Genomic DNA, 55,109 nt, shown 5'->3' with positions numbered 1-55,109 from the left:
CGCCTGCAGCGCCTCGGTGCGCTCGGCGACACGCTGGTCCAGCGAGCGGTTCAGTTCGGCGAGGCGCTCCTCCGCGCGGCGCCGCTCCGCGACTTCGGCCATCAGCAGCCGGTTGGCCCGCTCCAGCTCGCGGCCCTTGCGGTGCAGCTCGGCGAACACCGCCACCTTGGAGCGCAGCACCGCAGGATTCACCGGCTTGTGCAGGTAGTCCACGGCGCCGGAGCCGTAGCCCTCCAGCACGTGCTGGGCCTCGTTGTAGTAGGCCGTGAGGAAGATGATGGGGATGCGCGCCGTCTTGCGCCGCTGCTTCACCAGCTGCGCGAGCTCGAAGCCGGTCATGCCCGGCATCTGCACGTCCAGCACCAGCAGCGCGAACTCGTCGGCCATCAGCGCCAGCAGGGCGTCCTCGCCGGAGGTCGCGCGCACGAGGCGGTACGACGGGTCGTCGAGCACCGACTCCAGCACCGCGAGGTTGCGCGGCTCGTCGTCCACCAGCAGGACGTTGACGGTTTCCTTCAGGCCGGTCATGGTCACCTCAGCGGAACAGCCACACACGCATCAGCGACAGCAGCTGGTCGGTGTTGACCGGCTTGGAGATGTAGTCGCTCGCCCCCGCCTCCAGGCATTTCTCGCGGTCGCCCTTCATGGCCTTGGCGGTGAGCGCCAGGATCGGCAACGTGCGGAAGGCCGGGTCGCGCCGGATCTCGCGCATGGTCTCGTAGCCGTCCATCTCCGGCATCATGATGTCCATCAGCACCATCTCCAGGTCCGGCGTCTTCTTCAGGATGTCTATCGCCTGGCGGCCGTTGGTGGCGCTGACCACCTCCACGTCGTGGTTCTCCAGCACGGAGGTCAGCGCGAAGATGTTGCGCGCATCGTCGTCGACCACCAGCACCTTGCGTCCGTGCAGCACCTCCGAGGAGTTGTGCAGCCGCTCCAGCATCGCCTGCTTCTCCGGCGGCAGCTGCGTCACCACGCGGTGCAGGAACAGCGCCGTCTCGTCCAGCAGCCGCTCGGGCGAGCGCACGTCCTTCAGCACGATGCTCTTGGCCATGGTGTTCAGCCGCGCCTGTTCGTCGGGGCTCAGGTCCTTGCCGGTGAACACCACCACCGGCACGCCGGCCAGCGCCTGGTCGGAGCGCACCTGCTCCAGCAGCTCGAAGCCCGTCATGTCCGGCAGGCGCAGGTCCAGCACCACGCAGTCGAAGGGCTGCTTGCGCATGGCGGCGAGCGCCGCGTCGCCGCTGCCCGCCGTGGCGATGTCGATGTCGTCGTAGCCCAGGAGCTCAACGACGGCGTCGCGCTCCACCTCGTCGTCCTCCACGACCAGCAGGCGCCGGGTGCGCGGCTGCGTGAATTCCTTCAGGCGGTCGAAGGCGAGCTCGAGGCCCGCGGTGGTGGGCTCCTTCAGCAGGTAGTTGAAGGCGCCGTGCGACAGGCCGTGCTGGCGCTCCTCCTCCAGCGTGACGATCTGCACCGGGATGTGGCGCAGCGCCGGGTCCAGCTTCAGCTGGTTCAGCACGGTCCACCCCAGCATGTCGGGCAGGAAGATGTCGAGCGAGATCGCCGAGGGCCGGAACTCGCGGGCCAGCGACAGGCCCACGGCGCCCTTGGTGGCGACCAGGCCCTTGAAGCCCTTGTCGCGCGCCAGCCCCAGCAGGATGCGCGCGTAGTGCGGGTCGTCCTCGATCACCAGCAGCACCGGGTCGCCGGGCTGGATGCTCTCGCGGTCGTCGGCGATGTGCTCCTCGCGCGCGACCGGCAGCGTGATCACCGTGGTCTCGGGCGCCTTGCCCTTGCGCGTGGTCACCGTCGCCGCGTCGGGGCCGGCGTAGTGCAGCGGCAGGTACAGCGTGAAGGTGCTGCCCTGGCCGTGCACGCTGTGCAGCTTGATCTCGCCGCCCAGCAGCATCGCGAGCTCGCGGCTGATCGCCAGGCCCAGGCCGGTGCCGCCGTACTTGCGCGAGGTGCCGGCGTCGGCCTGCTGGAAGGCCTCGAAGATCAGGCGCTGCTTGTCCGGCGGCACGCCGATGCCGGTGTCCTCCACCGAGAAGGCGATCACCTGCTGCGCCTGGGCGAGCACCGGGTGGTCGGGCGACCAGCCGGCGTCGGCGAGGGCCACGCGCACTTCCACGTGGCCGTGCGCGGTGAACTTCACCGCGTTGGACAGCAGGTTCTTCAGGATCTGCTGCAGCCGCTTGGGATCGCTCTCCATCGTGCGCGGCAGGTCGTCGGCGAAGCGCAGGTGCAGCGGCAGGTTCTTCTGCTCCGCGACGTGGCGGAAGTTGCGGTCCAGGCTGTCGCGCAGGCCGGCGAAGGGGATCTCCTCGATGTCCACCGTGACCGTGCCCGACTCGATCTTGGACAGGTCCAGGATGTCGTTGATCAGGTTCAGCAGGTCGCTGCCCGAGGAGTTGATGTTGCGCGAGAACTCCACCTGCTTGGGGCTGAGGTTGCCGGCGGCGTTCTCGGCCAGCTGCTGCGACAGGATCAGGATGGAGTTGAGCGGCGTGCGCAGCTCGTGCGACATGTTCGCCAGGAACTCGGACTTGTACTTGGAGGTGAGCGCGAGTTCCGACGCCTTTTCCTCCAGCGCGCGCCGCGCCTGCTCCACTTCCGCGTTCTTGCGCTCGACCTCGGCGTTCTGCTCGGCGAGCAGCCGCGCCTTGGTGCCCAGCTCCTCGTTGGTCTGCTGCAGCTCCGCCTGGCGCGACTGCAGTTCGGCCGTGAGCTGCTGCGACTGCTTCAGCAGGCCCTCGGTGCGCATGGTCGCCTCGATGGTATTGAACACCGCGCCGATGCCGAGCGCGAGCTGGTCGAGGAAGTTCAGGTTGACCGGCGTGAAGGGCTGCAGCGAGGCGAGCTCGATCACCGCCTTGGTCTGGTTCTCGTACAGCACCGGCAGCACGATCACGCTCAGCTGGCGCGCCTCGCCCAGGCTGGAGCCGATGCGCACGTAGTCGGCCGGGACGTCGGTCAGCAGGATGCGGCGGTTCTGCAGGGCGCACTCGCCGACCAGGCCCTCGCCCAGGCGCAGCGTTTCGGACAGCTGCACGCTGCCGGACTGCGCGTAGGTGGCCAGCAGCTCCAGCTCGCCGTCGTCCTGTTCGGCCGGGTTGCTGTGGTAGATGCTGCCCTGGTGCGCGTTCACCAGCGGCGCCAGCTCGGACAGCAGCATCTTGCCCACGGTGTTCAGGTCGCGCTGCCCCTGCAGCATGCCGGTGAAGCGCGCCAGGTTGGTCTTGAGCCAGTCCTGCTCGCGGTTGCGTTCCGTGGTCTCCCGCAGGTTGGAGATCATGGTGTTGATGTTGTCCTTGAGCTCGGACACCTCGCCCTTGGCGTCCACCTGGATGGAGCGCGTGAGGTCGCCCTTGGTCACGGCCGTCGCCACTTCCGCGATCGCGCGCACCTGGGTCGTGAGGTTGGCCGCCAGCAGGTTCACGTTGCCCGTCAGGTCCTTCCAGGTGCCGGCCGCGCCCGGCACGTTGGCCTGGCCGCCCAGGCGCCCGTCCACGCCCACCTCGCGCGCCACGTTGGTCACCTGGTCGGCGAAGGTCGCGAGCGTGTCGGTCATGCCGTTGATGGTGTCGGCCAGCGCCGCCACCTCGCCTTTCGCCTGCACCGTGAGACGCTGCGTGAGGTTCCCGTTGGCCACGGCCGTCACGACCTTCACGATGCCGCGCACCTGCTCGGTCAGGTTGGACGCCATGAAGTTGACGTTGTCGGTCAGGTCCTTCCAGGTGCCGCCCACGCCGGTCACCTGCGCCTGGCCGCCCAGCTTGCCCTCGGTGCCCACCTCGCGGGCCACGCGCGTCACCTCGTTGGCGAAGGAGTTGAGCTGGTCGACCATCGTGTTGATCGTGTTCTTCAGCTCCAGGATCTCGCCCTTCACGTCCACCGTGATCTTGCGGTTCAGGTCGCCGCGCGCCACGGCCGTCGTCACCTCGGCGATGTTGCGCACCTGCGAGGTGAGGTTGGCGCCCATGGTGTTGACCGAGTCGGTCAGGTCCTTCCAGGTGCCGGCCACGCCCGGCACCACGGCCTGCACGCCGAGGCGGCCCTCGGTGCCCACCTCGCGCGCCACGCGCGTCACCTCGGAGGCGAAGGAGCGCAGCTGCTCCACCATCGTGTTGATCGTTTCCTTCAGCTGCAGGATCTCGCCGCGGACGTCCACGGTGATCTTCTTGGACAGGTCGCCGTTGGCCACGGCGATCGTCACCTCGGCGATGTTGCGCACCTGGTTGGTCAGGTTCGACGCCATCGAGTTGACGTTGTCGGTGAGGTCCTTCCAGGTGCCCGCCACCCCCGGCACCGTGGCCTGGCCGCCCAGCTTGCCTTCCGAACCCACTTCGCGCGCCACGCGCGTCACTTCGGAGGCGAAGGCGGAGAGCTGGTCGACCATCGTGTTGATGGTTTCCTTCAGCTGCAGGATCTCGCCTTTCACGTCCACCGTGATCTTGCGGCCCAGGTCGCCGCGGGCGATGGCGGTCGCCACGTCGGCGATGTTGCGCACCTGCCCCGTGAGGTTGTTGGCCATGGAGTTGACGTTGTCCGTCAGGTCCTTCCACGTGCCCGCGACGCCCGGCACCTGCGCCTGGCCGCCCAGCTTGCCTTCGGTGCCCACCTCGCGCGCCACCCGCGACACTTCGGCCGCGAAGGCGTTGAGCTGGTCCACCATGGTGTTGATGGTTTCCTTCAGCTCCAGGATCTCGCCGCGCACGTCCACGGTGATCTTCTTGGACAGGTCGCCGTTGGCCACGGCGATCGTCACCTCCGCGATGTTGCGCACCTGGTCCGTGAGGTTGGACGCCATCGAGTTGACGTTGTCCGTCAGGTCCTTCCAGGTGCCGGCCACGCCTTCCACCGCGGCCTGGCCACCCAGCTTGCCCTCGGTGCCCACCTCGCGCGCGACGCGCGACACCTCGCCGGCGAAGGCGTTCAGCTGGTCGACCATGGTGTTGATCGTCTGCTTCAGCTGCAGGATCTCGCCGCGCACGTCCACCGTGATCTTCTTGGAGAGGTCGCCGCGCGCGATGGCCGTCGCCACGTCGGCGATGTTGCGCACCTGCGCCGTGAGGTTGGACGCCATGAAGTTCACGGAGTCCGTCAGGTCCTTCCAGGTGCCGGCGACGCCCGGCACCTGCGCCTGGCCACCGAGCTTGCCTTCGGTGCCCACCTCCCGCGCGACGCGCGTGACCTCCGAAGCGAAGCCGTTGAGCTGGTCCACCATCGTGTTGATCGTGTTCTTCAGCTCCAGGATCTCGCCCTTCACCTCCACGGTGATCTTGCGCGAGAGGTCGCCGCGGGCCACGGCCGTCGTCACTTCCGCGATGTTGCGGACCTGGCCGGTCAGGTTGTTGGCCATGGAGTTGACGTTGTCGGTCAGGTCCTTCCAGGTGCCCGCGACGCCGCGCACCTGGGCCTGGCCGCCCAGCTTGCCCTCCGTGCCCACTTCGCGGGCCACGCGCGTCACTTCCGAGGCGAAGCCATTGAGCTGGTCGACCATCGTGTTGAGGGTGTTCTTCAGCTCCAGGATCTCGCCTTTCACGTCGACGGTGATCTTCTTGGAGAGGTCGCCGTTGGCCACCGCCGTCGCCACGTCCGCGATGTTGCGGACCTGCGCCGTCAGGTTGTTGGCCATGGAGTTGACGTTGTCGGTGAGGTCCTTCCAGGTCCCCGCGACGCCGGGCACCTGCGCCTGGCCACCGAGCTTGCCTTCGGTGCCCACCTCGCGCGCCACGCGCGACACCTCGCCGGCGAAGCCGTTGAGCTGGTCCACCATCGTATTGATCGTGTTCTTCAGCTCCAGGATCTCGCCGCGCACATCCACGGTGATCTTCTTGGAGAGGTCGCCGCGCGCCACGGCCGTCGTCACTTCCGCGATGTTGCGCACCTGGTCGGTCAGGTTGGACGCCATCGAGTTGACGTTGTCGGTGAGGTCCTTCCAGGTGCCCGCGACGCCTGGCACCTGGGCCTGGCCACCGAGCTTGCCTTCGGTGCCCACCTCGCGCGCCACGCGCGTCACTTCGGAGGCGAAGCCGTTGAGCTGGTCCACCATCGTGTTGATCGTGTTCTTCAGCTCCAGCACCTCGCCCTTCACGTCCACCGTGATCTTCTTGGACAGGTCGCCGTTGGCCACGGCCGTCGTCACTTCCGCGATGTTGCGCACCTGGTCGGTCAGGTTCGACGCCATGAAGTTCACGTTGTCCGTGAGGTCCTTCCAGGTCCCGGCGACGCCGGGCACCTGCGCCTGGCCGCCGAGCTTGCCCTCGGTGCCCACCTCGCGCGCCACGCGCGTCACTTCGGAAGCGAAGCCGTTCAGCTGGTCGACCATCGTGTTGATGGTTTCCTTCAGCGCCAGGATCTCGCCCTTCACCTCCACGGTGATCTTGCGCGAGAGATCGCCCTTGGCGATGGCCGTCGCCACGCCGGCGATGTTGCGCACCTGGCCCGTGAGGTTGGAGGCCATGGAGTTGACCGAGTCGGTCAGGTCCTTCCAGGTGCCGGCGATGCCGGGCACCTGCGCCTGTCCGCCCAGCTTGCCCTCGGTGCCGACCTCGCGCGCCACCCGCGTCACCTCGGAGGAGAAGCCGTTCAGCTGGTCCACCATCGTGTTGATGGTCTCCTTCAGCTCCAGGATCTCCCCCTTCACGTCCACCGTGATCTTGCGCGAGAGGTCGCCGCGCGCCACGGCCGTCGTCACCGTCGCGATGTTGCGCACCTGCGAGGTGAGGTTGTTGGCCATGGAGTTGACCGAGTCGGTCAGGTCCTTCCACGTGCCCGCCACGCCGGGCACCACGGCCTGTCCGCCCAGGCGGCCGTCGGTGCCCACCTCGCGCGCCACCCGCGTCACCTCGGAAGCGAAGGAGCGCAGCTGGTCCACCATGGTGTTGGTGGCTTCCTTCAGCTGCAGGATCTCGCCGCGCACGTCCACCGTGATCTTCTTGGACAGGTCGCCGTTGGCCACCGCGATCGTCACTTCCGCGATGTTGCGCACCTGCGCCGTCAGGTTGCCGGCCATCTGGTTCACCGAGTCGGTGAGGTCCTTCCACACGCCCGACACGCCCTTCACCTTGGCCTGGCCGCCCAGCTTGCCCTCGGTGCCCACCTCGCGCGCCACGCGCGTCACTTCGGAAGTGAACACCGACAGCTGCTCGATCATCGTGTTCACCAGCTTGGCCGAGCGCAGGAACTCACCCTTCAGCGCGCGGCCGTCGACCTCCAGGTCCATCGGCTGGCCGAGGTCGCCCTTCGCGACGGCGCCGATGGTGCGCGCGATGTCGGTGGTCGGCCGCACGAGGTCGTCGATCAGCGTGTTGAGCGAGTCGACCTGCGCGGCCCAACTGCCCATCGCCCCCGGCGCCGAAATGCGCTGCGACAGGCGCCCTTCCTTGCCGACCGTGTTGGACAGGCGCGCCGCCTGCGTCGTGATGCGGTCGGCGTTGGCGATGCTCTGGTTGAAGGCTTCGGCGATGCGCCCGTCCACCCCCGACCAGTCGGCCGGCAGCCGCACCGTGAAGTCGCCGCCGGCGAAAGCCATCAGCGCGGCGAGCACCTGCCGCGAACGCGCTTCCGCCGCTTCGCCCGGCAAGGTCTGGATGGGGGGAATGGCGACGGCGGCCTGCTTGTGCGAGGCTCCGCGCAGGGAGGGCTTGCCGCCCTTTTTCTTCGGCTGGGCGGCAGTGAGAGCCTGGTCCATGGGGTCTCCCGGGCGCCTCGTTCCGAGGCTTGCTTCACGCCCGGCCTGAACCGAAAAGTTCGACTTCGGGCGGCGCAAGTGTCGACGTGTTTTTCCGGCCTCGTCGTAGGACGACGCCGACACGCGATGACGGATGAGCTGCACGCCCTGGCGCGCGCAGAGAAGAAGACACGGCGCCGTGGCGCCGCGCCCACGCTAGGCAGCGGACGCGAGCAGTTCAGCCGCGAGCGACTCGGCGACGTCCGGAAGGTGGCGGTCGCCGCGCCGTTCCAGCAGCACGTTGGCGAGCTGGCGGCAGTAGCGCTCCAGCGACTGGAGTTCCAGCGTGGAAGGCACGAAGCGGTTGGCGAAGTGCACGGACACGACGCCGATGCAGGCGCCGGCGTTCGCCACGAGGGGACACGCGAGCACCGAGCGGAAGGGCACCGAACGCGCGATCTCGCGGAAAGGACGGAAGGCCTCGTCCTTCTCCACGTCGGCCACGAACACCGTCTTCAGCCCGAGGGCGGCGCGACCGCAGACCGAGCCCTTGTCCACGGGCAGGCGCTCGAAGGCGCGCAGGAAGTGCGGCGGCAAGCCCGACTGCTGCACGATCGCGAGCCGTCCCGCGGTGTCGAGGAGCTGGATGTGGCCGCGTTCCGCGCCATGCAGGGCCACCACGTCGGCCAGCGCCACCTGCAAACTTTCGTGCAGGTCGCGCGCCGCACTGAGGCGCTGGAGCATGGGCTTGACGAGCATGGCGCGCGATTCTAGGGTGCTCGCGGTGGCATGCCAACGGAAAAGCGCCGCGATGCGGCGCTTTTTTCGGGTGTCCCCTCCTCCTCATCCAGGGGCCCTCCCGTGCCGGACGCTCATTCGGAGATGAGGATCGCCTCGGCCATCTGCGTGTCGAGCGTCGCCGGCGCCGTGATCCGCGCCAGGTACATCGAGCCGCTGTCCTCGCCCGTCAGCGCGGCGACGCTGGCGCGCGTGGCCAGGTACTCGAGCGTGACCTGCTCGCGCGTGCGGTCGCTGCGGAATCCGGCGAGCTGGTCGTACTCGTCGGCCCACGGGTTCACGCCGCCGTGGCGGAACTGCTGCATCTCGCCGATCACTTCGGCGCGGCTGCGCGTGGAGGTGAAGGGCGTGGGGTCGATGGTGATGTCGTCGGCGAAGGCCGGGCTGGCGGCAGCGGCGGCGGCGACGAGGGCGAGAGCGAAATGGCGGTTCATGATGGTTCCTCCGGGTGTTGAGCTGGCCGGCGGCGGCCCCTGCCGCCTTCCGGTCCCGCCGGTGGCGGGTCCTTCCCGCCACCGACGCGAGGAACAATAGGTGAGCCTTCGCTTCGTTTGATCTGCCGATCGGGTGGGGCTCGCGTGCGCGTGCGATGCGCCGCGCGATCATGCTATGCCGCGAGCAGCGCGCGCCGCACGCGCTCGGCCGTGAAGGGCAGTTCGCGCACCCGCACGCCGATCGCCTGCGCGAGCGCGTTGCCGATGGCAGCGGCGAGCGGGCCGTGCGTGGGCTCGCCGGCACCCAGCGATTTCTCCTGCGGCCGGTCGATCAGCGCGACCTCCACGGCCGGCACTTCGGAGAAACGCAGGATGGGATAGTTCGCCCAGGTGTCGCTGGTCACGCGCGCGCGGTCGAACTGCACGGCTTCCTTCAGGCACCAGCTCACCGTCTGGATGGCGCCGCCTTCGATCTGGTTCACGACGCCGTCGGCCTGCACCACGCGGCCGACGTCGACGGCGAGCCACACGCGCTTCACGCGCACCGCGTGCTGCGCCTCGACCTGCGCGACCGCCGCGCACCACGCGCCGTTGACCTTGTAGCGCGCGAAGGCGATGCCGAAGCCCTCGCCTTCGCGCGGCGTGCGGCCGCGCCAGCCGCTCATCTCCGCGACCTTCTCCAGCACGTCGCGGCTGCGCGGGTCGCCCAGGTGGCGCAGGCGGTAGTCCAGTGGATCGACGCCGAGCGCGACGGCGATCTCGTCGACGAGCCCTTCGGCCGCGAACACGTTGCAGTGCGCGCCCAGCGAGCGCAGCGACGACGTGCGCAGCGGCATGGCGAGCAGGCGGTGGTTGACGATCCTGCGCTGGGGAAAGTCGTAGGTCGGCACGGCATTGCGCTCGGCGCCGCCGCCCGTGGCCACCGGCACGTTGATGGACACCTGCGGCGCGAAGCCGAGCAGCGGCGCCGCGTGGAACACGGGCACGGCCATGCGGCCGGGACGCAGGCTGTGGCCGTTGGACCAGGTCTCGTGCTCCCACTCCACGATGCGGCCGTCGGGCGCGACGCCGGCACGCACGTCCACGGCCATCGCCGCGCCGAAGGGCGCGCAGGAGAGTTCGTCCTCGCGCGTCCAAAGCACGCGGACGGGATGGCCCGGCAAGGCGTGCGCGAGCAGGGCCGCATCGACCGCCGCATCGTCGGCGCCGTTGTGGCCGTAGCAGCCGGCGCCGGGCACGTGCGTCACGGTGATCGCGTCGGCGGAGAGATCCAGCAGCACGGCGAGGTCCTTGCGCAGCGGATACACGCCTTGCGCATGCGTCCATACCTCCAGCCTGCCGCCGTCGAAGCGGGCGATGCCGCAGGACGGGGCGATGGACGCGTGCGCGATGTAGGGACGCGCATAGCTCGCGCCGAAGCGCCGCACCGCGGCGGGCGCCTTCGCGTCGCGCTGCTCGTCGACGATGCTGGTCTCGGCCGGCTGCGCGCGCAGGAAGGCGGGCAGGTCGTCCACGTCGGGCAGCGATGCCGTTTCGCGCCAGCGCGCCACCGCCTTCAGCTTGCGCAGCGCGCGCACCGCGCTGTCCTCGCTTTGCGCGACGACAGCGAGGAAGCTGCGCAGGCGGACCACGCGCACCACGCCGGGCAGCGCCTCGACGGCGGCCGCGTCGACCTCCAGCAGCTCCGCGCCGGGCGAGGGCGGATGCGCCATGCGCGCGTGCAGCAGGCCCGGCAGCTCCATGTCGTGGAGGAAGGCCGGCCGGCCCAGGACCTTCGCGGCGAGGTCTTCCCTCTGCAGCTGCGCCTCGGCCTGCGCGCGCGGCGGCTTGGGCCGGGCCCGGCCGGAAGCGGCGACCTCCAGCAAGGCGGGATCGGCCAGCTCCCAGTAGCTGCTCGCCACGTCCGGCGCGCCGCGCACGCGGATGGCGCCGTCGGCGATCTCCAGGTCGGCGACGGCCACTTCCAGCCGCTGCGCCGCCGCGCGCAGGTAGATGTCGCGTGCTTCCGCGCAGGCCTGGCGCAGGGCGCTGCCGGAATCCTGGATCGACAGGCTGCCGGACGTGAAGCCTTCGTCGGGCGATGCCGCCGTGCTCGCGGGGACCATGGTGATGCGCGCCGGCGCGACGTCCAACTCCTCCGCCGCGATGGCGGCCAGCGCGGTCACGATGCCCTGCCCCAGTTCCACCTTGCCGCTGCGCACCTCCACGCGGCCCGCGGGCAGGATGGACAGCCACTGCGACAGCTTCGGGTTGGCCTGCAGGCTCTTCGGAAGATCGCTCATCGCGCGCTCCCCGCTTCCGCGGCGCGCAGCACCGCGCGCACGATGCGGTTGTGCGCGCCGCAGCGGCACAGGTGGCCGTCGAGCGCCTCGCGCACGCGCGCTTCGCTCGGGTGCGGTTCGCGTTCGAGCAGCGCCGTCGCCGTGGCCAGGATGCCGGAGAGGCAGTAGCCGCACTGGCCGGCCTGCTCCTCGATGAAGGCCTGCTGCAGCGCGCTCGGCCGGCCGGGCCCGCCCAGCCCTTCCACGGTGACGATGGATTTGCCCTGCGCCGCGGCCACGGGCGTGTCGCACGCCGGCGTGGAGACGCCATCGAGCAGCACGTGGCAGGCGCCGCATTCACCGCTGCCGCAGCCGAAGCGCGTGGCCTTGAGCCCGCAGGCGTTGCGCAGCACGTCCAGCAGGGGCGTGTTCTCCCCGGCCTGCACGGCACGCTCGGTGCCGTTCACGCGCAGGCGGAAGGTCGTCATCTCCATGAGGCTGTCTCCTGCGGCCCGTGTGCCCGGGCTCGTGCGGGCCAGTCTAAGCCATGCGCCCGCGCGGGCGGTCCCCGCGGGCTATACTTGGCGCTCGCTCCGGGGTGCGAGCGGCCTGCCGGCCGGTCGCTGAGATGGCAACACCAAACCCGTGAACTTGAACCGGTTCGTACCGGCGTAAGGAGAGCCGCATGCAGCATCTTCCCCTCCCCGCTTTCCCGCCCTCCCGGGCCCGCCCGCGATGAAGATTGCCATCGCCGGCGCCGGCCTGCTGGGCCGCCTCCTCGCCTTCCACCTCTCCCGCACCGGGCACGAAGTGCACGTGTTCGACCCGGCCGCGCACGCCGAGGCGCGCGGCGCCGCCGGCTGGACGGCCGCGGGCATGCTGAGCCCCGTGGCGGAGCTGGAATGCGCGGACGAAGGCGTGTTCCGGCTGGGCTTGCGGAGCATGGAACTGTGGCCGCAGGTGCTGGGGCAGCTCGCGCTGCCGGTGGAGTGCGCGTTCGACGGGAGCCTGCTGCTGGCGCATCGCGGGGACGAAGGGGCGGCCCGGCGCGTGATCGAGTTGTTGCACGCGAAGATGGCCGACGGTGGGGTTCGCTCCGCTCACCGCCACCCTACGGATCTCGTCCCTCGATCGCTTCCCGCTGAAACCCTGCGCGAGCTCGAACCCGCCGTCCGCGGGCCGGCCCACGCCTGGCTGCTCCCGCACGAGGGGCGCATCCATACCGTGCAGGCGATGCAGGCGCTGGCGGCGGGCGCGACCGGCGTGCACTGGCATTGGGGCGAAACCGTGGCCTCCGCCGAGCCGGGCGCGCTGCGCACCGCCGGCGGCGAACAGCGCTTCGACCACGTCTTCGACGTGCGCGGCACCGGAGCCCGCCCGCAGCTGCCCGTGCGCGGCGTGCGCGGCGAGATCTTCTGGCTGCAGGCGCCCGGCGTGCCGCTGCGCCGGCCGCTGCGCCTGCTGCACCCGCGCTACCGCGTCTACATCGTGCCGCGCGCGCCCGACATCGTGGTCGTGGGCGCCAGCGAGATCGAGAGCGAGGACCGCTCGCCCGTGTCGCTGCGCACCACGGTCGAACTGCTGGCCGCGGCGCACAGCGTCGTGCCGGAGCTCGCCGAGGCGCGCATCGTGCACAGCGAGACGAACCTGCGCCCGGCCCTGCCGGACAACCTGCCGCTGCTGGAGACGCGCGACGGGCTCACGCGCATCAACGGGCTGTTCCGCCACGGCTGGCTGATCGGGCCGGCGCTGGTGGAGGCCGCCTTGCAGCCCATGGCGAAATGACGAATGACGAATGACGGAATGACCAAGCAGATCACGCTCAATGGCGAGCCGCGCCAGGTGGACGCGGGTGCGACGCTCGCGGACCTCGTCGCGACGCTCGGCCAGCCGCCCGAGGCGCTGGCCACGGCCGTCAACGGCGAGTTCGTGCCGCGCGCGGGCCGCGCCGCTCGCGCTCTGCACGACGGCGACGCCGTCTTCACTTTCCAGCCCATCACGGGAGGTTGAGCATGGGACTGAACATCGGCGAGGTCGAACTCGCCAGCCGCTTCTTCCTCGGCACCGCCGGGTATCCCTCGCCGCAGGTGCTGCAGGAGGCGATCGCCGCTTCCGGCACGCAGGTGGTCACCGTCGGCCTCAAGCGCCAGCTGGCCGCCGCCGGCACGCCCGGCGATTTCTACGGGCTCATCCGCGCGAGCGGCGCCCGCCTGCTGCCCAACACGGCCGGCTGCAAGACGGCGCGCGAAGCCGTCACCCTGGCGCACATGGCGCGCGAGCTGTTCGACACGCGCTGGCTCAAGCTGGAAGTGATCGGCGACGACTACACGCTGCAGCCCGATCTCTTCGAGCTGGTGGAGGCGGCGCGCACGCTGGTGAAGGACGGCTTCGAGGTCTTCCCCTACTGCACCGACGACCTGGTCACCTGCCAGCGCCTGCTGGACGCGGGCTGCCGCATCCTCATGCCCTGGGGCGCGCCGATCGGCTCGGGGCAGGGCCTGCTGAACCCGACGGCGCTGCGCACGCTGCGCGCGCGCCTGCCGGACGCGACGCTGGTCGTCGACGCCGGCATCGGCTCGCCGCAGCACGCCGTCCACGCGATGGAGCTGGGCTTCGACGCCGTGCTGGTGAACTCCGCCGTGTCGCAGTCGCACGACCCGGTGAAGATGGCGCGGGCCTTCCGGCTCGCCGTGGAATCGGGCCGGCTCGCCTACGAGGCCGGCATCATGGCGCGCCAGGAGATGGCCGTGCCGAGCACGCCGGTGACGGGACAGCCCTTCCTGCTGTGAGCGCATGAAGGTCGCGACCTTCAACGTGAACGGCGTCAAGGGGCGCCTGCCCCGGCTGCGCGAATGGCTGGAGGAAACGCGGCCCGACGTCGCCTGCCTGCAGGAGATCAAGACCGGCGACGCCACCTTTCCCGCCCAGGCCTTCGCGGACCTGGGCTACGGCGCCATCTGGCATGGCCAGCGCTCGCACCACGGCGTGGCCATCCTCGCGCGCGGCGCGACGCCGGTGGAAGTGCGGCGCGGCCTGCCCGGCGACGACGACGACGTCGCGACGCGCTGGCTCGAAGCGGACCTGCACGGCCTGCGCATCGTCTCGGTGTACCTGCCCAACGGCAACCCCGTGCCCAGCCCCAACTTCGACTACAAGCAGCGCTGGATGGAGCGGCTGATCGCGCATGCGCGCACGCTCATGGACTCGGGCCTCTCCGTGATCCTGGCCGGCGACTTCAACGTGGTGCCGACCAACGCCGACATCTACAACGCCGGCAGCTGGCGCTTCGACGCGGTGCTGCAGCCCGAGACGCGCGAGAAGTACCAGCGCCTGCTGGCGCAGGGCTGGGTCGACGCCACGCGGCACCTGCATCCGGACGAGCGCATCTACACCTTCTGGGTCAACGAGGGGGCGTTCCGGCGCAACGCCGGCTTCCGCATGGACTTCCTTCTGCTCACGCCCGACCTGGTGCCGCGGCTGCAGGCCACGGGCGTGGACGCGGACCAGCGCGGACGCGAGAAGCCCAGCGACCACGCGCCCGTATGGATCAGGCTTGCCCCTTGACGTGCGCCTCGGTCGCGTCACGCCCTGTCGCGAACACCCCGAGCACCTTCCCCTGCGCATCCCTCAGCAGCCCGAACGAGAAGTCCACGTAGAGCTTGCGCCCCTCCTCCTTGTGCCGCGCCCGCGTGCGCATCACGCGCCCGCCCACGCGCAGCTCGCCCGAGGCGACGGCGCGCGCGAAGCCCGCGTCGTGCGCCGCCTTGAAGCGCTCGGGGATGATGATGTCCAGGCTGCCGCCCAGCGCCTCCTGGGCGGTGAAGCCGAACAGGCGCTCGGCGGCGGCGTTCCACAGGCGGATCGTTCCCTGCACATCGGTGACGATCAGGGCTTCGGGGAGTTGCTGCAGCAGCAGCGCGTGATGGGGAAAATCGGCGGACTGGGGCATCGGCGGTTTCGGCAGGAAGGAATGGCAGGCATGGACGACGACATCGAGGCGCTCCGGCGCGAGGTGCAGCACCTGATCGCGATGCACACCGCGACCTACGTCACGCTCACTTCGCTGGTGGCGACCCACCCGCAGCCGCAGCAGTTCCAGCTGCACCTGGTGACGGCGCTGGAAGGCGTGCTCGGGTCGGAACGATTGGCGAACTGGACGCCGGAACAGAAGCAGATCGTACGCCGGGTCGTGGAAACCTTCCAGAACGTGCGGCCGGCGGAGGCGATGGATCCGTTGAAGGAAGCGTTGGGGGATCGGGATCCGCGGGGGCGGTGAGGGTCACGCGAGGAACAAGGCCTGCAGGTCCGAGAGGAAATCGAAGCCCCGCTCGGTGGGCTTCACCCGCACGTCATCCCGCTCGACGAGGCCTTTCGCCTGCGCTTCCTGCAGCGGCTTCTCGATCGCGCTCGGCGGCAGCCCCGTGCGCGCGACGAAGTCCTGCAGCGCGAAGCCGTCCTTCAGCCGCAGCGCGTTCAGCATGAACTCGAAGGGCAGGTCCGCGCGCGCGACCTCGTCGTCCTGCGCGATCGGCGCGCCGGCGAGCGCCTTCTCCATGTACAGGCGCGGCTCGCGATAGCGCACCTGGCGCACGATGCGGTGCGGGAAACTGAGCTTGCCGTGCGCGCCGGCGCCTATGCCCAGGTAGTCGCCGAAGGACCAGTAGTTCTGGTTGTGGAAGCAGCGGTGCCCCGGCTTGGCATAGGCCGACACCTCGTAGCGCTCCAGGCCCGTCGCGGCCGTCATCTCCGTGATGCGATCGAGCATCGCGTAGGCCAGGTCGTCCGGCGGCGTCACCGGCGGGAACTTCGCGAAATACGTGTTGGGCTCGATGGTCAGGTGGTAGATCGACAGGTGCGGCGGCATCAGCGCCAGCGCCTGCGTCACGTCCTGCTCCAGCTCGGCGAGCGTCTGCCCGGGCAGCGCGTACATCAGGTCGAGGTTGAAGGTCTCGAAGTTCGCGGCGGCCTCCTCGACCGCGGCCACGGCCTGGCGGCTGTCGTGCACGCGGCCCAGCGCGCGCAGCTTGGCATCGTCGAAGCTCTGCACGCCGACGGACAGCCGCGTGACGCCGGCGGCGCGGAAGGCCTTGAAGCGGTCCTTCTCGAAGGTGCCGGGGTTCGCCTCCAGCGTGACCTCCGCGTCGGGCACCAGCTGCACGCGCGCGCGGATGTCCGACAGCAGCCGCGCGATGCCTTCCGGCGAGAACAGGCTGGGCGTGCCGCCGCCGATGAAGACGCTGTGCACCTGCCGGCCCCACACGAGCGGCAGCGCCGACTCGAGGTCGGCGCGCAGCGCGTCGAGATAGCGGGTCTCGGGCAGCTCGTCGCGCCTCATCCATCCGGCGCCGGGCCGCCCCAAGCCGGATGCGCCCCCTTGGGGGGCCGACGCCGAAGGCGTCTTGGGGGCCAGTTCGTGCGAGTTGAAGTCGCAGTAGGGGCACTTCTTCAGGCACCAGGGCAGGTGGACGTACAGCGACAGCGGCGGCAGCGCCTGCAGCTGCAGCAGGCCCGGACGCAGGTAGCGCTGGGCGGCGTCGGCGTTCACAGCCAGCGTTCCCGGATGAGCTGCACCATCTGGCGCGCCGCCTGGCCGCGGTGGCTGTGCGCGTTCTTCACTTCGGCGGGCAGCTCGGCGAACGTCTTGCCCAGGGTCGGGATGAACATCACGGGATCGAAGCCGAAGCCGTTGGCGCCGCGCCGCTCGCGCGCGATCTCGCCGGGCGCGCGGCCCACGGCGATCAGCGGCTCGGGGTCGAAGGGCGCGCGCACCGCGACGAGCGTGCTGACGAGGGCGGCGCGGCGGTTGTCCACGTCGCGCATCTGTTCCAGCAGGGCCGTCACGTTGTTGTCGTCGCCCTTGGGCAGGCCGAACTGCGTCGCGTAGTAGGCGGTGTCCACGCCGGGCAGGCCGCCGAAGGCGTCGACGCACAGCCCCGCGTCGTCCGCCATCGCCGGCAGGCCGGTGTGCTGCGCCGCGTTGCGCGCCTTGGCCAGCGCGTTCTCCACGAAGGTGCGGTGCGGCTCCTCCGCTTCGGGCACGCCCAGCGCGCCCTGGCGCACCAGCGCGATGCCCAGCGGCGCGAACATCTGCTGCAGCTCGGCGAGCTTGCCCGCGTTGTTGGAGGCGAGGACGATGCGATCGATCACGCGGAAAGCGCCTTCGCCTGCATCGCCACGAGCTCGGCGATGCCCTTCTCGGCCAGCCGCAGCAGTTCGTCCATCTCGGCGCGCGTGAAGGCGACGCCTTCGGCCGTGCCCTGCACCTCCACGTAGTGGCCGGCGCCGGTCATCACCACGTTCATGTCGGTGTCGCAGGCGACGTCCTCGATGTATTCCAGGTCCAGCAACGGCGTGCCGTCCACGATCCCCACCGAGATCGCCGCGACGGGCCCCAGCACGGGCGACTCCGTGAGCTTGCCCGCGCGCAGCAGGTGGTTCACGGCATCCTGCGCCGCCACGAAGGCGCCGGTGATCGCCGCCGTGCGGGTGCCGCCGTCGGCCTGCAGCACGTCGCAGTCCAGCGTGATGGTGCGCTCGCCCAGCTTCTTCAGGTCGAACACGGCGCGCAGCGAGCGGCCGATCAGGCGCTGGATCTCCTGCGTGCGCCCGCTCTGCTTGCCGCGCGCGGCCTCGCGGTCGCCGCGCGTGTGCGTGGCCCGCGGCAGCATGCCGTATTCGGCCGTCACCCAGCCTTCGCCGCTGCCGCGCTTGTGCGGCGGCACCTTCTCTTCCACGGAGGCCGTGCAGAGAACGCGGGTGTTGCCGAACTCGATCAGCACCGAGCCCTCGGCATGCATGGTGAAGCCGCGCGTGATGCGGACGGGGCGAAGCTGGTCGGCGGCACGGTTGCCGCTGCGGAGGAAAGTCGTCATCGGAGAATGATAGGGAAGTGGGGATGGGCGTGCCCGACCCATGGCATTGGGAAGTCATGTCATTGCGGCCTTGAGCCGCAATCCATGGATGCGTGGTGCCGCGCGACCGTGGATCCCGGGTCGAGCCCGGGATGACAACCTCTTCTGCTCAGGCCTTCTTGGCTGCCGAGCGCTTGATTGCCTCGTTGATCTCGGCGATCGAGCGTTCGATGGCCGCGTCGTCGAGGTCGTCGACCAGCGTGTCGAGCACGCCGGCCTGGATGGTCGAGGCGAAGACGCCGTCGGAGATGCTGTCGGTGGAGATGCCTCGGGTGGACTCGAAGGTGTCCGGCGTCTCCCACTCCATGGCGATCACGGTCACGTTGTCGGAGTGCTCGCCGCCGTTGCGCAGCGCGCTCTCCACCAGGTCGGGCACGGCCTCGGCCACCGGCTTGCCGGCCAGCTCGCGCACGATGTCGGTGTCTTCCAGGCTGCTCCACAGGCCGTCGGAGCACAGCAGGATCTTGTCGCCCTGCTGCAGCTGCACCGGGCCGGTGACGTCGAAGACCGGCTTGGTCGGCGAGCCGAGGCAGGTGAACAGGATGTTGCGGTTGATCCGGTCCATGCGGATCACGCCGGCGTTCTGCTGCTCCAGGTAGGAGTGGTCGCGGGTGCGCGTCAGCAGCTCGTTGCCGCGCACGACGTACAGGCGCGAGTCGCCGCAGTGCACCCAGGTGGCGTGCTGGCCCTGGACGACGGCCGCCACCAGCGTGGTGCGGGGCGTGTCGAGCATGCCCTTCTCGCTGGCGTAGCGGATGATCTGGTGGTGCGCCGCCATCAGGGCGACGGAGAGGAACTCGCTCACGTCCTTCACGACGGGGCGGGCTTCCTTCTGGTACAGCGCGGAAATCGTCTGCAGGGCCAGCTGCGCGGCAACCTCGCCTTCCGGGTGGCCGCCCATGCCGTCGGCCAGCAGGAAAAGCCCCGACTCGCGGGTGTAGCAGTAGCCCATCCGGTCTTCGTTCTTCTCTCGGCCGCCTTTGCGGCTGATCTGGAAGACCGAGAACTTCAATTCGGCCTCCGCCGAGCCGCCTCAAGGAGGCCGAGGCCCCCTGGGGGGGCAGCGCCGAAGCGGAAGCGGCAAGCGTGGGGGCTCATTTCACCTTGGCTCCTATGCCGCTTCGCCTCATGTTCTTCTTGGTGTCGGTCACCATGTTGTCGAACTGGAGGCGCATCTTCTCACCGACCGAGAGCTTGGTATAGCGCCGTTCGCCCTCCCGGCTGAGCTCCTTCTGCAGGGCGAACACCGACTGCGGACGGGACAGGGGATCGAGGGACATGCACCATTCCACCACCTCGATGAGGTTGTCGGAATAGACGCCGCGCAGGCGCGACAGGGCAAGCGACAAGCGGTCTTTTTCCAGTCGCTGCGGCGCGTCATTCGGGGGGTAGCCCTGCATGCAGGCGTAGATGCAGGCGCCGATGGCGTAGATGTCGGTCCAGGGGCCCATGGAGGAGTCCCGGCGGTACATCTCGGGGGCGGCGAAGCCGGGGGTGTACATCGGCCGGATGAAGTTGCCCTCCTTGGACAGCACTTCGCGGGCGGCGCCGAAGTCGATCATCACGGCGCGGTTGTCGTCCGTGATGAAGATGTTGGCCGGCTTGATGTCCAGGTGCAGCATCTTGTGCTGGTGCACGATGCGCAGGCCGCGCAGGATCTCGTCGAAGAGCGAGCGGATGGTCGATTCGCGGAAGACCTTCTGCTTCTTCAGCTCGCGCGCGGTGATGATGAAGTCCTGCAGGGTCGCGCCCTCCAGGTAGTTCATCACCATGTAGACCGTCTCGTTCTCGCGGAAGAAGTTCAGCACGCTCACCACCGACGAGTGGGAGATCTGCGCGAGCGAACGGCCTTCCTCGAAGAAGCTCTTCAGGCCCAGGCGGTACAGGGACAGCTTCTCGGGCGCGACCTGCGGCAACAGTTCGCCCGGCGGGCGCGTGGCCAGCGAGGAAGGCAGATACTCCTTGATCGCGACCTGCTGGCCCTCGTTGTCGACGGCCAGGTAGACGACGCCAAAGCCACCGGCGGACAGCTTGCGCACCACACGGTAGCCTCCGATCACGGTATCCGGCGGCAAAGGGGCCGGTTTCAGCTTTGACATAATTTGAGTTGGGGCGCTCCCGCGCGCCTTTTCGATCCCCGAAATCCCCGCAACGACTTCAAAGACTCCTCTTCATGGCAGTTTACAGCATGACCGGTTACGCCTCGGCGCAACTGAGCCCCGGGACGGCACCGGCCGGCCCGGATGGCGGCAAGTCTGCAACAGGCGCCCGGCTCGGGCTGGAAATCCGGTCCGTGAACAGCCGCTTCCTGGACCTGTCCTTCCGGCTGGGCGAGGAGCTGCGCGCCCACGAGCCCGCCCTGCGCGAGCTGATCTCCGGGCGCATCAAGCGGGGCAAGGTCGAAGTGCGCGCCGGCGTGGAGGGCAGCGGCGGCGAGGCCGTGCGCGAACCGTCGATGGCCACCCTGCAGCGCCTGGGCGCCGTGCAGGACACGATCAAGACCTGGATGCCCACGGCGGCCGCCCTCTCGGTCGCCGAGATCCTGCGGCTGTCCGCGGCCGAGGGCGACACCAGCTTCGACTGGGGCGAGGGCCTGATGCAGGTCGCCGGCCAGGCCCTGGGCGACCTGGTCGCCGCCCGCGAGCGCGAGGGCGCCCGGCTGGCGACGATGCTCCAGGGGCACCTGCAGCAGCTCCGCTCCCTGGCGGAACAGGCCAGGCCGCTGGTGCCGCAGCTGGTGGAGCAGCAGCGCCAGCGCTTCCTGGAACGCTGGAAGGAGGCCATGGCCCTGTCCGAGGGCGCGGCGACGCCCGAGGCGGCGCAGGACCGCGCCCTGACCGAGGCCACCGCCTTCGCCATCCGCATCGACGTCGCCGAGGAACTCACCCGCCTGGCCGCCCACCTGGACGAAATCGAGCGCCTGGTGGCCAAGGGCGGCGAGGTGGGCAAGCGGCTGGACTTCCTGATCCAGGAGCTGCACCGGGAAGCGAACACGCTGGGATCCAAGTCGGCCGCGCTGGAGCTCACGAAGATCTCGGTGGACATGAAAGTGCTCATCGAGCAGATGCGGGAACAGGTCCAGAACATCGAGTAGCGGATAATCCCGCATGGACTACCCCGGCAACCTCTTCGTCGTGGCGGCCCCCAGCGGCGCCGGCAAGTCCAGCCTGGTGAAGGCCTTGCTGGAGCTCGATTCCCACGTACAGCCCTCGGTGTCGCACACCACGCGGGCCCCCCGCGGCCAGGAAAAGCATGGGCGCGAATATTTCTTCGTCTCGCCCGGCGAGTTCGACCAGATGGTGCTGGCCGACGCCTTCGTCGAATGGGCCAACGTGCACGGCCAGCGCTACGGCACCTCCAAGAAGGCGATCGAGGACCGCATCGCCCACGGCGCCGACGTGATCCTGGAGATCGACTGGCAGGGCGCCCTGCAGATCAAACGCATCTTCTCCAACGCCGTGCTGATCTTCATCCTGCCTCCCAGCTGGGAGGAACTGCGCTCGCGCCTGGAGCGGCGCGGCGAGGACGCCCCGGACGTGATCGAAACCCGACTCGCCAATGCGGCCGCCGAACTGGCGCAGGCGAAAGAGTTCGATTTCGTTATAATCAACGAGTTATTTGAGCGCGCGCTTTTTGACCTCAAAGCGATCGTGCACTCCCAGCGCCTGAAGTACGTGTCCCAGCGGCGGCTGCGCGCCGACACCTTCCAGGCCCTCGGGATCTGAACCACCCCCGGAGAGATTCATGGCCCGTATCACCGTCGAAGACTGCCTCGAGAAAATCCCCAACCGCTTCCAGCTGGTGCTGGCCGCGACCTACCGCGCCCGCATGCTGAGCCAGGGCCACGCGCCCAAGATCGAGAGCAAGAACAAGCCCGGCGTGACCGCGCTGCGCGAGATCGCCGAAGGCAAGATCGGCCTGGAAATGCTGAAGAAGGTGCCGGGTTAAGCCGAAACGCCTCCAGAACAAACGCCCCTCGCGGGCGTTTTTTCATGGCCCTGCCCGCTCCCGTGGGCCGCGCGCTACATTAAGGGCATGAGCGCGGTGCTCCCACCGGTGTCGGGCAGCGGCAAGCGGCCCAGCAGTCCCATCCTCCCCAGCCCTGCCGCCGCCAATGCGGCAGCGGCCAGCTTCGCCGCGCTGACGGCCCGCCTGGACTACCTGGACGCGGCCGAAGTCGACCTGGTCCGCAAGGCCTACCGCTTCGCCGACGAGGCCCACCTGGGGCAGATGCGCGCCAGCGGCGAGCCCTACATCACCCACCCGATCGCCGTCGCCGCGCAGTGCGCGGAGTGGAAGCTCGACGCGCAGGCGCTGATGGCGGCGCTGCTGCACGACGCGATCGAGGACTGCGGCGTCACGAAGGCCGACCTCATCGACCGCTTCGGCCCCGCCGTCGCCGAACTGGTGGACGGCCTCACCAAGCTGGACAAGCTGCAGTTCAACACCCGCGAGGAAAACCAGGCCGAGAGCTTCCGCAAGATGCTGCTGGCCATGGCGCGCGACGTGCGCGTGATCCTGGTGAAACTGGCCGACCGGACGCACAACATGCGCACGCTGGAAGACGTGCCGCGCGAGAAGTGGCACCGCATCGCCAGCGAGACGCTCGACATCTACGCGCCCATCGCCCACCGCCTGGGCCTGAACACCACCTACCGCGAACTGCAGGAGCTGTCGTTCCGCTACCTGCGGCCCTGGCGCTACGCGACGCTCGCCAAGGCCGTGGCCAAGGCGCGCAGCCGCCGGCGCGACCTGATCCAGAAGGTGGCGCGCGACGTGGAAGCCACGTTCGAGACGGCGCACATGCAGGCGAAGATCGCCGGGCGCGAGAAGACGCTGTACTCCATCTACAAGAAGATGGACGAGAAGCGGCTGTCCTTCGCGCAGGTGACCGACATCTACGGCTTCCGCATCATCGTGCCGACGATCACCGACTGCTACACGGCGCTGGGCCTGCTGCACCAGCTGTACAAGCCGGTGCCGGGCAAGTTCAAGGACCACATCGCGATCCCCAAGATCAACGGCTACCAGTCGCTGCACACGACGCTGGTGGGCCCTTCGGGCGTGAACGTGGAATTCCAGCTGCGCACCGAGGCCATGCACCTGGTGGCCGAGTCCGGCGTCGCCGCGCACTGGCTGTACAAGGCCAGCGTGCCGCAGGACGACGAGCGCCTGGGCACCAAGTGGCTGCAGTCGCTGCTGGATATCCAGAACGAGACCCGCGACGCCGCCGAGTTCTGGGACCACGTGAAGATCGACCTGTTCCCCGACGCGGTCTACGTGTTCACGCCCAAGAGCCAGATCCTGGCGCTGCCGCGCGGCGCGACCGTCGTCGACTTCGCCTACGCCATCCACTCGGACGTGGGCGACCACACTGTGGCCGCGCGCATCAACGGCGCCCAGGTGCCGCTGCGCAGCGAGCTGAAGAACGGCGACGTGGTGGAAGTCGTCACGGCGCCGGTGTCGACGCCCAATCCCGCCTGGCTCGGCTTCGTCCGCACGGGCCGCGCCCGCTCCAAGATCCGGCACCACCTCAAGACCCTGGCGCAGGCCGAGTCGCAGCAGCTGGGCGAGAAGCTGCTGGCGCAGGCCCTGCGCGCCGAGGGCATGGAGAAGCTGCCGCCGGACAACGAGGCCTACCACGCGCTGTGGGAGAAGCTGCTGCGCTTCACCGGCAGCAAGAGCCGGGCCGAGCTGCTGACGGACCTGGGCCTGGGCAAGCGCATCGCCGGCATCGTCGCCAAGCGCCTGATGACGCTGCTGTCCGAACTGGGCGAGAAGCCCGACGCCCTCCTGATCAGCCGCGAGCGCTTCACGGCGCACGAGAACGTCTCGCAGGGCGGGCTGACGCTGGACGGCAGCGAGAACGCCTCGGTGCAGTTCGCCACCTGCTGCCGGCCGGTGCCGGGCGATCCGATCCTCGGCTACCTGGGCCGCGGCGAAGGCCTGGTGGTGCACACGGCCGATTGCAGCGTCGCCAAGCGGCTGCAGCACAAGGACGCCGAACGCTTCATCGGCGTGGAGTGGGCGGACGAGCCCGTGCGCTCCTTCGCGACGGGCCTGCTGGTGACCGTGGCGAACGGCAAGGGCGCGCTCGCGCGCGTGGCCGCGGCGCTCGCCAACGCGGAGGCCGACATCACGCACGTGGACATGGACGACGAGGCGCGGCAGGACGCCACCGACCTGCGCTTCGTGGTGCAGGTGCGCGACCGCGCGCACCTGGAATCCGTGCTGCGCAACCTGAAGCGCACGCCCAGCGTGATGAACGCGGTGCGGATCCGGCCGGGGCTGTGAGCTACGGCGCCGGGTACTCCACCTTCAGCACCTCCACCTCCTTCACCCCCGCCGGCGTCACCAGCTTCACCACGTCGCCTTCGCGGGCCTTCAGCAGCGCGCGGGCGATGGGGGAGATCCAGCTCACCTGCCCGTGGGCGCTGTCGGCTTCGTCGATGCCCAGGATGGTCACCGTGCGCTCCACCCCCGTGTCCTCTTCCGCGTAGCGGACCGTGGCGCCGAAGAACACCTGGTCGCGCCCGTGGTGCAGCGACGGGTCGGTCACCTCGGCGATCTCCAGCCGCCGCGTGAGGAAGCGGATGCGCCGGTCGATCTCGCGCAGGCGCTTCTTGCCATAGAGGTAGTCGCCATTTTCCGAGCGGTCGCCGTTGCTCGCGGCCCAGTGCACGACGTCGACGACCTTCGGCCGCTCCTCGTCGATCAGCTGCAGCAGCTCGGCCCGCAGGCGCGCGTAGCCCTGCGGGGTGATGTAGTTCTTGCCGCCGGGCGGCAGCGGCGGCAGCCCGCCGCCTTCCTCGTCGTCCTCGTCGTCGGATTCGCGCGTGAACGCCTTGCTCATGCGCCCAAGCATAGGACATGGAATGGGCAACACGGGTACTGCTTCACAACTTTGCGCGCGCATATCTCGCTGACCCCGGCGGTCCGCGCGGCGACCCGCTGCCTAGAATGACCCGACACTCCCGGGCCGCCCCCTTGGACACCACCCTCTCCCCTGCCGTGCAGAGCGTCCTGCAGGCCAGGCCGCCGCCCTGGCGGCCGCTGGTCGCGGTGCTTCCCTTCGCGCCGGGCAGCGACGACCCCACGCTGCGCCTGCTGGGCAGCGAACTGGCGGACCGCCTGCGCGACCGCCTCGCCGCCGATCCGGCCACGGGCGCCATCCTGATCAGCTCGGACTTCCTGGCCAATGCGCCGGCGCACGCGCTGGAGCTCATCTGCCGCGAGCTGCGCGTGGGCCACGTCATCACCGGCAAGTGCCACGGCCCGGGCGACGCGCCTTCGCTCTACGTGGAACTGACGGACACCCGCGCCTGGTACGTGCACTGGGCCAGCTTCCAGCGCGGCACCGCCCACCGGCTGCTCGACGAGCACGGCGAGGCCATGAACCAGCTCGTCGCGGAGCTGCGCAGCGCCCTCGCCGAGAATCCCCCGCGCTGACTTTGCTCTCTCTCCCGCTGGCGGGAGAGGGCCGGGGTGAGGGCCCATCCTAGCCACCGTCCTACGTCAACAGTGCGCACCCCGCGCCCATACTGGGCCGGATGCCCTTCAACCCGGTCGACCTCCTGCTTGCTGCCATCATCGTGGTCGGCGCCTGGGCCGGTTGGTCGCGCGGCTTCGTCTTCGCGGCCCTGGACCTGCTGACGCTGGTGGCGAGCCTCGCGGCCGCCTTCCTGGGCTACCGGCAGGCCAGCGACTGGATCTCGCAGCTGGCGCCCGCCCTGGGGATCTGGATCGCGCCGCTGGCCTTCGTCGGCCTCTTCCTGCTGGTGCACTTCGTCCTGGGCATCGCGCTGCTGAAGCTCACGCGGGCGCTGCCGCGGCGCGTGCACGCCAACGCCGCCAACAAGCTGCTCGGGATCGCCCCGGGACTGGTGAACGGCGCCATGCACGCCGTCGTCGGGGCCGTGCTGCTGATGACGCTGCCGCTGGGCGCGCGCGTCGGCACCTGGGCGCACCAGAGCGCGCTCGCGCCGCGCCTGGCGGCGCCGGCGGAATGGGTCGAGGCGCAGCTGGCGCCGATCTTCAACCCCGCCGTGGAGCGCACGCTGCAGGCGATGGTGGTGCAGCCCGAGTCGCACGAGCGCATCGCGCTGCCCTTCCGCGTCGACCACGCGCTGCCGCGTCCCGACCTGGAAGCGCAGATGCTGGAGCTGGTGAACGCCGAACGCCGCGCGGCCGGCCTCAACCCGGTGAAGGCCGATCCCAGGATGGCGGTGGTGGCGCGCGAGCACAGCCGCGACATGTTCGCGCGCGGCTACTTCTCGCACGACACGCCGGAAGGACGGGACCTGAGCGACCGGCTGGAGGCCGCGCACATCGGCTATCTCAGCGCCGGCGAGAACCTCGCGCTGGCGCCGACGCTGCTGGCGGCGCACAACGGCCTGATGCATTCGCCCGGCCACCGCGCCAACATCCTGCGGCCGCAGTTCGGGCGCGTCGGCATCGGCATCCTCGACGGCGGGAACCACGGCCTGATGGTGACGCAGGCGTTCCGGAACTGAGCATGAAGGACGCCGAAGCGCTCGCCCCCGCCTCGCCCGACCCGCGCGAAGCCGCCGAATCGGCCGGCCTGGTGTACGTCAGCGACGAAGAGCGCGGCCTGCGGCGCGAGCGGCACGGCGAGGGCTTCGACTACTTCAAGGCCAACGGCGACAAGGTGACCGACGAGGCGACGCTGGAGCGCGTGCGCAAGCTGGCCATCCCGCCGGCGTGGACCGACGTCTGGATCTGCCCCCGGGCGAACGGCCACCTCCAGGCGACCGGGCGTGACGCGCGCGGCCGCAAGCAGTACCGCTACCACCCGCAGTTCCGGGAGGTGCGCGAGAGCACCAAGTACGAGCACATGCTGGAATTCGCGCGGGCCCTCCCGGCGATCCGCGCGCAGCTGGCCGCGCACATGGCGCTGCGCGGCCTGCCGCGCGAGAAGGTGCTGGCCACCGTGGTGCACCTGCTGGAGACGACGCTGATCCGCGTGGGCAACGACGACTACGCCCGCGAGAACAAGAGCTACGGCCTCACCACGCTGCGCAACCCGCACGTGAAGGTGGAGGGCTCGGAGCTGCGCTTCCAGTTCAAGGGCAAGAGCGGCAAGCTGTGGCGCCTGCAGGTGAAGGACAGGCGCATCGCGAAGATCATCCGCGCCTGCCAGGACCTGCCGGGGCAGCGGCTGTTCCAGTACAAGGACGAGGAGGGCGAGGTGCGCGAGGTCACCTCGGCCGACGTGAACGCCTACCTGAAGGAGATCACGGGCCGCGACATCACGGCCAAGGACTTCCGCACCTGGGCCGGCACGGTGATGGCCGCGCTCGCGCTGCGGGAGTTCGAGGCCTTCGACACCAAGGCCACGCAGAAGAAGAACCTGAAGGACGCGATCGAGCGCGTCGCCGCCCGGCTCGGCAACACGCCCACGATCTGCCGCAAGTGCTACATCCACCCGGAGGTGCTCAACGCCTACGTGGAGGGGAACCTGCTGCTGGAGGTGAAAGGAAAGGTGGAGGAGGAGCTGCGCGAGGACCTCGCCGCGCTGCGGCCGGAGGAAGCCGCGGTGCTGGCGATGCTGGAGGCGCGGCTGAACCGCACGCTGGAAGGCTCCCTGAAGGAGAGCCTGGCGGCGGTGAAGAAGAAAAAGCGCACGCGGAAGTGACGCTCACTGCCGCGCCGCGCGCACCTTCACCAGCACCCGCAGGACCTCGGCCACGCTCCACGCCTGCGCGATGCAGCCGCGCGGCGTGTAGGGCTCCTCGGCGTCGAAGATCTCGCTGATCGAGCCGATGCAGGCCTCGCCCATGTGCGCGGCGAAGCCGTCCATCAGGCGCTCGATCGCGCGGTTGTCCTCGGGGAACACCTTCAGCCAGGCATCGGAGAACGGCCCCGCGAGGAAGCCCCACACCGTCCCCTGGTGGTAGGCCGCGTCGCGCGCGCGCAGGTCGCCGTCGTAATGCGACTTGTAGTCGGGGCTGCCGGGCGACAGCGACCGCAGGCCCACCGGCGTGACCAGCATGCGCTGCGCCACCTCCAGCACGCTGCGCCAGCGCTCGGGGTCCAGCACCGGGTTGGGCAGCGCGATCGAGAAGATCATGTTGGGCCGGATCGCCGGGTCGTCGCCGTTCTCGCCGTCCACCACGTCGAACAGGCATCCGGTCTGCGGGTTCCAGAAGCGCTGGTTGAAGCTGTCGCGCGCGCGGTGGGCGTGCCGCGCCATCTCGGCCGCCTTGCCCTCGTCGCCCTCCTCGCGCAGCCAGCGCTCCAGCACCCGCAGCGCGTTGTAGAACAGCGCGTTGATCTCCACGGCCTTGCCGCGCCGCGGCGTCACCACCCAGCCTTCCACCTTGGCGTCCATCCAGGTGAGCTGGTAGCCCTCGGCGCCCTGGCGCAGCAGGCCGTCGCGCTGGTCCACGCCGATGTTGAAGCGGGTGCCGCGCAGGTGGTGCTCGATGATGTCCACGAAGGTCGGGATCGCCTGGCGCAGCGTGAGCCGGTCGCCCGTGACGGTGACGTAGCGGTCCATCGCGTGGAAGAACCACAGCGTGGCGTCGGCCGTGTGGTACAGGCCCTCGTTCTGCCCCTCGGGGAACATGTTGGGGATCAGGCCGTCGCGCACGTAGTGCAGGAAGGTGCGCAGGATGTAGCCCGCCTCGGCGTGGCGGCCGGTCGCGAGCGTCAGCCCTTCCAGGCTGATCATGGTGTCGCGGCCCCAGTCGGTGAACCAGTGGTAGCCGGCGATCACGGTGCGGGCCTGGTCACCCTCGGCCAGGGCGCGGGCCGCGTCGGCCTGGCGGCTGAAGGGCGAGATGATGAACTGGTCGGCGGCCAGCACCAGTTCGGCGGCGCGGCCGCTGCGCGCATGCGGGTCGGCCTGCTCGATCAGGCGCTCGCGCCGGTTGTGCTCGGCGTGCAGCGCCTGCTGCGGCGACATCGCCATGATCGTGTCCCAGCTCTCGGTCGAGGCGATCAGCGTGCATTCCTCGCCCGGCGACAGCTCGGCGCGGAAGCGCCCCGGCGTCCAGACGCGGCCGCGCGCGACGTAGCCGCGCGCCGCTTCCACGCGGAAGAAGAACTCGTCCCACGCGCCGCCTTCCAGCACCAGCTCCGTGTCGCGCCCGGCGAGCATCAGGCGCAGCGGCGGCAGGTGCGTGGAGCCGGCGGAGTGCACCTCGAAGCGGCGGCCCAGCACGTGCAGGCGGTAGTCGTCCTCGGATTCGGACACCGGCAGCTCGTGGCCGCGGAAGTGCATGCGCGGCCGCAGGATCAGGCGCGCGCCGTGGCTGCCCGCGGTGAGGCGGAAGCTCACGTGCGCGGTGTTCTGGCCATAGGGCAGCAGGATGCGCTTCTCCACCGCGAGGTCGCCCACGTGGTAGGTCCACACGGGCAGGCCCATCTCGAGCCGGAATTCGGTCAGCACCTCCGGCAGCTCGTAGGGCGCTTCCGGGCGTTCCTCGCCGCTCAGGCGGATGACGCGCTTGTCCGGCAGCTGCAGCCACTCGCCCAGGTGGTTGAGCATCACCGTGCGGCCGATGGGCGTGGGCAGCGCGGCGATCAGCAGGCCGTGGTAGCGGCGCGTCGACACGCCGGCGATGGAGCCGGACGCATAACCGCCGAGGCCGTTGGTGACGAGCCATTCGCGCGTGAGCAGCCGCTCGGGGTGCTCGTCGCGGCCGGCCCAGGGCATCGTGTTCAGGATGGCTTCAGCCATCGGCTTCCTCCAGGAAATGCGGAGCGAGCACGGCCAGCGCATGCGCCGGCAGGCGCCAGCTGTGCTCGCCGTCGGGTTCGGCCATGCCGCAGCCGCCGTAATCGGGATGCTCGCTGTGCCACAGCAGCTTCCAGCGGCAGCCCGGTGGCGGCGCCAGCAACGGCTCGGGCATGGGCAGCAGCGGCAGCGTCGCGCCGAGGTTGACCAGCAGCAGGCGGTCGTCGCCCCGCGGGCCGAAGAAGCGCAGCAGGAAGGCTTCCGGCCCCAGCACGGCGCCGTGCAGCGAGCGGCTGTCCTGCAGCCGGAACACGGCGTCCTCGCGGCGCAGCCGCAGCAGGTCGCGGTGCAGCCGCACGACATGCGCGTTGCGCTCGCGTTCCGCGTGGTCCAGCTTGCATCGTCGGTACGTTTCTTCTTCTGCCGGGGGAGCGAGCAGCTTGCCACCATCCGTGCTCGCGATGTTGGGGAACTGGATCAGGAATTCCTGCCGGCCCTTGCGGACCAGCGAATCGAGCTCTTCACCGTGCGCCGCGAAGTAGAGGAAAGGTGCACTGGCCGCGAACTCCTGGCCCATGAACAGCAGCGGCGTGCCCGGCGCGAGCAGCAGCAGGCCGGTGAGCGCGCGCAGGCGCCCGGGCGAGGTCAGCTCGTGCAGGCGCAGGCCGCGCGCGCTGTTGGCCACCTGGTCGTGGTTCTGCAGGAAGGTGATGAAGGCGCTGGCCGGCAGGTCGAAGGCCGGATGGCCGCGGCGCTTCTTCTGCCAGGCGTAGTACTGGCCCTGGTACAGGAAGCCCCACTTCACGGCGGAGACGAGCTCCTGCGGCGTGCCGCGCGTCTCGGTGTAGTAGGCCTCGCAGGCGCCCGTCGCCGCGACGACGGCGCTGTGGTGGAAGTCGTCGTTCCACAGCGCGTCCATGCCGCAGCCGCCGTCCTCGATGGAGCGCGCCAGGCCGGCGTGCTGCGGCTCGTTCTCGGCGCAGAGATAGATGCTGCGTCCCGGCGCCGCCGCGCGCGCGCGCCGCGCGATCTCGGCCACGATGTGGACCGGGCTCGCGTCGAACAGGCACTGCGTGGCGTCCAGCCGCAGGCCGTCGAAGTGGAACTCGGCGATCCAGTACGCGGCGTTGGCGGCGAAGAACTCGCGCACGGGGCCGCTGTGCTCGCCGTCGAAGTTGATGGCCTCGCCCCACTCGTTCTCGTAGCGCGTGCTGGTGTAGTGCGGCGAGAAGCGCGCGATGAAGTTGCCGCTGGGCCCGAAATGGTTGTAGACCACGTCGAGGATCACGCCCAGGCCCAGCGCGTGCGCGCGGTCGATGAAGTGGCGCAGCTCGTCCGGCGTGCCGTACAGCCGGGTCGGCGCGAACAGGTTCACCCCGTCGTAGCCCCAGCCGAAGGGGCCGTTGAACTCGTTCACCGGCATCAGCTCGATGACGGTGATGCCCAGGTCCTTCAGGAAGGGGAGGTGGCGTTCGGCCGCGGCATAGGTGCCCTCGGGCGTGAAGGTTCCGACGTGCAGTTCGTAGAGCACCTGGCCCTGCGGGCCCACGCCGCGCCACGCGTCGTCGGTCCACGCGAAGGTGTCGAGCGCGACCACCTCCGAAGGCCCGTGCGGCCCTTGGGGTTGCCAGCGCGAGGCCGGGTCGGGGAAGGCCTCGCCGCCGTCGAGGCGGAAGCGGTAGCGGTGGCCGGGCCGGGCGGCGGGAACGAGGGCGGAGAAGTAGCCGTCGGCTTCCGGCTGCAGTGCTGCCGCTGGCGGCGCGTCCGGCCCTTCGAACACCACGTCGACGCCGCGCGCCGCGGGCGCCCAGACGCGGAAGTGCGTGCCCTGTCCCGGCCCGTATTCCGCCCCGACCGGGATGCGCCTTCTGTTCGTTGTCATCGCGCCGCAAGTGCCTGCATGTCGCCGGCAATTCTGCGATGCTGCAGCGCGGCCGTGGTGTGCAGCTGTGTCGGCGCGTGCCGCGAACCCGGGTGCGCCGTCCGCGACAATCAGCCCGGCGGCAAGACAAAGGGGCCACGTCTTTCGACGTGACCCCTTGCTGTTGTGGCGCGGCTGGCAGGATTCGAACCCACGACCCCTTGGTTCGTAGCCAAGTACTCTATCCAACTGAGCTACAGCCGCGAAGCCGCAGATTGTAGCAGGTTCCGGGTGGGGGTCGCCGCTGGGGTTCGCCTGCGGCTCACCACCAGCCTACGCCGCGGGGGCCACCATGCCCGGTAGGCTGGCGGTGAGCCGCAGGCGAACCCCAGCACGCGCCTCAGATCGCCCGCGCGGCGCGCAGCCGCGCGATCTCGTCCTCGTCCCGCCCCAGCTCCCGCAGGATCGCCTCCGTGTGCTCCCCCACCGCCGGGATCGGATCCATGCGGTAGTCGAACGCGCTCTGCAGGCCCGGCGGCAGCAGGGCCGCGATCGGCCCGGCCGGTGAATCGACCTCGCCCACCCGCCCCCGCGCGCGCAGCTGCGGGTGCTGCCACATGTCCGCCACGGTGTTCACGTGCGCGTTGGCGATCTGCGCTTCCTCCAGCCGGGCGATCACCTGTTCCGCGTCCAGGCGCGAGAACACGTCCAGGATGATCTCCTGCAGCGCCTGGCGGTTGGCGTTGCGCCGGCTGTTGCTGTCGAAGCGCGGGTCCTGCGCCAGCGCGGGCTGCTGCAGGACCTTGTCGCAGAAGGCGACCCATTCGCGCTCGTTCTGCAGGCCCAGCATCACCGTCTTGCCGTCGCCGGCCGCGAACGGCCCGTAGGGGTAGATGGTCGCGTGCGCGGCGCCGCTGCGCGGCGGCGGTTCGGCGCCGCCGTAGGCGTAGTACATGGGGAAACCCATCCATTCGCCCAGCGCCTCCAGCATGGAGACGTCCACGTGCGAGCCCTCGCCCGTGCGCTGGCGCTGCAGCAGCGCCGCGAGCACGCCCGTGTACGCGTACATGCCGGCGGCGATGTCGGCGATGGAGATGCCGGCCTTGCACGGCGCCTCCGGCGTGCCGGTCACCGAGAGGAAGCCGGCTTCGCTCTGGATCAGCAGGTCGTAGGCCTTCTTGTCGCGGTAGGGGCCGTCGTTGCCATAGCCGGAGATGTCGCACACCACCAGCCGCGGATGCTCGGCGCGCAGCGCGGCGTGGCCGAGGCCCATGCGCTCGGCGGCGCCGGGCGCGAGGTTCTGCACCAGGACGTCGGCGCGCCCGATCAGCTCGCGCAGCAGTTGCAAGGCCTCGGGCTGCTTCAGGTCCAGCGTCACGCTTTCCTTGGAGCGGTTCACCCAGACGAAGTGCGAGGCGAGGCCCTGCGTGCGCGTGTCGTAGGCGCGGGCGAAGTCGCCGCTGCCGGGGCGCTCCACCTTGATCACCCGGGCGCCGAGGTCGGCGAGCTGGCGCGTGCAGAAGGGCGCGGCGATCGCGTGCTCGAGCGAAACGACGGTGACGCCGTCGAGGGGCCTGGCCATCAGAACGACCTCGGCAAGCCGAGCAGGTGCTCGGCGACGTACGAATACACCAGGTTGGTCGAGATCGGCGCCACCTGGTAGAGGCGCGTCTCGCGGAACTTGCGCTCGACGTCGTATTCGTGCGCGAAGCCGAAGCCGCCGTGCGTCTGCAGGCACACGTTGGCGGCTTCCCACGAGGCCTTGGCCGCCAGGTACTTGGCCATGTTCGCCTCGCCGCCGCAGGGCTTGCCGGCGTCGAACAGCGAACAGGCCTTGAAGCGCATCAGGTTGGCCGCCTCGGTCTCGATGTAGGCGTCGGCGATCGGGAAGGCGACACCCTGGTTCTGGGCTATGGGCCGGTTGAAGACGACGCGCTCGCTCGCGTAACACCTCGCCTTGTCGACGAACCAGTACGCGTCGCCGATGCACTCGGCGGCGATCAGCGTGCGCTCGGCGTTCAGGCCGTCGAGGATGTAGCGGAAGCCCAGGCCCTCGGTGCCGATCAGGTTCTCCGCCGGGATCTCCAGGTTGTCGAAGAACACCTCGTTGGTCTCGTGGTTCACCATGTTCTGGATCGGCCGCACCGTCATGCCGTGGCCGATCGCCTGGTGCAGGTCCACGAGGAAGATGCTCATGCCCTCGCTCCTGCGCTTCACCTCCGCCAGGGGCGTGGTGCGGGCCAGCAGGATCATCAGGTCGGAGTGCTGGATGCGCGAGATCCAGACCTTCTGCCCGTTGACCACGTAGCGGTCGCCCTTCTTCACGGCCGTGGTCTTCAGCTGCGTGGTGTCCGTGCCGGTCGTGGGCTCGGTGACCGCCATGGACTGCAGGCGCAGCTGGCCGCTCGCGATGCCCGGCAGGTACTGCTTCTTCTGCGCTTCGGAGCCGTGGCGCAGCAGCGTGCCCATGTTGTACATCTGGCCATGGCAGGAGCCCGCGTTGCCGCCGGAGAAGTTGATCTCCTCCATGATCACCGAGGCTTCCGCGAGGCCGAGGCCGGAGCCGCCGTACTCCGTGGGAATCAGCGCCGCCAGCCAGCCGGCCTCGGTGAGCGCATCGACGAAGGCTTCCGGGTAGCCGCGCTCGGTGTCGACCTTCTGCCAGTAGGCGGAGTCGAAGCGGCCGCACAGGTCGCGCAGCGCCTCGCGCATGTCCTGGTACGCGTCGGGCGGGGGGATCTGCGTCTTCATGCGAACGTCGCCTCCGCCTGCATGGTGAGCCAGCCTTCGTGGTCCTGCGCCCAGAGCTGCGCGCCGCGGCCGCCGGCGGACGGAGTGCCGCACACGCGGAAGGGATGCAGGTCCAAGGTGGGCCGCACGGCCTTGAAGCGGAAGCTCGCGAACCGCGCATCGGGCCGCTCGCGCCGCGCCAGGTCCACCAGCAGGGTCGCGATCAGCGGGCCGTGCACGACGAGCCCGGGGTAGCCCTCCACCTCGGTGACGTAGCTGCGGTCGTAGTGGATCCGGTGGCCGTTGAAGGTGAGCGCCGAGTAGCGGAACAGCAGCACCGGGTCCGGCACGATCTCGCGCGCCCAGGCGGCCTCGGCCGGGGCGGGCTGCGGCTGCGGCCCCGGGTCGCCCGGCCGCGCGGCGTCGCGATACACGATGTCGTGCTCCTCGGTCAGCGCCAGGCCCTGCGCGTTGCGCAGCTCGTGCCGCACGACGACGAAGACGAGGTCGCCACTGCGGCCCGCCTTGTGCGCGACCGAGGCGATGGTCGAGGTCCGCCGGACCGCTTCGCCCACCCGCAAGGGCGCGTGCCATTGCAGCCGGCCGCCCGCCCACATGCGCCGGGGCAACGGCACCGGCGGCAGGAAGCCGCCGCGGCGGGCGTGGCCGTCCGGCCCCAGCTCGCTTTGGCGGTGACCGGGCAGGAAATAGAGCCAGTGCCACAGCGGCGGCAGCTCCGTGCCGGGCCGGGGCGCCGGATCGTCGCGATCCAGCGTGGCCGAGAGATTGCGCACCGGCGCCGCCGTGACCTCGTCGTCCGAGGTCTCGCTGCGGCCTTCCCAGCTGCGCAGCTGCGCGAGCAGCGCGGGGGTGAGGGCGGACTCCATGGCCGGATTAGACCAGTCCCGGCGCGTCGGCGCGCGCGGGCCTATGATCCAAGGATGACCTCGCGCTGGTACTTCGGCTGGAACATCGTGGCCGCCGCGGCCGTGCTCACCCTCATGTCGACCGGCGTGCGATTGAGCTTCGGGCCCTTCTTCCTCCCCATCGCCCACGACCTGGGCTTCAGCCGCAGCCTGCTGGCCAGCATCGTCGCCGTGGGCATGCTCACCTACGGCCTGGCCATGCCCGTGGCCGGACACTTGATCGCCCGCTTCGGCACGCGCTCCGTCCTGCTGCTGGGCAACGTGTCGATGCTGGCGGCGGTGTTCTGGTGCGTCAACACCGCGAGCGCCACCAGCTTCCTGCTCGCCTTCGGCGTGCTGCTGTCCATCGGCCTGGCCTTCACCAGCCCCGTGGCGCTCACGCCGGTCATCAGCGGCTGGTTCACCCGCCAGCGCGGCATGGCGCTGTTCTTCCTGTCCACCGGCTCGATGGCCGGCATGGCCATCATGACGCCGGTGCTCACCTTCGCCATCGAGACGGCGGGCTGGCGCGCCACCCTGCTCGGCTTCGCCGCCGTGTTCACGGTGCTGACGCTGGCGGCGGCCTTCTTCGTGATCCGCGACACGGCGCCCGAGCACACGGACCTGAGCCCCGAGGAATTCGCGGCCGCGCGGGCGAAGTCCGGCGTGCCGCCGCAAAGCCTGAAGCTGCGCGACGCGGTGCGCACGGCGCCGTTCTGGAAGGTGGTCTTCGGCCTCTTCTGCTGCGGCTTCAGCATGAACCTGCTGGGCACGCACGGCATGCCCATGCTCATGGACCACGGCTTCGACCCCTTCACCAGCTCCATGGGCATCGGCCTGATCGGCTTCGTGGCGATCGGCGGCACCGTGGTGCTCGGACGCGTGGCGGACCGGCTGCCCCGGCGCAACATCCTGGCGGCGATCTACCTGCTGCGCGGGCTCGGCTTCTTCGCGCTGGTGCTCGTGGGCACGCATTGGGAGCTGTACCTGACGGCCACCATCGGCGGCCTGGTCTGGGCCGGCAGCATCGCGATGTCGTCGGCCATCCTGGCCGACGTGTACGGCGTGCGGCTGGTCGGCGTGCTCTACGGCATGGCCTTCCTGGGCCACCAGGTCGGCGGCACCATCAGTTCCTGGCTGGGGGGCTGGGGCTACGAGACCTTCGGCACCCACTGGGTCAGCTTCGGCGCCGCCGGCGCCCTGCTGCTGGCCGCCGGCATCGTTTCGCTGCAGTTGCCGCGCAAGGGCTTCACGCTGATGGCGCCGGCCACCGCGACGGCCTGAGCCGCGCGCGCCGCCTTACTCCGCCAGGGCGGCGGCTTCGCTGCTGCGCTGGGCCTGCGAGCGCTCCACGCCGGTGAGGCTCACCATCAGGTGGCGCAGCTCGCTGGTGCCGCGCGCGTCGTGCAACGACTCGGCCACGCGCAGCTGCACGCCCTTGAAGACGCTCACGTCCGCGGCCCAGGAGACTTCCGCGGCCTTGCGGACCTTCTTGTCCAGGAGGGGCAGCCCGAGCAGCATGCGCAGCACTGCGTTGCGGTTCCAGCCGATGATGCAGATGGTGGCGACGAACGCCTGCTTGCCGCGCTCGTCGTCGAGCTGGTCGACTTCCACCACCGCGCATTGCGGCGGCACGCCCAGGCGATCCAGGTGGGTCGCCACCATGCGACGGTATTCCGCGTCCAGTCCGCCGGAGGTGTCCTCCAGGTTCTGGTAATCGGTCGAGTGTTCGCTGGTGGTGGTGCGTCCCTTGGCCGCTGCCCATACGCGCCTGAACACGCTCCGCACTCCGCGATATTTCCTTCGCTGCATGACACGAATCGTTGCACGATTGTCACGAAGCACCAACCCGCTCACGCTGGTTACATCAGGTAACCGTGATCAAGTTGACAGGGGCAGTTGCGCGTACGCGCCCAGGCGGCGAGCGCAACGCAGAATCCGCCCCAACAGGACTCGGAAAGGACAGGGCCCGGTGAACTTCATGCATGCAGCCATGGCGTGGTTGGTGGACGCCGCCTCGCGGCCGCTGGAACTCGCGTCGCTGGCGCTCACGCACCGTCGCCGGCGCGCGGTCACGCGCCTGCACGCGGAGCGGCTCGCGGCCGAGATCATGGAGGTCGCCGAGTCCATCCAGATCGACCTGGTCGACCTGCCGGATCGCTCGGACCTGATGGACTTCTCGCGCCAGACCGAGCATTGCCGCCAGCAGGCCGAGGCCGCGGCGCGCACCGGCGGCAACTCGCTCGCCGCGCTGGACGAGGCCGTGGGCCACCTGCACGAGGGACACCGCCGCATCGTGAACCTGCGTTCCGAACTCGACGCGCTGCTGGCGGCGCGCCGCCGCGGCAAGGACGTGCCGCGGGCCTGCAAGTTCGCGACCGGCAGCAAGCCGGTGCGCTCGCGCTGGGCGAGCACGACCAGCTCGCACACGCGCTCGACGACGCTCGACTGAGAGCGCGCCGCCGCGCTTCAGCGCATCAGCGCTTCGTGCCGATGAAGGCGATCGCCTGCCCGAAGGGCTTGTTGATCACGGCGGCATCGAGCCGGCGCTGCTCCTCGCGGTAGACGGCCACGCCCTCGAACACCGCGCCCGGGAAGACGCAGGGGAATCCGCCGAAGGTCAGCGTGAGGTCGAAGGCGTTGGCGTCGCCGCGCGGCGCGACGGTGCCCGTGATCGGGCAGCCGTTGATGCTGGTGCTGACCTCGCCCTTGGCGGTGACCGTGAAGGTGCCGGGGCGCGTGCCCAGGGCGAACATCGCGTTGCCGTCGAACGCGCCGACCAGGTCGGAGAGGCGGGCGTCGCCGTCGAGGTCCTTGTCGTAGGTGAGGCTGAACTGGCGCTGCGCGTCGACCGAACCGGCCACCGACATGCGCGGGCTCAGGCGAGCCGACAGGCTCACCGGCTTGCTGGGGAGCATGGGGACCTCCCAGTTGTAGTCGAGGCCGTCGGTGGAGGTGAGCTTCGCGCCGTGGAAGTCGGCGGTGCCCGCCACCAGGCCGGCCACCGCGTCGGGCTTCCCGGCCTGCGAATAGAGCATGTAGTACGAGCCGTCTCCCAGGACGATGGCGTTCACTTCCCGGTCGGAGCCCATGGTCCCGGTCCACAGGCCGGCATACGGGTCGCCGCCGCCGCAGGAGGCGAGCAGGACAGTGGCGAACAAGGCGGCACAGGCCTTGGCGAAGGCCGCGGGGGCGCGGTGCTGGATCTGCATGGAGAAACCTTTCGAAACAGGACCGAGCGAGGGTCGTCCATGGCGAGCTCATCCGTCAAATGGCGATCACCGCGTTTCTGTGCCGTTCATCACGCTTTCGCGCGCCGCCCGTCAGCCGTTCGCGCGCCGGCGGCCGGATTCCGTGACAAAGTGTGCAGATGCCCGTGAGGGCGGCACCCTACCGGTCAATCCTGCGGTTTAAGCCGATCCCCACTGGATCGCTGCCCGGCCGTGCTGGAAACTCCTGCGAAAGAAGCAGCGAGAGATACAGAACGATGGACGACCAGTGGGACTTCCGCCCCAAGACCTCGGTGCTCGCCGACCTGGGGCCCCTGCCGGAGGTCGTGGAGAGCAACAGCGAAACCACGTGGAAGATGTTCCTGCAGCTGGAAGCGCAGCAGGCGGCCAGCTTCTCCAGGACCACGCCCTCCGCGCTCGCGCCGCTCGCGGGCGCCGGATCGCCGGCCGGCGGCAGCCTCTCCGTGGATGACGTGATGGCCCAGGCGCGGCGATTCAACCGCATCTGCCCGGTCGAACCGCAGTGGCAGCGGCTGCATGCCCTGCTGGTGCAGGCGGGCGAGGCGGACGCGCCGGCCGCCATGGCCGGCGTCGAATTCCGGAGGACGCCGCCGCTCGCGAAGCGCATCCGCGTGCGCGACCAGGTGGAATGGGCCGCTCGCCACGGGCTGCTGCAGGAAATCTCCGAATTCCTCGACCTGCTCCCGGAGGACCAGTGGGTCCACATGGGCCAATGAACCCGGCCATGCTCCAGACCGCCTCCGCTCCCGCCTCCCCCCAGCCCGCCGCCGACGACCTGGCGGACCTGCTGCTCGACGCGATCTGCGTCGTCGACGCCCAGGGCCGCTTCCTTTCGATCCGCGGCGCCTGCGAACGCATCTTCGGCTACCGGCCCGAGGAGATGGTCGGCCGGCCCATGATCGGCTTCGTCTACGCCGAGGACCGGCCCCGCACGCTGCAGGCCGTGGACCGCGTCATGTCCGGCTACCTGCAGCGGCACTTCGAGAACCGCTACGTGCGCAAGGACGGTTCGCTGGTCCACATCATGTGGTCCGCGCGCTGGTCGCCGCAGGACGGCGTGCGCGTGGCGATCGCGCGCGACATCACGGACCGAAGCCAGTCGGCGGCGATGGCCGAGACCCTCGATCCCGTGGTGGCGCCCGTGTGCCACTGGCGCCTCTCCGGCGCGCCCCCGCGGCTGTTCCCGCCGGGCCGCGGGCCCATTCCGCTTTCGGCGCAGGACTACACCGTGCTCAAGGCCCTGGCGACCGGCAGCGACTGCGTCCACCGCGAAGCGATCGTGGCCGCGCTGGGCGAGGACTACCTGCAGTACGACCAGCGCCGGCTCGACACGCAGATGCGGCGCCTGCGGCGCAAGGTGGAAGAAGCCAGCGGGCTGAAGCTGCCGATCAGCACCGTGCGATCGGTGGGCTACCGCGTGTACCAGCGCATCGAGATCTGCGCCTGACGCTTCACGCGAACGGGCGGGCCAGGCCCGCCAGGTCCGCCGGGTCGAAGCTTCCCTTGGAGAGATAGGCGTCGGCGCCCGCCTCCAACCCGCTCTGGCGGCCGGACGAGGAAACGGCGGAGGTCACCAGCACCACGGGCAGTTGCGCGAGGGCCGGATCGCTGCGGATCGCCCGCGTGAGGCCCACGCCATCGAGCCGGGGCATCTGCACGTCGGAGACCACCAAGTCGAAGCGGCGCGCCTTCAGGGCCCGCAGCGCCTGCTCCGCGTCCGCCACTTCCTCCACGCGGTGCCCGGCGCGTTCGAGCAGGTCGCGCAGCAATTCGCGGGTCTGGGAGGAATCATCGACCAGGAGGACCAGGCTGCCGGAAAGCGGCACCCGGCCGGTGGGCGCACGCGCCGGGGTGGAGGCGGGCTGGCTCTGGTTCATGCAGGTGGGCATGGCTGGTGGACACCCATGATAGGGAGGGCCAGCGGGGGAAATCTGAGCAAATCTGAGCGGGAGGCGCGCGGAGCGCGGCGCGCTCGCGGTGGTAGGCCGTGCAGGACTTGAACCTGCGACCAAGGGATTATGAGTCCCCTGCTCTGACCAACTGAGCTAACGGCCCGGCCAGGCGGCGATTGTAGGTGGCTCGCTGCCCCCACCCCAGCCCTCCCCCAGAGGGGGAGGGAGCAAGGCAGGTCAGTCGCGGTCGCCGCCGAAGATCACGCTCATCTTGCTCGGCTCGTTGCGCGCGACGGCGTATAGGCGGCCCGTGCCGGGCCGCAGCCAGGCCACGCCGGAGAAGCTGGCGCCCGGGTAGGCGCAGGGCGCGGGGCCGAAGGAGATCGTGAGGTCGTACGCGTCGGCGTCGCCGCGCGGGGTGGCCGTGCCGCCGATGGCGCAGCCGTTGATGCTGCTGCTGACCGCGCCGTTCGCCGCGACCGTGAACGTCGCGGGCCGCACGCCCAGGGGGAAGCCCGCCTGGCCGGTGTAGCTGCCCGCCAGGGAAGCGAGCGTCGCCGGGCGGCGCGCGAAACCGCTGGCGGCGACGGCGTCCGCGGCGAAATCGAAGCCCGTGCCGCTGGCGGGCGTGAAGGTCCCGTCGAAGCGGCTGCCGGCCGCGAGCGTGGCCGCCAGCGCGCCGGGCTTCAGTCCCGCGCCCTCGGCGCTGAACTCCAGGGCGTCCGCGGAGGCGAAGCGGCCGGCGTCCAGCGTTCCCGTGCCCTGCACCGCGCCGCCGACGACGGTCGCGTCGCCCGTGGCGGAATAAAGGAGGTAGTAGCTCCCGTCGGCGAGCACGAGTCCGTCGATGGCACGCTGGGTGCTCGTCGTCCCCGCATAGGTGCCGGCCGCAGCGGCCAGGGAGTCGTCGTCTGCGCCGCCGCCGCAGGCGGACAGCAGGGCCGCGAGGGCCAGGCCGAGCGATGCGGCCGCTGTTCTTGTCTTGAACTGCATGGTTCTCGTTGTTCGAAGGTGGCGCAGTGTTCGCGCGCGCGGAGCCGATGTCAATCGGCCGGAAGTCTACTTGTTGCGCAAGCGCTCCGCGCGCGCCCGGCGGTGCCCCACCGCGGCCCGGCGGCTACTTGTTGTGGCTCAGCGCGTTGGTGACGAGCCGCGACGTGATGTCCACGATCTGGATCATCCTGTCGTAGGCCATGCGCGTGGGCCCGATCACGCCCAGCGTGCCGACCACCTGGCCGTCCACCTCGTAGGGGGCGCTCACGACGGAGAGTTCCTCGAAGGGCACGATGTGGCTTTCGCCGCCGATGAAGATGCGCACGCCGTCGGCCTGGCTGGAGACGTCCAGCAGGCGCATCAGCTGCGTCTTCTGCTCGAACAGCTCGAACGCGTGCCGCAGGTGGGTCATGTCGCTGGCGAAGTCGCTCACGGCCAGCAGGTTGCGCTCGCCGGAGATCACCACCTCCTCCTGGTCCTGCTGCATGGCCTCGGAGCTCGCCTCCACGGCCGTCTGCATCAGCGTGACGATCTCGCTGCGCAGCCGCTCCACCTCGCCCTTGAGGCGCTCGCGCACTTCCTCGATGGTGAGCCCCGAGTAGTTCGCGTTGAGGTAGTTGGCGGCCTCGGCCAGCTGCGCCTGGGTGTAGTCGGCCGGCGTGTGGACCACGCGGTTCTGCACGTCCCCCTCGGGCGAGACGATGATCACCAGGAAGCGCCGCTCCGACAGGCGCAGGAACTCGATGTGGCGGAACACCGAGCTGCGCCGCGGCGCCACCACCACCCCCACGAACTGCGACAGGTTCGACAGCATCTGCGCCGCGTGCGCGATCACCTTCTGCGGCTGGTCCGCCGGCAGCGAGGGCGCCGCGAATTCCTCGCGGCGGGCCGTCAGCATGGTGTCGACGAAGAGCCGGTAGCCGCGCGCGGTGGGCACGCGGCCGGCGGAGGTGTGCGGGCTGGCCACCAGCCCCAGCTCCTCCAGGTCGGACATCACGTTGCGGATGGTGGCCGGCGACAGCTCGAGCCCCGAGGCCCGCGACAGCGTGCGCGAGCCCACGGGCTGCCCTTCGGCGATGTAGCGCTCGATCAGGGCTTTCAACAACACCTTGGCGCGGTCGTCGAGCTTCATTGGGAAGGGTGGGGCCAGCTGCCTGATTTTAATGATGTAATTTGCCGATGAATCCCATCTTCCGGCAGGTCGCCCTCATCGGCAAGTACCACGCCGCGGTGGCCCCGCCGCTGGCCGCGTCGATGCGCGCGGCGCTGGAAGACATCGCGGAATTCCTCACGGCCCAGGGCTGCCGGGTCGTCGTGGAGCGCGACACTGCCGCCGTCGCCGGCATCACGGGCCACCCCACGGCCGATGTTGCCACGATGGGCACGCAGTGCGACCTCGGGCTCGTGGTCGGCGGCGACGGCACCATGCTGGGCGTGGGCCGCCAGTTCGCGCGCCACGGCGTGCCCCTGATCGGCATCAACCAGGGCCGCCTGGGCTTCATCACCGACATCGCGCTGGACGACTACCGCTCCGTGCTGCCGCCCATGCTGGCGGGCGAGTACGAGGAGGACCACCGCACGCTGATGCACGCGCAGGTCGTGCGCGACGGCCAGCCGGTGTTCGACGCGCTGGCAATGAACGACGTCGTCGTCAACCGCGGCGCGACCTCCGGCATGGTGGAACTGCGCGTCGAGATCGACGGCCGCTTCGTCGCCAACCAGCGCGCCGACGGCCTGATCGTCGCGTCGCCCACCGGCTCCACGGCCTATGCGCTGTCGGCCGGCGGGCCGCTGCTGCACCCGTCGAACCCGGGCTGGGTGCTGGTGCCGATCGCGCCGCACACCCTGTCCAACCGGCCGATCGTGCTGCCCGACGCGGTGGAGATCACCTTCGAACTGGTCTCCGGCCGCGATGCCAGCGCCAACTTCGACATGCAGTCGCTCGCGTCGCTGCTGCATGGTGACCGGATCACAGTGCGCCGCTCCGAGCACAAGGTACGATTCCTCCATCCCCGCGGGTGGACCTATTTCGACACCCTGCGCAGGAAGCTCCACTGGAACGAGGGTGCGACGTGAGCCTGAAACGCATTGCGCTGCGCGATTTCGTGATCGTCCGCGAGCTCGAGCTGGAGCTCGCCGGGGGCTTTTCCGTGCTCACCGGCGAAACGGGCGCCGGCAAGTCCATCCTGGTCGATGCGCTGCAGCTGGCCCTGGGTGCCCGCGCCGAGGCGACGGTCGTGCGCGAGGGCGCGGCCCGGGCCGAGATCAGCGCCGAGTTCGACCTCCCCCCGGCGCTCGCGCCCTGGCTCGAAGAGGCGGGTTTCGACGGCGGCGACACGCTGCTGCTGCGCCGCACGGTGGACAGCCAGGGCAAGAGCCGCGCCTGGATCAACGGCAGCGCCGCCACGGCCACGCAGCTGCGTGAGGCGGGTGAACTGCTGGTCGACATCCACGGCCAGCACGCCTGGCAGAGCCTCACCCGCCCGGCCTCCGTGCGCGCGCTGCTCGATGGCTATGCCGGCGTGGACACCGCGAAGCTGCAGCAGCTGTGGGGCAGCTGGCGCGCCGCGCAGAAGACGCTGGCCGACGCGCGGGCCGCGCAGGATTCGCTGCAGCGCGAACGCGAGCGCCTCGCCTGGCAGATCGGCGAGGTCGACAAGCTCGCGCCGGGCGCGGACGAGTGGGACGAACTGAACGCCAGCCACACGCGCCTGTCGCACGCCCAGGCGCTGCTCGATGCGGCGAACGGCGCGCAGCAGCTCCTCGACGGCGACGAAGGCGGCGCCCGCCAGGGCCTCGCCCAGGCGCTCGACGCGCTGCGCGGCCAGGAGCACCTGGAGCCGCGCTTCCGCGACATCGCGGAGGTGCTCGCCTCCAGCCTCGCGCAGTTGGAAGACGCCGCGCATTCGCTGCAGGCCTACCTGCGCAAGACCGACCTCGACCCCGAGCGCCTGGCGGAACTGGACGAGCGCATGGGTTCCTGGCTGTCGCTGGCGCGCCGCTACAAGCGCCAGCCGGCGGAACTGCCGGCGCTGCTCGCCGCGTGGAAGGACGAACTCGCGCGGCTCGACGCGGCGGCGGACCTCGCGGCGCTGGAAACGGCGGAGAAGAAGGAACACGAAGCCTTCCTCGCCGAAGCGAAGTCGCTGTCCCGCGCGCGCGCCAAGGCGGCGCCGCAGCTGGCGAAGGCCGTCACGCAGGCGATGCAGGGGCTGGGCATGCAGGGCGGGCGCTTCGAGGTCGCGCTGGAGAAGGCGGACGAGCCGTCCGCGTACGGCCTGGAGGACGTCGCCTTCCTCGTCGCGGGCCATGCAGGGAGCACGCCGCGCCCCGTCGGCAAGGTCGCGTCCGGCGGCGAGCTCTCGCGCATCGCGCTGGCGATCGCGGTGACCACCAGCCGCCTGGGCGAGGCGCAGACGCTGATCTTCGACGAGGTCGATTCCGGCGTCGGCGGCGCCGTCGCGGAGACGGTGGGCCGCCTGATGAAACAGCTGGGGCGCGACCGGCAGGTGCTCGCCGTGACGCACCTGCCGCAGGTGGCCGCGTGCGCCGACCACCACCTGGTGGTGGCCAAGCGGGCGCAGCAAGGCGGCGTCAGCAGCAGCGTCGCGGCCGTGCAGGGCGAGCAGCGCGTGGCCGAGGTCGCGCGCATGCTCGGTGGCGAGCGCCTGTCGGGCACGACGCTCGCGCACGCCAAGGAAATGCTGGCCGACGCCGCGGCGGCGGGCAGCTGAGGAGGCGACCATGGCGCTGGAGCTCGTCCTCATCACCGGCATGTCCGGCTCCGGCAAGTCCGTGGCGCTGCGGGCGCTGGAAGACGCCGGCTACTTCTGCGTGGACAACCTGCCGCCGGAGCTGCTGCTGCAGTTCGTCCGGCTGGAGGAAGCCAACGGCCGGCGCCGCGTCGCCATCGCCATGGACGTGCGCAGCGCCAACGCCCTGCCCCAGGTCCCCGAGCACCTCGACGAACTGGTGCGCCAGGGCGTCGCCGTGCGGCCGCTGTTCCTCGACGCCACCACCGACACGCTGGTGCGCCGCTTCTCCGAGACGCGCCGCCGCCACCCGCTTTCGCGCACGGCGGCCGAGAACGACGGCGACGAGCACCGCGCCGTGGTGGAGGCGATCGAGCTGGAACGCGAGCTGCTCGGCGAACTGCGCCAGCGCGCCCACGTGATCGACACCAGCGTGCTGCGCGCGGCGCAGCTGCAGGAATACGTGAAGTCGCTGCTGTCGGCGCCGCTCGCGCAGCTGACGCTCGTCTTCCAGTCCTTCTCGTACAAGCGCGGCATCCCGGTCGACGCGGACTACGTGTTCGACGTGCGCATGCTGCCCAACCCGCACTACGAGCCGGAGCTGAAGGACCTGACCGGCCTGGACGCCCCGGTGGCGGACTACCTGCGCCAGCACGCGGAAGTCGAGGAGATGTTCGCCGACATCGCCGCCTTCCTGGACCACTGGCTGGAGCCGCTGGCGCGCAACCAGCGCAGCTACGTCACGGTGGCCATCGGCTGCACCGGGGGGCAGCACCGCTCGGTGTACCTGGTGGAAAGGCTGGCGGAGGAGTTCGGGGACCGGTGGACGACGCTGAAAAGGCACCGGGAGATCTGACTGTCATCCCGGGCGCACAAATTGTCATCCCGGGCTTGACCCAGGATCCACGGTGGCGCAGTGCCACTCGCCGATGGATTGCGGCTCAAGGCCGCAATGACAAGTCTTGTTCCAGAAGGCGCCTCACCGGCGCCGGCAGCCCCAGTCCCGGCCACTCCCCCGCCCCGAACCACGCGCCCTCCGCGCCCGCCCACCCCGCCGGCAGCACCGCCTGCACCGGATGCAGGTGCAGGTCCTTGTGCGTGAGCACGTGCACGAAGGGCTCGACCTCCCGCAGGCGGCGGCGGGCCGGTCGCGGCAGCGCCTCCTCCAGCGCGTCGCGGCTGCCGAACACCGGCAGGCAGTAGAGCCCCGCCCACACGCCCGGCGTCGGCCGCTTCTGCAGCCACACCGAGCCGTCGCCGGCCTGCGCGTGCAGCAGCCAGAGCGATTCGGCCGTGCGCTTCAGCTTGCGCGTCTTCACCGGGTAAGCCTCGGGACGCCCTTCGCGCGCCGCGGCGCATTGCGGCTGCACCGGGCACAGCAGGCAGCTCGGGTTGCGCGGCAGGCACACCGTCGCGCCCAGGTCCATCAGCCCCTGCGTGTAGCGAGGCATGTTCTCCCGCAGTTCGCGCGCGGGCAGCAGCGCGCGCGCGTGGTCCCACAGCGTGCGCTCGTGGGCGGCGACGGCAAGGTCCTCGCCGAAACCGAGCACGCGCGTGAGCACGCGCTTCACGTTGCCGTCCAGGATGGCCGCGCGCTCGCCGAAGCAGAAGGCGGCGATCGCCGCGGCCGTGGAAGGCCCGATGCCGGGCAGCGTGGCCAGCACCGCCGCCGTCCGCGGGAAGGCGCCGCCGTGCAGCGCCACGACGTCCTGCGCGCAGCGATGCAGGTTGCGCGCGCGGCTGTAGTAGCCCAGGCCGCTCCACAGCGCCAGCACGTCGTCCAGCGGCGCGGCGGCCAGCGATTGCACGTCGGGAAAGCGCGCGAGGAAGCGTTCGTAGTAGCCCAGCACGGCCGCCACCTGCGTCTGCTGCAGCATGATTTCCGAGAGCCAGACGCGGTACGGGTCGCGGGTCTGCTGCCAGGGCAGCGTGTTGCGCCCGTGCGTTTCCTGCCAGCGGATCACGCGGCCGGCGAAGCCGGCCGGCAAACCAGGGCTCATGCCGTCCTGAGCGCGGGCTCCGCCGCCTGCGCGCGCAGCAGCGGCGTGTCGGTCAGGTGGGCGGTGAGTTCGGCCAGCTTGGCGTCGAGCAGGTCGAGCGCGGCCTCCTGCGAGGCGATCTCGGCGATGCGGTCGTCGAGCCCGCTCGCGGCCTGCTGGATGCGCTCGATCGCCTCCAGCCGGCGGCCGAAGTTGCGGCGGCGTTCGCGCAGCTGCGCGTCGAGCTGCGCGGCGGCGGACTTGTTCCACAGCTCCACCTCGCCCAGCGCCGACTCGTAGATCACGCGCAGGCGCGTGGCGAGCGCGCGCACCAGCCGGTCGGCGAACTCGGGCTGCGCCAGCTTGAGCGCGTTGCTCACCCCCAGGTACTGGTTGTGGCTGCGCTCGACGAGGTCGAGGTCGCGTTCGTAGCGGGCGAGGTCGGGTTCGCGCGGCGCCTGCAGCGAGAAGCCGTATTCGGCGTTCAGCTGGCGGAAGGTGCCCGTCAGCATGGTCTGGATCTCGGCGCTCACCTTCTCGGCCTTGCGCAGGCCCTCGCGCAGACGGTCGAAGGTGCGGCCATAGGCCTTGCGCACGCCCAGCTTCAGGCCGGGGGTGCGCAGCGCCGTCGTGAGCTCCGTCATCTCGGTCTTGAGCGTGGCCGTGCCCAGCAGGTCGAACACGTCGCGCAGAAGCCTCAGGTGCACCGAGCGCACCGCGTGGATCTTGGCGCCGCTGGCGTCGAAGTCGGCCTGCTCCTGCTCGATGCGCGCGCGCATGTGCCTGATGACGGAGGTGTTCTTGCCGCGCAGGCCCTTGAGCTCCACCATCTGCTCGGCGAGGTCGCGGCGGCGGATGCCCAGCACGCGCGTGGCCTCGGTGCGCAGCTCGCCGATGTTGGTGCCGACGGCGGCGCGCAGGATCTTCTGCCGCTGCCCCAGCACGCCGTGGGCGAGCGCCTGTTCCAGCACCGGCAGCTGGCTCACCTTGAGCAGTTCGGCGTTGTTGTTGACCTTGGCGACCAGGCCCTTCTGGCCCGACACCGGGATCACCTGGTGCTCCTGCAGGCCCAGGATGTCCGCCGTGGAGCGGCGCTGGCGGTCGATCTGCGCCTGCACCTGCGCCGGCGTGGACAGGGCGTCCCACATCGTGTCGATCTTGTTCAGGACGACCAGGCGGGAGTCGGCCTCGTTGTCCTCGGCGATCAGGTGCTCGCGCCAGATCGCGAGGTCGGACTTGGTCACGCCGGTGTCGGCGGCCAGGATGAACACCACGGCATGCGCCTGCGGGATCAGGTTGACCGTCAGTTCGGGCTCGGCGCCGATGGCGTTCAGGCCGGGGGTGTCCAGGATCACCAGCCCCTGCTTCAGCAGCGGGTGGGCGATGTTGATCAGGGCGTGGCGCCACTTGGGGACCTCGACCAGCTTGTCGGGCCCCTGCATGGGGTTGTCTTCCGGCGCGTCGTCGTGCCAGAAGCCCAGGGCGCGCGCCTCGTCGACGGTGACGCGGCGCACCTCCGAGACCTTCTCGAAGGCCTGCGCGAGCTGCGCGGGGTCGTTCACGTCGAGGTCCAGCCGGTGCCACTTCTCCGGCACCATGCGCCATTCCATCAGCGGCTGCGTCTGCAGGCGCGTCTCGATCGGCAGCAGGCGCAGGCAGGGCGGCACCTCGGCGTCGTAGCCCAGCTCGGTGGGGCACATGGTCGTGCGCCCGGCGCTCGCCGGCATGATGCGGCGCTTGTAGCCTGCGAAGAAGATCGCGTTGATCAGCTCCGACTTGCCGCGCGAGAACTCCGCGACGAAGGCGACCATCACCTTGTCGGAGCGCATCTGCCCCTCGAGGCGGCGCAAGCGTTCTTCGACCGCGCTGTCGATCAGGTCGTGGTCCTTCAGCCACTCCGACAGCAGCTTCAGGCGCAGCGCGAACTCGCGCCGCCAGGCGCCGTGCTGGTCGAACTGTTCGTTGAATGAAGTAGCCACCGAGCCCCCGAGTCCTCTGATTCACTATAGCATCGGCGGCTTTTTCCCCTCAGGACTTCTGGCACACAGGGCAGAAATACGTTGCGCGCGCGCCCTGCCGGATCATCCGGATGGGAGATCCGCACACCCGGCAGGGCTGCCCCTGGCGGTCGTACACCATGGCCTCCAGCTGGAAGTAGCCCGATTCCCCCTGGGCGTTGGAGAAGTCCCTCAGCGTGCTGCCGCCCTTGGCCACGGCGCGGGCCAGGACGTCGCGGATGGCCGCCTGCAGGCGCGCGGCGCGCGGCCGGCTGATGCGGTTGGCGGCCAGCGTGGGCCGGATCCCCGCCAGGAACAGCGCCTCCGATGCATAGATGTTGCCGACCCCCACGACGAGGTCTCCGGCCAGCAGCACCTGCTTGATCGGCGCCTTGCGCTTCTTCAAGCCGGCATGGAAGGCGTCGAGGTCGAAGTGCTCCGTGAGCGGCTCCACGCCCAGGCCGCCCAGCAGCTTCACCGCCCCGGGCGCATCCTCGCTGTCGCAATACACCACGGCGCCGAAGCGGCGCGGGTCGTTCAGGCGCAGCACGCCGCGGCTGGTGGCGAGGTCGAAGTGGTCGTGCAGCGCCGCCTCCGGCATGGGCGCGTCGAAACGCAGGCTGCCCGACATGCCCAGGTGCAGCAGCAGGAGGCCGCGATCGAGATCGAGCAGCAGGTACTTGCCGCGCCGGCGCACCGACAGCACGGTGCGCCCCACCAGCGCGGCCGGATCGCAGCCCAGCGGCCAGCGCAGCGGCTTGCCCATGCGCACCGACTCGATGCGGGCTCCGGCGATGCGCTCGGCAAGACTCAGGCGCGTGACCTCGACCTCGGGGAGTTCTGGCATGGGCGGAAAGGCTTGGCATTATGATCGTTCGATGATGCGATTCCGTCAGGCGGCGCTGGCCGCCGCCCTGCTTGCGGCCTCCGTCGCGGGCGCCCCGGTCCTGGCCCAGACCATGCGTCCGGCCGCCGCGGCCGCACCCGGCAACAGCGGCCTGGACGCCGAACTTTTCTATCAACTGCTGCTCGGCGAGCTGAACGTCCGCAGCGACCAGCCCGCGGCCGGCTTCGCGCTGATCCTGGACGCGGCGCGCAAGACCAACGATCCCTCGCTGTACCAGCGCGCCGTGGAGCTCGCCTTCCAGGCGCGCGACGGCGAGGCCGCGCTGCAGGCCGCGCGCGCGTGGAAGGAAGCATTCCCGCAGTCGCGCGAGGCCAACCGCTACGTGCTGCAGATCCTCGTCGCGCTCAATCGCATCGCGGAGAGCGCGGAGCCGCTGAAGGCGGAGATCGCGCTGGCCGACCCCAAGGACCGCTCCGCCGTGATCGCCTCCGTGGCGCGCACCTACGCGCGCGCCGCCGACAAGAAGCTCGCCGCCGCGGTGGTGGAGCAGGCCCTGGCCGACGCGCTCAAGGACCCGGCCACCGGCCCGTCCGCGTGGACCACCGTCGGCCGCCTGCGCCTGGCCGCGGGCGACCCGCCGGGCGCGCTGGAAGCCGCGCGCCGCGGGCAGGCGCTCAATCCGAAAGCCGAGGGGCCCGTGCTGCTCGCGCTGGAGCTGATGGACTCGCGCCAGCCGCAGGCCGAGGACCTGGTGCGCAACTACATGCAGGGGCAGCCGCTGGCCGAGATGCGCATGGCCTACGCGCGCACCCTGCTCGATGCGCAGCGCCATGCCGAAGCCTTGCAGCAGCTGCAGGCGATCACGCGCGAGCGGCCGGACCTCGCCGAGGCCTGGCTCGCGCAGGGCGCGCTGCTGGTGCAGGACAACCAGCTGCCGCAGGCCGAGGCCGCGATCCGCCGCTACCTGGAGCTCGCGCAGGCGCAGCCGGCCGGCGAGGAGCGCAACCGCGCCCAGGCGCAGGCCTTCCTGTCGCTCGCGCAGATCGCGGAAAAGCGCGGCGACCTGGCGCAGGCCAGCGCATGGCTCGATCGCATCGAGAGCCCGCAGGCGCTGGTGCAGGCGCAGACGCGCCGCGCCTCGATCCTGGCGCGCCAGGGCCGGCTGGAGGACGCGCGCAAGCTGATCCGCGCGCTGCCCGAGCGCAACCCCGGCGACGCGCGCATGAAGCTGCTGGCCGAGGTGCAGCTGCTGCGCGACAACAAGCACTACCAGGCCGCCTACGACCTGCTCGCGCGCGCCATCGCCAAGGAGCCGGCCGACGTCGACCTGCTGTACGACCAGGCGATGCTGGCCGAGAAGATGGGCCGCTTCGACGAGATGGAGCGGCTGCTGCGCCAGCTGATCGCGAAGAAGCCCGATTACCAGCACGCGTACAACGCGCTCGGCTTCTCGCTCGCCGAACGCAACGTGCGCCTGCCCGAGGCCAGGCAGTTGATCCAGAAGGCGCTGGAATACGCGCCCGGCGATCCCTTCATCAGCGACAGCCTCGCCTGGGTGGAGTTCCGCATGGGCAACAAGGCCGAGGCGCTGCGCATCCTGCAGCAGGCGTACAAGGACCGGCCCGACCCCGAGATCGCCGCCCACCTCGGCGAGGTGCTGTGGTCGCTCGGCCAGCGCGAGCAGGCCGAGGCCATCTGGCGCGAAGGCATGCTCCTCAGCTCGGACAACGAGACGCTGATCGAAACCCTGAAACGCCTCAAGGTGAAGCTGTGAACCGCCGCCGCCTGAACGCCTCGTTCGCCGGCCTCGCCTGCGCCGCGCTGCTGGCCGGCTGCGCCACGCCCCCGCGCACGCCCACGCCGGCCGGCGTGCAGTCCTGGAGCGGCCGGCTCGCGCTGAATGTCGAGGGCCGCGCGAACCAGTCCTTCTCGTCCACCTTCGAGCTCAAGGGCGCGCCGGAAGCCGGCGAACTGCGCCTGGCCAACCCGCTGGGCGGCACCGTCGCGCTCCTGACCTGGTCCCCCGGCAAGGCCACCCTGCACTCCAACGGCAAGACGCGCGAATTCCCCTCGCTGGAGGCGCTGGCGGAGGAAGCCACCGGCGCGCCGCTGCCGGTGGCCGCGCTGTTCGACTGGCTGGCCGGCAAGCCCACGCCCGTCGCAGGCTGGCAGGCCGACGTGAGCCAGGTCGCCGAAGGCCGGCTGCACGCCCGCCGCACCGAGCCGCCGCCGGCGGCCGACCTGCGGGTGGTGTTCGACCACTAGCGGCCATGCGCGCGCTGTACGAGGTCGCCGCCCCCGCCAAGCTCAACCTCTTCCTGCACGTCACCGGCCGCCGGCCCGACGGCTACCACCTGCTGCAATCCGCCTTCGTGCTGCTGGACTGGCACGACACGCTGCACTTCGAGCGCCGGCCCGGCGGCAAGCTGAGCCGCGAGGACCTGCTCGCGCCCTTGCCGGAACTGGACCTCACGCTGCGCGCCGCGCAGGCCCTGCAGCAGGCCAGCGGCACGGCGGAAGGCGCGCACATCGCGATCGCCAAGCGCCTGCCGGCGGAAGCCGGCATGGGCGGCGGCTCCTCCGACGCCGCCAGCTGCCTGCTCGCGCTGAACCGCCTCTGGAGGCTGGACTGGCCGCTGGCCGCGCTGGAGAAGATCGGCCTGGCGCTGGGCGCCGACGTGCCCTTCTTCCTGCGCGGCCGCGACGCCTGGGTCGAGGGCGTGGGCGACCGCATCACGCCGCTCGAGCTGCCGGCGGCGCGCTTCGCCGTCGTGAAGCCGCCGCGCGGCCTCGCGACGCGCGACATCTTCCAGCACCCCGCGCTGAAACGCGACGCCGACAGTGCTACAATCTCGGGCTTTGCTGCAGATCCCTGGGGTTTCGGTCACAACGACCTGGAGCCCGTGGCCCGGCAGCTTTGCCCCGAGGTGGGCGAGGCGGTCGAATGGCTGGGTTCGCAGGGCTTGCGTGCCCGGATGACGGGCTCGGGCAGCGCGGTTTTCGCGCTGTTGCCGCCGGGCCAGGTCCTGGCGCAGGCTCCGGCGCGCTGGGTCCGGGAGTCCTGGACCGTGCGGGAATGCGGCAAGATGGAGGTTCATCCCCTGGTGGGATGGGCACCCAGCGACGATTCGGTTCGCGGCTGACCTGTCAGCGGCGGACCTGTGTAGGGGAGTCGCCAAGTTGGTTAAGGCACCGGATTTTGATTCCGGCATGCGAGGGTTCGAGTCCTTCCTCCCCTGCCAAACCGTGTAGTTGGGTCACAACCATCCGTTCTCATGCAGCCTGCTGCCCCCATCCCTGATTTCATGGTCTTCACCGGCAATGCCAATCCGGCATTGGCCGCGGAAATCGCCAGCCACCTGGGCATCTCCATCGGGGCGGCCAGCGTCGGCCGCTTCTCCGACGGCGAGGTCACGGTGGAGGTCAAGACCAACGTGCGCGCCCGCGACGTCTTCGTGGTGCAGTCCACCTGCGCGCCGACCAACGAGAACCTGATGGAGCTGCTGATCATGGTCGACGCGCTCAAGCGCGCCTCGGCCGAACGCATCAGCGCCGTGATCCCCTACTTCGGCTACGCCCGCCAGGACCGCCGCCCGCGCTCCACCCGCGTGCCGATCTCGGCCAAGGTCGTGGCCAACCTGCTGCAGACCGTGGGCGTGCAGCGCGTGCTGACCATGGACCTGCACGCCGACCAGATCCAGGGCTTCTTCGACATCCCCGTCGACAACATCTACGCCTCGCCGGTGCTGCTGGGCGACCTGCGCCAGAAGGACTACGACAACCTGATCGTGGTCTCCCCCGACGTCGGCGGCGTGGTGCGCGCCCGGGCGCTGGCCAAGCAGCTGAACACCGACCTCGCCATCATCGACAAGCGCCGGCCGCGCGCGAACGTGAGCGAGGTCATGCACGTCATCGGCGAGATCGAGGGCCGCAACTGCGTGATCATGGACGACATGATCGACACGGCCGGCACGCTGGTGAAGGCCGCCGAGGTGCTGAAGGAGCGCGGCGCGAAGAACGTCTACGCCTACTGCACCCACCCGATCTTCTCGGGCCCGGCCATCGAGCGCATCGCCCAGGGCACGGCCCTCGACGAGGTCGTCGTGACCAACACCATCCCGCTGTCGGACGCCGCGCGCGGCTGCACCAAGATCCGCCAGCTGTCCGTCGCCCCGCTGATCGCCGAGACGATCCAGCGCATCGCCAAGGGCGAGTCGGTGATGCAACTGTTCTCGGACCAGGTCAACCTGTTCTGAACCTTGAGCGCCTCCTTCGCGGAGGCTTTTTGAAACCGGAATCGCACTGGTCGCGGTCGATTCCCGAATGGAGAGTTCTATGAAATTCGTCGCTTTCGAGCGCGCCAAGCAGGGCACGGGTGCGAGCCGCCGTCTCCGCAACGTGGGCAAGACGCCCGGCATCGTGTACGGTGGCGAAGGCCAGCCGCAGCTGATCGAGCTCGATCACAACGCGCTGTTCCACGCCCTGAAGAAGGAAGCCTTCCACTCCTCCATCCTCGAGATGGAACTGGCCGGCAAGACCTCCAAGGTGCTGCTGCGCGACGTGCAGTACCACCCGTTCCGCCAGCAGGTCCAGCACGTGGACTTCCAGCGCGTGGACGCCAACACCCGCCTGCACATGAAGGTGCCGGTGCACTACAAGGGCGCCGAGGAGTCCGAGGCCGTCAAGCTGGACCACTGCCTGGTGAACCCGGTCGTGACCGAACTGGACATCTCCTGCCTGCCGGCCGACCTGCCGGAATTCATCGAGGTCGACCTGTCCGGCCTGAAGAAGGGCATGACGCTGCACCTGAACGACATCACGCTGCCCAAGGGCGTGAAGGCCGTCACGCACGGCAAGCCGAACCCGGTGCTGGTGTCGGTGGTGACGAGCGCGGCCGAAGAGTCCGCCGAGACGACCGCCGAAGCCGCTGCCGCCGCCCCGGCTGCCGCCGCCCCAGCCGCCGCGGGGAAGGAAGCCGCGAAGCCGGCCGCCAAGGCTCCCGCGAAAAAATAAGGGGCTTCGTCACCCCCGCGCAGGCGGGGGGTGGTCTCAACCGGTCAACGCAACAGAATCGAACTGTTGCGGAGACCGAGATGAGAAAGATGAGGGCACGTAAGTA

Annotated in this window: 50 protein-coding genes, 3 tRNA genes and 1 riboswitch (1 of these 54 running past the window's edge); of the genes, 25 read left to right on the top strand and 28 right to left on the bottom strand. The window is 70.2% G+C overall.

Features of this window, described 5'->3' with window-relative positions:
- From ACY0MJ_RS18045 to ACY0MJ_RS18020, 6 genes are all read right to left on the bottom strand, one after another.
- Window positions 1–528, bottom strand: the start of a protein-coding gene (locus ACY0MJ_RS18045; RefSeq protein WP_462639919.1) for a response regulator. 1,179 nt of this gene lie to the left of the window's left edge; only the first 528 of its 1,707 coding nucleotides appear in the window; it begins with the start codon at window positions 526–528; the stop codon falls past the left edge of the window.
- Window positions 529–535: 7 nt separating this feature from the next.
- The gene (locus ACY0MJ_RS18040) at window positions 536–7,540 is read right to left on the bottom strand and encodes a HAMP domain-containing protein (protein WP_462639961.1); all 7,005 of its coding nucleotides are present in this window, start codon (window positions 7,538–7,540) and stop codon (window positions 536–538) included.
- A gap of 354 nt (window positions 7,541–7,894) precedes the next feature.
- On the bottom strand, window positions 7,895–8,437 hold the full coding sequence (locus ACY0MJ_RS18035; protein WP_462639918.1) for a GAF domain-containing protein: 543 nt from the start codon (window positions 8,435–8,437) through the stop codon (window positions 7,895–7,897).
- Between the two features lie 113 nt (window positions 8,438–8,550).
- Complete coding sequence (locus tag ACY0MJ_RS18030; protein WP_462639917.1) at window positions 8,551–8,910, bottom strand: DUF4148 domain-containing protein; 360 nt, start codon at window positions 8,908–8,910, stop codon at window positions 8,551–8,553.
- A 173-nt stretch (window positions 8,911–9,083) separates the two neighbouring features.
- Window positions 9,084–11,192: a xanthine dehydrogenase family protein molybdopterin-binding subunit gene (locus ACY0MJ_RS18025; RefSeq protein WP_462639916.1), complete on the bottom strand. Its 2,109-nt coding sequence runs from the start codon at window positions 11,190–11,192 to the stop codon at window positions 9,084–9,086.
- The gene (locus tag ACY0MJ_RS18020; RefSeq protein ID WP_462639915.1) at window positions 11,189–11,665 is read right to left on the bottom strand and encodes a (2Fe-2S)-binding protein; all 477 of its coding nucleotides are present in this window, start codon (window positions 11,663–11,665) and stop codon (window positions 11,189–11,191) included. The genes ACY0MJ_RS18025 and ACY0MJ_RS18020 overlap by 4 nt, the downstream gene beginning before the upstream one ends.
- A 90-nt stretch (window positions 11,666–11,755) precedes the next feature.
- A riboswitch (TPP riboswitch) is annotated at window positions 11,756–11,866 on the top strand.
- Window positions 11,867–11,906: 40 nt separating this feature from the next.
- Here ACY0MJ_RS18020 and ACY0MJ_RS18015 point away from each other — a divergent pair.
- Genes ACY0MJ_RS18015 through xth form a run of 4 tightly spaced genes read left to right on the top strand, consistent with a single transcriptional unit; the run spans window position 11,907 to window position 14,735 of the window.
- Window positions 11,907–12,956, top strand: coding sequence for an FAD-dependent oxidoreductase (locus ACY0MJ_RS18015; RefSeq protein ID WP_462639914.1), 1,050 nt, complete (start codon window positions 11,907–11,909; stop codon window positions 12,954–12,956).
- Between the two features lie 18 nt (window positions 12,957–12,974).
- Window positions 12,975–13,181, top strand: coding sequence for a sulfur carrier protein ThiS (gene thiS / locus ACY0MJ_RS18010; protein WP_462639913.1), 207 nt, complete (start codon window positions 12,975–12,977; stop codon window positions 13,179–13,181).
- A gap of 2 nt (window positions 13,182–13,183) precedes the next feature.
- Window positions 13,184–13,960 carry a thiazole synthase gene (locus tag ACY0MJ_RS18005; protein WP_462639912.1) on the top strand — a complete coding sequence of 259 codons (777 nt, stop codon included), beginning with the start codon at window positions 13,184–13,186 and terminating at the stop codon, window positions 13,958–13,960.
- 4 nt (window positions 13,961–13,964) lie between these two features.
- Window positions 13,965–14,735: an exodeoxyribonuclease III gene (gene xth / locus ACY0MJ_RS18000; RefSeq protein WP_462639911.1), complete on the top strand. Its 771-nt coding sequence runs from the start codon at window positions 13,965–13,967 to the stop codon at window positions 14,733–14,735.
- Here the strand turns inward: xth and ACY0MJ_RS17995 are convergent.
- Window positions 14,719–15,120 (bottom strand): PAS domain S-box protein, encoded by a 402-nt coding sequence (locus tag ACY0MJ_RS17995; RefSeq protein WP_462639910.1) that lies wholly within the window; start codon window positions 15,118–15,120, stop codon window positions 14,719–14,721. The genes xth and ACY0MJ_RS17995 overlap by 17 nt on opposite strands.
- A gap of 30 nt (window positions 15,121–15,150) precedes the next feature.
- On the opposite strand from ACY0MJ_RS17995, the gene ACY0MJ_RS17990 reads away from it, so the two are divergent.
- Window positions 15,151–15,447: a hypothetical protein gene (locus tag ACY0MJ_RS17990; protein ID WP_462639909.1), complete on the top strand. Its 297-nt coding sequence runs from the start codon at window positions 15,151–15,153 to the stop codon at window positions 15,445–15,447.
- A 3-nt stretch (window positions 15,448–15,450) separates the two neighbouring features.
- Here the strand turns inward: ACY0MJ_RS17990 and hemW are convergent, their stop codons facing one another.
- The 5 genes from hemW to ACY0MJ_RS17965 all read right to left on the bottom strand — a co-directional run bounded on the left by hemW (window position 15,451) and on the right by ACY0MJ_RS17965 (window position 20,181).
- Window positions 15,451–16,716, bottom strand: a complete 1,266-nt coding sequence (gene hemW / locus ACY0MJ_RS17985; protein ID WP_462639908.1) for a radical SAM family heme chaperone HemW — start codon at window positions 16,714–16,716, stop codon at window positions 15,451–15,453.
- On the bottom strand, window positions 16,713–17,258 hold the full coding sequence (locus ACY0MJ_RS17980) for a non-canonical purine NTP pyrophosphatase (RefSeq protein WP_462639960.1): 546 nt from the start codon (window positions 17,256–17,258) through the stop codon (window positions 16,713–16,715). Before ACY0MJ_RS17980 ends, hemW begins: the two co-directional genes overlap by 4 nt.
- Before the next feature lie 56 nt (window positions 17,259–17,314).
- On the bottom strand, window positions 17,315–18,043 hold the full coding sequence (gene rph / locus ACY0MJ_RS17975) for a ribonuclease PH (protein ID WP_462639907.1): 729 nt from the start codon (window positions 18,041–18,043) through the stop codon (window positions 17,315–17,317).
- Window positions 18,044–18,191: 148 nt separating this feature from the next.
- Complete coding sequence (locus tag ACY0MJ_RS17970) at window positions 18,192–19,094, bottom strand: PP2C family protein-serine/threonine phosphatase (RefSeq protein WP_462639906.1); 903 nt, start codon at window positions 19,092–19,094, stop codon at window positions 18,192–18,194.
- A gap of 82 nt (window positions 19,095–19,176) precedes the next feature.
- Window positions 19,177–20,181 carry a serine/threonine protein kinase gene (locus ACY0MJ_RS17965; protein WP_462639905.1) on the bottom strand — a complete coding sequence of 335 codons (1,005 nt, stop codon included), beginning with the start codon at window positions 20,179–20,181 and terminating at the stop codon, window positions 19,177–19,179.
- Window positions 20,182–20,255: 74 nt separating this feature from the next.
- Between ACY0MJ_RS17965 and ACY0MJ_RS17960 the strand changes: the two genes are divergently transcribed.
- The 4 genes from ACY0MJ_RS17960 (at window position 20,256) to ACY0MJ_RS17945 (ending at window position 24,376) form a co-directional block, all read left to right on the top strand.
- Window positions 20,256–21,176 (top strand): YicC/YloC family endoribonuclease, encoded by a 921-nt coding sequence (locus ACY0MJ_RS17960; RefSeq protein ID WP_462639904.1) that lies wholly within the window; start codon window positions 20,256–20,258, stop codon window positions 21,174–21,176.
- Between the two features lie 13 nt (window positions 21,177–21,189).
- On the top strand, window positions 21,190–21,807 hold the full coding sequence (gene gmk / locus ACY0MJ_RS17955) for a guanylate kinase (RefSeq protein ID WP_462639903.1): 618 nt from the start codon (window positions 21,190–21,192) through the stop codon (window positions 21,805–21,807).
- A 19-nt stretch (window positions 21,808–21,826) separates the two neighbouring features.
- Window positions 21,827–22,030 carry a DNA-directed RNA polymerase subunit omega gene (rpoZ, locus tag ACY0MJ_RS17950; protein ID WP_077592946.1) on the top strand — a complete coding sequence of 68 codons (204 nt, stop codon included), beginning with the start codon at window positions 21,827–21,829 and terminating at the stop codon, window positions 22,028–22,030.
- An 87-nt stretch (window positions 22,031–22,117) separates the two neighbouring features.
- Window positions 22,118–24,376 carry a RelA/SpoT family protein gene (locus tag ACY0MJ_RS17945; protein ID WP_462639902.1) on the top strand — a complete coding sequence of 753 codons (2,259 nt, stop codon included), beginning with the start codon at window positions 22,118–22,120 and terminating at the stop codon, window positions 24,374–24,376.
- A gap of 1 nt (window position 24,377) precedes the next feature.
- On the opposite strand, the gene greB is transcribed toward ACY0MJ_RS17945, so the two are convergent.
- Window positions 24,378–24,935: a transcription elongation factor GreB gene (gene greB / locus ACY0MJ_RS17940; RefSeq protein WP_462639901.1), complete on the bottom strand. Its 558-nt coding sequence runs from the start codon at window positions 24,933–24,935 to the stop codon at window positions 24,378–24,380.
- Between the two features lie 134 nt (window positions 24,936–25,069).
- Between greB and ACY0MJ_RS17935 the strand changes: the two genes are divergently transcribed.
- The 3 genes from ACY0MJ_RS17935 to ACY0MJ_RS17925 all read left to right on the top strand — a co-directional run bounded on the left by ACY0MJ_RS17935 (window position 25,070) and on the right by ACY0MJ_RS17925 (window position 27,737).
- Complete coding sequence (locus tag ACY0MJ_RS17935; RefSeq protein WP_462639900.1) at window positions 25,070–25,531, top strand: hypothetical protein; 462 nt, start codon at window positions 25,070–25,072, stop codon at window positions 25,529–25,531.
- Window positions 25,532–25,632: 101 nt separating this feature from the next.
- Window positions 25,633–26,595, top strand: coding sequence for a CvpA family protein (locus tag ACY0MJ_RS17930; RefSeq protein ID WP_462639899.1), 963 nt, complete (start codon window positions 25,633–25,635; stop codon window positions 26,593–26,595).
- 2 nt (window positions 26,596–26,597) lie between these two features.
- On the top strand, window positions 26,598–27,737 hold the full coding sequence (locus ACY0MJ_RS17925; RefSeq protein ID WP_462639898.1) for a DNA topoisomerase IB: 1,140 nt from the start codon (window positions 26,598–26,600) through the stop codon (window positions 27,735–27,737).
- A gap of 3 nt (window positions 27,738–27,740) precedes the next feature.
- Here the strand turns inward: ACY0MJ_RS17925 and ACY0MJ_RS17920 are convergent, their stop codons facing one another.
- From ACY0MJ_RS17920 to ACY0MJ_RS17895, 6 genes are all read right to left on the bottom strand, one after another.
- Entirely contained in the window at window positions 27,741–29,786 is a 2,046-nt protein-coding gene (locus ACY0MJ_RS17920; RefSeq protein ID WP_462639897.1) for an amylo-alpha-1,6-glucosidase, read from the bottom strand.
- Window positions 29,779–31,665: a malto-oligosyltrehalose trehalohydrolase gene (gene treZ / locus ACY0MJ_RS17915; protein ID WP_462639896.1), complete on the bottom strand. Its 1,887-nt coding sequence runs from the start codon at window positions 31,663–31,665 to the stop codon at window positions 29,779–29,781. Before treZ ends, ACY0MJ_RS17920 begins: the two co-directional genes overlap by 8 nt.
- A gap of 166 nt (window positions 31,666–31,831) precedes the next feature.
- Window positions 31,832–31,908, bottom strand: a tRNA-Arg gene (locus ACY0MJ_RS17910).
- A gap of 136 nt (window positions 31,909–32,044) precedes the next feature.
- Entirely contained in the window at window positions 32,045–33,226 is a 1,182-nt protein-coding gene (locus ACY0MJ_RS17905) for a CaiB/BaiF CoA transferase family protein (protein ID WP_462639895.1), read from the bottom strand.
- Window positions 33,226–34,395, bottom strand: coding sequence for an acyl-CoA dehydrogenase family protein (locus ACY0MJ_RS17900; protein WP_462639894.1), 1,170 nt, complete (start codon window positions 34,393–34,395; stop codon window positions 33,226–33,228). The genes ACY0MJ_RS17905 and ACY0MJ_RS17900 overlap by 1 nt, the downstream gene beginning before the upstream one ends.
- Window positions 34,392–35,261, bottom strand: coding sequence for an HTD2 family dehydratase (locus ACY0MJ_RS17895; RefSeq protein WP_462639893.1), 870 nt, complete (start codon window positions 35,259–35,261; stop codon window positions 34,392–34,394). The genes ACY0MJ_RS17900 and ACY0MJ_RS17895 overlap by 4 nt, the downstream gene beginning before the upstream one ends.
- A gap of 54 nt (window positions 35,262–35,315) precedes the next feature.
- On the opposite strand from ACY0MJ_RS17895, the gene ACY0MJ_RS17890 reads away from it, so the two are divergent.
- Window positions 35,316–36,563 (top strand): MFS transporter, encoded by a 1,248-nt coding sequence (locus ACY0MJ_RS17890; RefSeq protein ID WP_462639892.1) that lies wholly within the window; start codon window positions 35,316–35,318, stop codon window positions 36,561–36,563.
- Window positions 36,564–36,578: 15 nt separating this feature from the next.
- Here the strand turns inward: ACY0MJ_RS17890 and ACY0MJ_RS17885 are convergent, their stop codons facing one another.
- Window positions 36,579–37,058 (bottom strand): hypothetical protein, encoded by a 480-nt coding sequence (locus ACY0MJ_RS17885; RefSeq protein WP_462639891.1) that lies wholly within the window; start codon window positions 37,056–37,058, stop codon window positions 36,579–36,581.
- A gap of 202 nt (window positions 37,059–37,260) precedes the next feature.
- On the opposite strand from ACY0MJ_RS17885, the gene ACY0MJ_RS17880 reads away from it, so the two are divergent.
- Complete coding sequence (locus tag ACY0MJ_RS17880) at window positions 37,261–37,731, top strand: hypothetical protein (RefSeq protein WP_462639890.1); 471 nt, start codon at window positions 37,261–37,263, stop codon at window positions 37,729–37,731.
- Window positions 37,732–37,756: 25 nt separating this feature from the next.
- On the opposite strand, the gene ACY0MJ_RS17875 is transcribed toward ACY0MJ_RS17880, so the two are convergent.
- Window positions 37,757–38,491 carry a hypothetical protein gene (locus tag ACY0MJ_RS17875; RefSeq protein ID WP_462639889.1) on the bottom strand — a complete coding sequence of 245 codons (735 nt, stop codon included), beginning with the start codon at window positions 38,489–38,491 and terminating at the stop codon, window positions 37,757–37,759.
- Window positions 38,492–38,766: 275 nt separating this feature from the next.
- Between ACY0MJ_RS17875 and ACY0MJ_RS17870 the strand changes: the two genes are divergently transcribed.
- Window positions 38,767–39,246: a hypothetical protein gene (locus tag ACY0MJ_RS17870; protein ID WP_462639888.1), complete on the top strand. Its 480-nt coding sequence runs from the start codon at window positions 38,767–38,769 to the stop codon at window positions 39,244–39,246.
- 8 nt (window positions 39,247–39,254) lie between these two features.
- Window positions 39,255–39,977 carry a PAS domain S-box protein gene (locus tag ACY0MJ_RS17865; protein ID WP_462639887.1) on the top strand — a complete coding sequence of 241 codons (723 nt, stop codon included), beginning with the start codon at window positions 39,255–39,257 and terminating at the stop codon, window positions 39,975–39,977.
- Between the two features lie 4 nt (window positions 39,978–39,981).
- Here ACY0MJ_RS17865 and ACY0MJ_RS17860 read toward each other — a convergent pair whose 3' ends face one another.
- From ACY0MJ_RS17860 to hrcA, 4 genes are all read right to left on the bottom strand, one after another.
- On the bottom strand, window positions 39,982–40,419 hold the full coding sequence (locus ACY0MJ_RS17860) for a response regulator (protein WP_462639886.1): 438 nt from the start codon (window positions 40,417–40,419) through the stop codon (window positions 39,982–39,984).
- A gap of 89 nt (window positions 40,420–40,508) precedes the next feature.
- A tRNA-Ile gene (locus ACY0MJ_RS17855) sits at window positions 40,509–40,585 on the bottom strand.
- Between the two features lie 74 nt (window positions 40,586–40,659).
- Window positions 40,660–41,415 (bottom strand): hypothetical protein, encoded by a 756-nt coding sequence (locus ACY0MJ_RS17850; RefSeq protein WP_462639885.1) that lies wholly within the window; start codon window positions 41,413–41,415, stop codon window positions 40,660–40,662.
- A 124-nt stretch (window positions 41,416–41,539) separates the two neighbouring features.
- Entirely contained in the window at window positions 41,540–42,547 is a 1,008-nt protein-coding gene (hrcA, locus tag ACY0MJ_RS17845) for a heat-inducible transcriptional repressor HrcA (RefSeq protein ID WP_462639884.1), read from the bottom strand.
- A gap of 47 nt (window positions 42,548–42,594) precedes the next feature.
- Between hrcA and ACY0MJ_RS17840 the strand changes: the two genes are divergently transcribed.
- The 3 genes from ACY0MJ_RS17840 to rapZ are packed head-to-tail and all read left to right on the top strand — an operon-like array spanning window position 42,595 to window position 46,023.
- On the top strand, window positions 42,595–43,491 hold the full coding sequence (locus tag ACY0MJ_RS17840; protein WP_462639883.1) for an NAD kinase: 897 nt from the start codon (window positions 42,595–42,597) through the stop codon (window positions 43,489–43,491).
- Window positions 43,488–45,149 (top strand): DNA repair protein RecN, encoded by a 1,662-nt coding sequence (recN, locus tag ACY0MJ_RS17835; RefSeq protein WP_462639882.1) that lies wholly within the window; start codon window positions 43,488–43,490, stop codon window positions 45,147–45,149. The genes ACY0MJ_RS17840 and recN overlap by 4 nt, the downstream gene beginning before the upstream one ends.
- 10 nt (window positions 45,150–45,159) lie before the next feature.
- Window positions 45,160–46,023 carry an RNase adapter RapZ gene (gene rapZ, locus ACY0MJ_RS17830; RefSeq protein WP_462639881.1) on the top strand — a complete coding sequence of 288 codons (864 nt, stop codon included), beginning with the start codon at window positions 45,160–45,162 and terminating at the stop codon, window positions 46,021–46,023.
- Window positions 46,024–46,108: 85 nt separating this feature from the next.
- Here rapZ and mutY read toward each other — a convergent pair whose 3' ends face one another.
- The 3 genes from mutY to mutM are packed head-to-tail and all read right to left on the bottom strand — an operon-like array spanning window position 46,109 to window position 49,990.
- Window positions 46,109–47,167: an A/G-specific adenine glycosylase gene (gene mutY, locus ACY0MJ_RS17825; protein WP_462639880.1), complete on the bottom strand. Its 1,059-nt coding sequence runs from the start codon at window positions 47,165–47,167 to the stop codon at window positions 46,109–46,111.
- A complete protein-coding gene (locus ACY0MJ_RS17820) occupies window positions 47,164–49,125 on the bottom strand; it encodes a dynamin family protein (protein WP_462639879.1) in 1,962 nt (653 codons plus the stop codon). The genes mutY and ACY0MJ_RS17820 overlap by 4 nt, the downstream gene beginning before the upstream one ends.
- 49 nt (window positions 49,126–49,174) lie before the next feature.
- A complete protein-coding gene (mutM, locus tag ACY0MJ_RS17815; RefSeq protein ID WP_462639878.1) occupies window positions 49,175–49,990 on the bottom strand; it encodes a bifunctional DNA-formamidopyrimidine glycosylase/DNA-(apurinic or apyrimidinic site) lyase in 816 nt (271 codons plus the stop codon).
- Between the two features lie 31 nt (window positions 49,991–50,021).
- Here mutM and ACY0MJ_RS17810 point away from each other — a divergent pair, with 31 nt between their 5' ends.
- The 6 genes from ACY0MJ_RS17810 to ACY0MJ_RS17785 all read left to right on the top strand — a co-directional run bounded on the left by ACY0MJ_RS17810 (window position 50,022) and on the right by ACY0MJ_RS17785 (window position 55,003).
- Window positions 50,022–51,764, top strand: coding sequence for a tetratricopeptide repeat protein (locus ACY0MJ_RS17810; protein ID WP_462639877.1), 1,743 nt, complete (start codon window positions 50,022–50,024; stop codon window positions 51,762–51,764).
- A complete protein-coding gene (locus ACY0MJ_RS17805; RefSeq protein ID WP_462639876.1) occupies window positions 51,761–52,255 on the top strand; it encodes an outer membrane lipoprotein LolB in 495 nt (164 codons plus the stop codon). Before ACY0MJ_RS17810 ends, ACY0MJ_RS17805 begins: the two co-directional genes overlap by 4 nt.
- A 5-nt stretch (window positions 52,256–52,260) precedes the next feature.
- The gene (gene ispE / locus ACY0MJ_RS17800) at window positions 52,261–53,133 is read left to right on the top strand and encodes a 4-(cytidine 5'-diphospho)-2-C-methyl-D-erythritol kinase (protein WP_462639875.1); all 873 of its coding nucleotides are present in this window, start codon (window positions 52,261–52,263) and stop codon (window positions 53,131–53,133) included.
- 22 nt (window positions 53,134–53,155) lie between these two features.
- Window positions 53,156–53,232: transfer RNA gene (locus tag ACY0MJ_RS17795), tRNA-Gln, on the top strand.
- A gap of 33 nt (window positions 53,233–53,265) precedes the next feature.
- Complete coding sequence (locus ACY0MJ_RS17790; RefSeq protein WP_462639874.1) at window positions 53,266–54,246, top strand: ribose-phosphate pyrophosphokinase; 981 nt, start codon at window positions 53,266–53,268, stop codon at window positions 54,244–54,246.
- A 79-nt stretch (window positions 54,247–54,325) separates the two neighbouring features.
- On the top strand, window positions 54,326–55,003 hold the full coding sequence (locus tag ACY0MJ_RS17785; RefSeq protein ID WP_462639873.1) for a 50S ribosomal protein L25/general stress protein Ctc: 678 nt from the start codon (window positions 54,326–54,328) through the stop codon (window positions 55,001–55,003).
- Window positions 55,004–55,109 lie beyond the last annotated feature (106 nt).

This window comes from Ramlibacter sp. bp-362 (assembly GCF_054956735.1).
Note: the sequence above shows the minus strand (reverse complement) of the source record. Positions and strands in the feature narration are given on the sequence as shown.

Coding starts and splice junctions, on each gene's coding strand:
- ACY0MJ_RS18040 (WP_462639961.1), bottom strand. CDS start 7,540: ATGGCTTTCGCCGGCGGCGACTTCACGGTGCGGCTGCCGGCCGACTGG.
- ACY0MJ_RS18035 (WP_462639918.1), bottom strand. CDS start 8,437: ATGCTCGTCAAGCCCATGCTCCAGCGCCTCAGTGCGGCGCGCGACCTG.
- ACY0MJ_RS18030 (WP_462639917.1), bottom strand. CDS start 8,910: ATGAACCGCCATTTCGCTCTCGCCCTCGTCGCCGCCGCCGCTGCCGCC.
- ACY0MJ_RS18025 (WP_462639916.1), bottom strand. CDS start 11,192: ATGAGCGATCTTCCGAAGAGCCTGCAGGCCAACCCGAAGCTGTCGCAG.
- ACY0MJ_RS18020 (WP_462639915.1), bottom strand. CDS start 11,665: ATGGAGATGACGACCTTCCGCCTGCGCGTGAACGGCACCGAGCGTGCC.
- ACY0MJ_RS18015 (WP_462639914.1), top strand. CDS start 11,907: ATGAAGATTGCCATCGCCGGCGCCGGCCTGCTGGGCCGCCTCCTCGCC.
- thiS (WP_462639913.1), top strand. CDS start 12,975: ATGACCAAGCAGATCACGCTCAATGGCGAGCCGCGCCAGGTGGACGCG.
- ACY0MJ_RS18005 (WP_462639912.1), top strand. CDS start 13,184: ATGGGACTGAACATCGGCGAGGTCGAACTCGCCAGCCGCTTCTTCCTC.
- xth (WP_462639911.1), top strand. CDS start 13,965: ATGAAGGTCGCGACCTTCAACGTGAACGGCGTCAAGGGGCGCCTGCCC.
- ACY0MJ_RS17995 (WP_462639910.1), bottom strand. CDS start 15,120: ATGCCCCAGTCCGCCGATTTTCCCCATCACGCGCTGCTGCTGCAGCAA.
- ACY0MJ_RS17990 (WP_462639909.1), top strand. CDS start 15,151: ATGGACGACGACATCGAGGCGCTCCGGCGCGAGGTGCAGCACCTGATC.
- ACY0MJ_RS17980 (WP_462639960.1), bottom strand. CDS start 17,258: ATGTTCGCGCCGCTGGGCATCGCGCTGGTGCGCCAGGGCGCGCTGGGC.
- rph (WP_462639907.1), bottom strand. CDS start 18,043: ATGACGACTTTCCTCCGCAGCGGCAACCGTGCCGCCGACCAGCTTCGC.
- ACY0MJ_RS17965 (WP_462639905.1), bottom strand. CDS start 20,181: ATGTCAAAGCTGAAACCGGCCCCTTTGCCGCCGGATACCGTGATCGGA.
- ACY0MJ_RS17960 (WP_462639904.1), top strand. CDS start 20,256: ATGGCAGTTTACAGCATGACCGGTTACGCCTCGGCGCAACTGAGCCCC.
- gmk (WP_462639903.1), top strand. CDS start 21,190: ATGGACTACCCCGGCAACCTCTTCGTCGTGGCGGCCCCCAGCGGCGCC.
- rpoZ (WP_077592946.1), top strand. CDS start 21,827: ATGGCCCGTATCACCGTCGAAGACTGCCTCGAGAAAATCCCCAACCGC.
- ACY0MJ_RS17945 (WP_462639902.1), top strand. CDS start 22,118: ATGAGCGCGGTGCTCCCACCGGTGTCGGGCAGCGGCAAGCGGCCCAGC.
- greB (WP_462639901.1), bottom strand. CDS start 24,935: ATGAGCAAGGCGTTCACGCGCGAATCCGACGACGAGGACGACGAGGAA.
- ACY0MJ_RS17930 (WP_462639899.1), top strand. CDS start 25,633: ATGCCCTTCAACCCGGTCGACCTCCTGCTTGCTGCCATCATCGTGGTC.
- ACY0MJ_RS17925 (WP_462639898.1), top strand. CDS start 26,598: ATGAAGGACGCCGAAGCGCTCGCCCCCGCCTCGCCCGACCCGCGCGAA.
- ACY0MJ_RS17920 (WP_462639897.1), bottom strand. CDS start 29,786: ATGGCTGAAGCCATCCTGAACACGATGCCCTGGGCCGGCCGCGACGAG.
- treZ (WP_462639896.1), bottom strand. CDS start 31,665: ATGACAACGAACAGAAGGCGCATCCCGGTCGGGGCGGAATACGGGCCG.
- ACY0MJ_RS17905 (WP_462639895.1), bottom strand. CDS start 33,226: ATGGCCAGGCCCCTCGACGGCGTCACCGTCGTTTCGCTCGAGCACGCG.
- ACY0MJ_RS17900 (WP_462639894.1), bottom strand. CDS start 34,395: ATGAAGACGCAGATCCCCCCGCCCGACGCGTACCAGGACATGCGCGAG.
- ACY0MJ_RS17895 (WP_462639893.1), bottom strand. CDS start 35,261: ATGGAGTCCGCCCTCACCCCCGCGCTGCTCGCGCAGCTGCGCAGCTGG.
- ACY0MJ_RS17890 (WP_462639892.1), top strand. CDS start 35,316: ATGACCTCGCGCTGGTACTTCGGCTGGAACATCGTGGCCGCCGCGGCC.
- ACY0MJ_RS17880 (WP_462639890.1), top strand. CDS start 37,261: ATGCATGCAGCCATGGCGTGGTTGGTGGACGCCGCCTCGCGGCCGCTG.
- ACY0MJ_RS17875 (WP_462639889.1), bottom strand. CDS start 38,491: ATGCAGATCCAGCACCGCGCCCCCGCGGCCTTCGCCAAGGCCTGTGCC.
- ACY0MJ_RS17870 (WP_462639888.1), top strand. CDS start 38,767: ATGGACGACCAGTGGGACTTCCGCCCCAAGACCTCGGTGCTCGCCGAC.
- ACY0MJ_RS17865 (WP_462639887.1), top strand. CDS start 39,255: ATGCTCCAGACCGCCTCCGCTCCCGCCTCCCCCCAGCCCGCCGCCGAC.
- ACY0MJ_RS17860 (WP_462639886.1), bottom strand. CDS start 40,419: ATGCCCACCTGCATGAACCAGAGCCAGCCCGCCTCCACCCCGGCGCGT.
- ACY0MJ_RS17850 (WP_462639885.1), bottom strand. CDS start 41,415: ATGCAGTTCAAGACAAGAACAGCGGCCGCATCGCTCGGCCTGGCCCTC.
- hrcA (WP_462639884.1), bottom strand. CDS start 42,547: ATGAAGCTCGACGACCGCGCCAAGGTGTTGTTGAAAGCCCTGATCGAG.
- ACY0MJ_RS17840 (WP_462639883.1), top strand. CDS start 42,595: ATGAATCCCATCTTCCGGCAGGTCGCCCTCATCGGCAAGTACCACGCC.
- rapZ (WP_462639881.1), top strand. CDS start 45,160: ATGGCGCTGGAGCTCGTCCTCATCACCGGCATGTCCGGCTCCGGCAAG.
- mutY (WP_462639880.1), bottom strand. CDS start 47,167: ATGAGCCCTGGTTTGCCGGCCGGCTTCGCCGGCCGCGTGATCCGCTGG.
- mutM (WP_462639878.1), bottom strand. CDS start 49,990: ATGCCAGAACTCCCCGAGGTCGAGGTCACGCGCCTGAGTCTTGCCGAG.
- ACY0MJ_RS17810 (WP_462639877.1), top strand. CDS start 50,022: ATGATGCGATTCCGTCAGGCGGCGCTGGCCGCCGCCCTGCTTGCGGCC.
- ispE (WP_462639875.1), top strand. CDS start 52,261: ATGCGCGCGCTGTACGAGGTCGCCGCCCCCGCCAAGCTCAACCTCTTC.
- ACY0MJ_RS17790 (WP_462639874.1), top strand. CDS start 53,266: ATGCAGCCTGCTGCCCCCATCCCTGATTTCATGGTCTTCACCGGCAAT.
- ACY0MJ_RS17785 (WP_462639873.1), top strand. CDS start 54,326: ATGAAATTCGTCGCTTTCGAGCGCGCCAAGCAGGGCACGGGTGCGAGC.